Source organism: Saccharomonospora saliphila YIM 90502 (assembly GCF_000383795.1).
Classification (GTDB): domain Bacteria; phylum Actinomycetota; class Actinomycetes; order Mycobacteriales; family Pseudonocardiaceae; genus Saccharomonospora; species Saccharomonospora saliphila.
In genome coordinates this window covers 179779-224948 of the sequence record NZ_KB912728.1, presented here as the reverse complement: position 1 = coordinate 224948, position 45170 = coordinate 179779, and the positions used below count along the sequence as shown (strand labels likewise).

Genomic DNA, 45170 nt, shown 5'->3' with positions numbered 1-45170 from the left:
GCGAGGAAGAGCCCGACGAACGGCGCCCACGCGATCCACCACGCCCAGAAGAACAGCGTCCACGAGTTCAGCCACTCGGTGGGCCGGTCGTAGGCGAAGGTGTTCAGCGTCATGTCGGCGAAGTTGCTGACGTAGTCGCCGATGTTGAGGCGGCGGCGGCGTTCCAGCCCGCCCGGTAGCGCGGCACGCGCGCCGGAGACAAGGAACGCGGGGCGGGGGCGCACGCGGTCGATCGGCTGCCCCGCCCCGGGCCGTCACCGGCGGCGTTCGGCGCTTCTCTCCTTGAGCCGCGCCGCTTCCCTGCGGACCTCGGCCTGGGTCGCGCGTTCCCGCTGGAGCCACTCGGGCATGTCCGCCTTCAACGCGTTGATCTCGTCCGTGGTGAGGGGATCGGTGACACCGCCGCGCGCGAGACCACTGAGGGACACGCCCAGCCTCGCCGCGACGACCTGCTTGGGGTGGGGGCCGTCGCGGCGCAGCCTGCGCAGCCACTCGGGCGGGTCGGCCTGGAGCGCGTTCAACTCGGCACGCGAGACGACACCCTCCTGAAACTCCGCGGGCGTGGCTTCGAGGTACACACTCAGCTTCTTCGCCGCGGTCGCGGGTTTCATCGTCTGGGTGGTCTTGGGCGAGCTCATGCGCTTCAGCGTATCGACCGTGCGCGCGAGGCGAGGCCACGGCCGGTAATCTGGGCCCGTGCCGGCTTCGGATTCGGAGGACCCTCCCTCCTTCACGCTCGCCTACGTCCCGGGGGTGACGCCCGACAAGTGGGTGCGGACGTGGGGCGAGCGGGTGCCCGAGGTTTCCCTGACCCTCCTCCGCGTGTCCGCCGCCGAAGCCGGCGACAGGGTGCGCGCCCGCGACACCGACGCGGTTCTCCTCCGGTTGCCGACCGACCGCACGGGCTTGCACGCGATCCCGCTCTACACCGAGACGACCGTGGTCGTGACCCCGAAGGACCACGTGGTGACCGCGGTAGACGAGGTGTCCGTCACCGACCTGGCCGACGAGGTTCTGCTGCACCCGCTCGACGACACGCTCGACTGGGACCGGCCGCCGGGTCTGCCCGCGATCGAGCGCCCGGCCACGACCGCGGCGGCGATCGAGCTGGTCGCGGCCGGAGCCGGACTGCTCGTCGTCCCGCTCTCGCTGGCCCGGCTGCACCACCGCAGGAACCTCACCTACCGGCCGGTGACCGACGCCCCGTCCTCGCGCGTGGCGCTGGCGTGGCGGGAGGACGAGACCACCGATCTGATGGAGCAGTTCATCGGGATCGTGCGTGGGCGCACCGTCAACAGCACCCGCGGGCGCCCGCCCGCCGCCGCACCGGCGAAACGCACGCCTCGCGCGGACGAGGACCGGAAGGGCGCCGCCCGCGGTGCGACGCGCCGCACCCGCAACCAGGCCTCCGGTGCCCCTCGCAAGCGCACACGCCGGAAACCTCGCCGCCGCTCGTGACGCCATCCGGCCTCCCAGGGCACCGGGACCTCCCCTCGGTCTGCGCCGTCTCGACGCCGCGCGTCAGTTCGGCCATCAGCACGTCCCACGCCGCCCCCCGAGCCGGATCTCACCCGTTCGCGGGGCGACGGAACGCGTCCGCATGGCTACCGTGGGTAGCACGAACCGGAGGCATCCCTTCCACATCGCCGCCCTGATCGGAGTGGACTGTGACGGCTGAGCTTCCCGCCCTGACCCTCACCCGCGGCTGTCCGCACGCGCCCCCCGGGGAACACCGCCGACTGCGCCGGGAAGCGCCGGTCGCGCGGGTGCGCCTGCCCCACGGCGGCACCGTCTGGGCGCTGACCCGGCACGAGGACATCCGCACGATGCTGACCGACGCGCGCTTCAGCTCCAACCGGTTCGATCCGAACTTCCCGCTGTTGGTCGACGGCCCCCGAATGGCACCGCCGGACCTGCAACCTTCGTTGCTCGCGATGGATCCACCCGAGCACGGGCCCGCTCGGCGCGCGGTCGTCGGCGAGTTCACGGTCCGGCGCATGGCCGCGCTGCGCCCGCGCGTCCAGGAAATCGTCGACCAGCACATCGACGCGATGCTCGCCGGGCCACCGCCCGCGGACCTCGTCGCGGCGTTGTCGCTGCCGGTGCCGTCGCTGGTGATCTGCGAGTTGCTCGGCGTCCCGTATGCCGACCACGCCTTCTTCCAGGCACACTCGGCGCGGCTGCTGAGCCGGAAATCCTCGCCGGAGGAGCGCCTGCACGCCATCACCGAGCTGCGCGACTACCTCGGCGACCTGATCGCGGCCAAGGAACGGGCTCCGGCCGACGACCTGCTCAGCCGTCAGCTCGCCCGGTCACAGAGCCGGGGCGAGCTGGTCGGGCTGGCCTTCCTGCTGCTCATCGCCGGACACGAGACCACGGCGAACATGATCTCCCTCGGCACGATGGCCCTGCTCGAGCGTCCCGACGAGGTCCGCGCGCTCGTCGACGACCCGTCGCGGACACCGGCGGCGGTCGAGGAGCTGTTGCGGTACTTCACCATCGCCGAGTTCGCCGCGGGTGGCCGTGTCGCGGTCGACGACGTCGAGATCGGCGGTGTGCTGGTCCGCGCCGGGGAAGGCGTGGTGGCGTTGAGCAACACGGCCAACCGCGACCCCGACGTGTTCGACCGGCCGGACGAACTGGATCTCGCACGCGGCGCGCGGAACCACCTCGCCTTCGGCTTCGGACCGCATCAGTGCCTGGGCCAGAACCTGGCGCGGATGGAGCTGGAAATCGTGTTCGACACGCTGTTCCGCCGGGTCCCGTCCCTGCGACCGGCCGTGCCGCCGGACACACTGCCGTTCAAGGACGACGCGAACGTCTACGGCATCCACGAATTCCCGGTGACCTGGCAGGAGTGACGACGATGCGGGTGAAGGCCGACACCGGGGTCGGCGTCGGAGCGGGCCAATGCCCCCTCACCGACCCGGCGGTGCGCCGTCAGTCCACGGGATCGCGGCCGGGACCGACCAGGCTGTCCGTGCCGTGCAGGGTCGACTCGGCAGGTTGCCGCAGCAGGTCGGGGTCCGCCGCGAGGTACTGCCTGGTTTCCCGGGCGATCAGCCCCGCGCACACGACCAGCCCGATCAGGTTGGGCAGCGCCATCAGACCGTTCATCACGTCGGAGAAGGTCCACACGAGGCTCAGTTCCGTGGTCGCGCCCACCAGGATCACCACGGTGAACACCAGCCGGTAGGGCAGGACACCCCGGACGCCGACGAGCCGCTCCACGCACCGCTCGCCGTAGTAGGCCCAGCCCAGCATCGTCGAGAAGGCGAAGAACACCACACCCGTCGTCACGAGGTAGTGACCCCACTCACCGGGCAGTCCCCGGGTGAAGCCCTCCGCTGTCATCGCCGCGCCCTCGATGCCCGACTGCCAGGCGCCGGTCGTGACGATCACCAAGCCGGTCAACGACACCACGAGGATCGTGTCGATGAAGGTCTGGGTCATCGACACCATGGCCTGCCGGACCGGGTGCCGGGTCTGCGCCGCGGCGGCGGCGATCGCCGCCGAGCCCAGGCCGGACTCGTTGGAGAAGATCCCCCGGGCGACGCCGTACTGGAGGACGATGATGAACGCCGAACCGAGGAAGCCACCCGTGGCCGCCGTACCCGTGAAGGCATCGGTGACGATCATTCCCAACGCGGGCAGTACCTCGGAGATGTTGAGCAGCAGCACGGTCAACGCGCCCAGCACGTAAACGACGATCATGAAGGGCACGAACGCGGCGGTCACCCTGCCGATCCACTTGATCCCGCCGATGAGCACCGTCCCGGCGGCCAGGGTGACGAGGACGCCCACCACCCAGGGTGAGACGCCGAAGGAGTTCTCCAGTGAGGCGGCCACCGTGTTGGACTGCGTCATGTTGCCGATCCCGAAGCTGGCCAGCACCGCGAAGACCGCGAACGCGATACTGAGCACGAGCCCGAACCGGTTCGGGATGGCTTTCGCCAGGTAGTACTGCGGCCCACCGGACATCTCACCGCGAGCGTCCTTGGTGCGGAACCGCACCGCCATGAAGGCTTCCGAATACTTCGACGCCATGCCCACGAGCGCGGTGATCCACATCCAGAACAGCGCGCCGGGACCACCCCAGTAGATCGCGGTCGCGACGCCCGCGATGTTGCCGACACCGACCGTGGCGGCGAGCGCGGTGGTGAGTGCCTGGTAGTGGGAGATGTCACCATCCGCGCCCTCGTCCCGGCGCTTGAACAGCGCGAGCCGCAGGGCCGGGACGAGCTTGAGGAACTGGACCCCGCCCAGCCGGATCGTCAGGTACAGGCCCGTACCCAGCAGCAATGGGATGAGGAGAAACGGTCCCCACACCACACTGCTGACCTCGTCCAGGAACTCCTCCATGTCCGACTCCTTGTCAGCTCGGGTGGGCAAGGCCGAACATGGTAAAGATGCCGGACTTTCTCGGTTCGGGTAGGCCGCCGTCGTGTGCGGAGAATCATCTCGGCCCCGCCTCGGCGCGACGGCGACCTTGTGCCCCGTCGCGCACAGCAACTCGGCGGCGTCGCGACCTCAGCGGCGGGCGGCCCGCAGGACCCGGTCGACGACCTCCAGGGCGTGGTCGACCGTGTGCGCCACGTTCATCAGCTCCACGAAGGCGTGTTCGATCGCGCCGTCAGACCTCGCCAAGGCCACGGTGTCGAGTACTCCGTCCAGGGACGCGGCGCTACCGGGATACACGCGCAGGACCACGCCCAGCTCCGACGGATCGCGTCCGGCGTCCCGTGCGAGTTCCCGGATCCGGGTCAGGGGCCCGGTGACGGCCGCCGGGTCGAACCGCCCCCACTCCGGGACGTGCACGGGCAGCCACCCGTCCGCCCGCTGCGCCACCCGCCGTGTCGCCGCGGGTGCGAAGCCGCCGAGATACACGGGTGGACGCGGCTCGCGGGCGGGTTTGAGGTCGACCCGGCTCGCCGGAACGGTCCAGTGCTTCCCGGAATAGACGACGGGGTTGTCCGACCACCACGCCTGGAGTATGTCCAGGCACTCGTCGAGGCGGGCACCACGCTCGTGCATCGGGACTCCGGCGGCCCGGTACTCCTCGGGGGACCAACCCGTCCCGAGGCCCACGATCAACCGACCCCCGCTGAGGCGGTCGATCGTGGTCATCGACCGGGCGAGCACCGCGGGCGCGTACCAGGAGGCGACCAGCACGTTGGTGCCGATCTCCACCCGCTCGGTCACCGCGGCGGCCGCGGACATCACCGCGAACGGGTCGAGCACATCGTGGAACACGTCCGGGATCGTGTCCCCGCCGGCATATCCCACGGTGGGCTCGACCGGCGCCAGGAGGCGGTCGGCCACCCAGAGGCTGTCCGCGCCGAGGCGTTCGGCCTCCTCAGCGAAGCGCATCACCTCCCCGGCTTCCCGTCCGAGGGGGCCTATCTGTGGCAGGGTGAAGCCAATCTTCATCGGGTGCCTTCCTCAGCCGTCGACACTGACGCCACAAGCTGTCATCCGCGGTCGCGGAACGCTCAGTGCCGACCATGCGGGTCACGATAGCGGCAGCACGCCGCCCCGGCGTCGCATCCGGAGCGAACCGCGTCACACCGTGCCGACTTCCGGGGGCGCGCGGCCTCCGGCCGGGCCGCTGAGGAGCGCCGGGGCAGCACAGGCGCCCGGGCGGCGTCCACCCGAGAACCCGTCGCTGCCCCGGCACTCCCCGGTCCGGTCCGCGCGCCGAATCCGTTCCCGGTCTTTTCCGAACGATTCAGCGCCTCGCGGTGCACCGGCAGGCGAGCGGTCCGGTTCCACGGTGCCCGTCCTTCGCGGAACGGGCACCGTGGAACCCGGCAGAGACCCGGTGTGGAGACCGGGCGTGTCGTCCTGCCGGTGGCCGCACGAGGCGCGTTACTTGCTGACGTTGCCGTCGAGGTGTCGCTGCACGAACTCGTGAGCCCGGTCGCCGAACTGCGTACCGAATCCGATGGAGTTCTCGGCCGACTCCGCGAAGTGCACCCCGCCCCACACCCGGCTGCTACTGCTGTCCTGAACGAAGTCGGTCCAGGTGTCCCAGTGAAGCTGATAGTCGTTGGCCGGGGTGATTCCCGGCTCCACCAGCGACGAGCCGGCGGAATAGGTGTAGGTCCAGTCCAGAACGTCGGAGCCGAGGAAGCGACGCGCCGCCTGCGCCTCAGCGGAGATGACCGTCGTGGAGGCGGAAGGGTACTCGGGATGGTTGCCGACGTTGAGGTAACTGGCCCACTCGTTGGCAGGCATGTCGTTGACGGTGCCCACACCGGCCCCGCCCCACGCGGTCACCGTGTTGGTTCCGTAGACGTGCCGGATCGCGCTGAACGGGCGCACGACGTTGTACTCGTGCTTGTAGTGCCAGCACGCGATAAGCGAGTCCAACAGCGCCACCCCGGTCACCATGAGCAGCTGGACCCAGCCGTCCAGGTCGAGATCATGAGTCTCGGCCGCGGCGAGAACCGACTTACCGACACCGAGGAACTTGTTGTCGAAGAACTCCGCCTTCAGCTTCTGTTCTTCGGTGAGCGCGGCCGAGGCCGCCAGCACCCTGTCCACCACCTTCTTGTACAGGCCCTCGTTGGTGTGGTCGGTGTGCTTGGGCACCGGGATGCTGAACCCGCTCGGATCCTTGTACGTGTACGGCGTCACCAGGCGCATTTGCGGCGTGGTGAAGACCTGGGTCATGAACATGCCCATGTCACCGTCGCCGTCTCCGAGGCGACGGCCGTGCTCCAGAAGCTGCGGCTGCCAGTGGGACGGATCGTTCAGTTCGTACGCGGTGTTCACCGGCTGGTAGCCGGTGTAGTCCCTGTAGGGCTTGCCGTGGTATCGGACTCCCTTGTCGCCGAGCTGGTTCATCCCGTCCCGCAACCGGGCTTCGACGACGGCCTTACCGGCCAGGTTTCCGATGCCGACCGGAGTGGTCGGGTCCTCCGAATCGTCGTCGGGGTCGAGTCCGAAGGAGTTCATCAGGTTCCGGAACGTCGGCATACCCGCGGGCACCACGCTTTCCATCACGTGGCGCCAGGAGTACAGAGCGGCGATGTTCTTGTTCCTGTTGGTCTCCGACTCACTGGCGGGGCGACGCCCGAGGTCGGAGTACACGCCGACCGCCGTCGGGTGGTAGGGCGCCAACGCGTCGAACCACGCGTTGTGCGCCATGCAGGTGTACCGGATGAGGATCGTCACGTCCATGGGCGCGATGAACTCGGAGACGGCGGAGGTGTCGGCGTTCTTGGAGAGGTACTGGATGAAGTTTCCGGTGTCGAGGTCGAACTCACTGGTCGATCCCGACGACGAGCGCACGGACGGCGCGGCGGTCGCGACACCGACGTTGCCCAGAGGGAGAAGCGTCGCCGCCGCGGCGGCTCCGGCGAGCAACGACCTCCGCTGGAGCACGAAGCGGGAGGAGGGTTCGGAGGCAGCCATGAGATGTGGTCCTTTCTTCGTCGGAGAATCGATCGGCGATCGTGGTCCGGGTCTTTTCCGGGAATGCGCCGATCGCGGTGATCGGCCACAGAACCGGCCGATTCACGCATCGCTCGAGAAGGCGCCGACGACGTTTCGGCGGAGTCGCCCACGCCTTTTCAGTGTGTTCTCCCCCGGCCACGAAAGCAACGAGACGGCTCGTACCGTCGCGTGGTCATCGCGTACGGAGGAGACGGGACGCCGACCGGTCAGTCGACGACCCAGCTACCCACCGCCATCTCGGCGGTGATTCCGGGGCCGAAACCGGCGACCATTCCGGACGCTGCCGGGGACGGGGCGTCCTCCTCGAACAGCCGCCGCAGCGCATCGAGCACGACCGCGCTCGCGATGTTGCCGTACTCGACCAGAGTCGCCCAACTGTGGCGGAACATCTTGCGATCGACGTCGAGGAACTTCGCGAGGTCGTCCAAGATCCGAGGGCCACCGGCATGAATGATGTAGAAATCGAGGTCACGGACGTCCCAGCCGTGCCCTGCCGCGAACTCATCCAGAACCGGCGCGAGGGGTTCCATCGTGCCGGGAACCCGCCGATCCAGCCGGAAATGAAAGCCGGTGTCACGCACGGCGTAGGAGATCCAGTCCTCGGTCCCGGGGATGAGATACGAGGAGTTCCGCTCCAGCGACACTCCCACACCCCCGGACCCTCGCACCACCGCCGCCGCCACAGCGTCCCCGAACAACCCGTCGGACAGCAATGAACTCACATCGTCGTCCTCAGGCTGGTAACACAACGAGCAGAACTCGCAGGCAACGATCAGCACGTTGCTCTCGGGATGGGCGGCGCAGAAGTCATGGGCCCGGTTGATCGCCGCACCACCCGCGGCGCAACCCAGCTGCGCGATAGGGATCTGCCGCGTGTCGGAACGAAAACCCATGGTATTGATCATCCATGCGGTCAGGGACGGCATCAAGAACCCGGTGCACGACACGTATACGATAGCGTCGATATCACGGGCCGCCAGATCGGCATTCGACAGTGCTTCCTCGACCACCTCGGGAACACGCTTCTTCGACTCGGCTTCGTAGATCCGGTTGCGTTCCTCGAAACCGGGATGACGAAGCGTCTGCTCGATAGGCTGTACGATATGCCTTTTTCGAACACCGGTGTTCTGGATCAACCGACAAGCAAGTGATAACTGCGGTTTTCCGGAATGCACTCTCTGGGCGAAATCGAGTGTTTCCTCCATCGTGATGACATGTTCCGGAACTCTCACCGACGGCCGACATAGAACTGGCATACCCGAATCTACCTTCCGGGGGATTACCCCTGATTCGTACGCATCTTCACGGTGATTCGCTCAGCTGCGCCGCACAGCGTCGACGACAGCGTTGTTACCTCCCGGACCGGGGCCGGGAGGTGGCACTGTGTCGTGTCGTCCGGTACGCCCGCTCCGTGCCACACGACGACCGGCGTCGCTCACGAAATCCGAGTGCGACTCCGACCCCGGCGACGCGATCGACCGCCGCCGACATCCGGCATCGCTCGGGCTTCCTGCCCTCGCGCCGCGGGTACGCCGCGCCGACCGGCGCCGAACGTCCGGCGAGGACAACAACTGGGCCCGGCCACCAACGCGGACGACGCAGCCCGCGACGTTGTGGTCCGGGAGCGCCCGCCGACGGTGACCGGGCCCGGGTATTCTCGTCTCCGCCCGAATTCCCGGCGCCTTCGTCCCTACTGCCGGGAACGGACACGGTTACGCGGGTCGAAACGGCGGAGATCCTGGCGTAGGCCCCCGCTCCCTCTTTTCGGCCGGGAGGGAGGCGAGGGCCTTCTTCGCTATGGGGCTGGCTGGATCAGCCGGTGAAGGACTCGGGCCCGAAGCGGCCCCATGCCACGAAAGCAGCCATCGCCAGGTAGATCAGGTTCGCGGCGACGGGAAGCTTCTCCTGACGACGAAGGTGCGTGATCATCGCACCGATCATCAGCAACACCCAGCAGACAGCGGTCACCGGAACCATGAACGTCGCGATGTTCACCACGGCCGGCACCACGATGCCGATCGCCGCGAGGAATTCGACGGCTCCCAGGGTCTTGACGAACCCGTCACTGAAGTCGTTGGTCCAACCCCCGTGGGTGGTCGCGGCCAACTTCTCCCTCGGGATGAACAGCTTCGTCGTCCCGCCGACCACCATGACCACCGCCAGCAGTCCGGTGACGATCCACAGAGCCAGGTTCATGAACTCCTTCTCCTTAACATCGTGGCGATCCCCAGTGGCCGACGACGCGCCATGTGCCGCTGCTCGGCAGCGCAATATACCGGCCTAGCTGATCTTGCCACAACTCCGTCAGGGCCTCGCGACATCACAACTCCGGAAAGCCGGTGAACCGGTAGTTTCACTTGTTCAACCGGGTACGTGCTTCGCCGTGGGGCCTCGCGCCACCCTCGCCGAGGAGCCGTCACTGTTCCGCGTCGCCCGCCCGCGCCGCCAGCAGATTCCGCACGACCGGCGAGATCTGGTAGTACGACCCGAAGTTGAGGCACTCGTCGCCAGGGGACGACTTGATCGCCAGAATCCGCACGCGATCACCGGAGTAGGCCTGTGGCGCGTTCTTCACGAACCGCTCGATCTCGGGTTCGATCCGAACCGGAAACTCCGACAGAGCCGCGTTCACCCAGCCGCTGCTCATCAGGGAAGCGAACGAAATCCGCTCGACCCCCGCGGAGTCCCACGCCAGGGTCACATAGATCCTGAAGGAACCCAGGGCGAAGTCCAACATCGGTCCGTCGAGCTCCGAAAGCCCGCTCTCCCGGAGCATCGCCCGGATGTTGGCCGAACGAAGGCACTCGGCGGACAGCTGTGCGAAGTACAGGTTGACGGTCTTCTTCCGGTAGTCGATCGCGATCATCGCCACGTCGCGTAACGCGTGACGCAGGAAAAAGCCGAGGTTGTCGGCCAGCGAACGCGGGAGGGACGGGACCTCGGCGAGTCGCTCCACGCTCAGCGGGTCGTGCGGGAAGTGCGCGTAGACCTTGTTGAAACCGCCGACGACTCCGCAGTCGATGAAGTACTCGCTGATGTGACATCGAGCCCGGATGTCCGAGAGCAGGGTGCCGACCGGGTGCTGCGTGGCCTCGAGGAATCCGTTCGACAGAGCCGAGGTGTACGGGTCGGGGCCGTCCGCGGGAACCGTGATGGTGTAGTCGAGCTCGCCGGCATGACGTTCGCCCGTCTGCACACTGAACACGATCCCGGCCTCGCTGATGCCGTCCCCGTACGCGGTCAGGATCGGCCACACCCGCTCCCGTGAGCAGGGCGCTCCCATCAGGCCGGCCGCCTCCTCGATCGCCGAGTACACGCTGCTTCTCGGGTCGGCGTCCTTGGGCACATCTCCTCCAATGGTCGGGTCCGGTGCTCGTTCGACCGCGTGGGAGAGCAGGACGGCAACAGTGACCGACCGCTCTCCCGCGCACCCTCCGCGTCGACCCTGGTCCGTGATCCTCGAAAAGGGGCGGTCGCGCCGGTCACTCGACCTTCGTCGCGCACAGGATCCCCTGTTGCGGGATCACGTCGGGTGGCACATCGGCCGGATCCCTCGTGACGGTCTTGGTCACCTCGAACCCGCACTCCCGCAACCAACTCTGGTAGGTGGACAGCTTCTGCGGTCCACCCTGGCCCATCGTACAGCCGAGAAAGAAGGCGGGGAAAAAGTCCACATTGTAGTTGTCGGGACTGCGTACGTCCTCAGGGTAGACCGGCACGAGGATGTTGACCTGCCCGCCGACGTCGAGCGACTTGTGCACCCCGTTGAGGATGCGGAACACGTCGTCCTGGTCGAACATGTCCAGGAAGTGCTTGATCAGGACGATGTCGAACCCTTCGGGAACGCCTTCGAAGACATCACCACCGATGAACGAGGAGTCCTCCTCCACGCCGTGTTGCCTGAAGTTCTCCAGGCACTCCTCACGCTTTTCCGGCAGATCGAAGGTGGTGACGTGGATGTCCGGCGAGGACGTCATCTTGTGCGTATGGATCGCACCGATGCCGGTGTTTCCGGCGAGGTCGAGCACCCGCGCCTTGGGAGGTATGTCGATGTTGTCGAAGAACCAGGGATCGGTGTTGGCCGTGACGGTGTTCATCAACGGCGCCCATGCCGCACGCAGGTCTCTGTGCTCGGCCACGGCGTCGTACAGGGTGCCTTCGTGCCCGTAGAGTTCCCGCAGACCGACCGGAACTGCCTCCCGCGCGCTCTCGGGCAGGTAGAACAGTTGCCTCAGCGCCACGACCTTGATCAGGTTCATGTAGGAGTGGGCACGCCGGAGGTCTGCTTCCGGCACCTCCGCCAGGGCGTCGAGAGTGTAGCCCCCGGAGCTGTCGTCGTGGGCGACGAAGCCCTCCTTGACGAGCAGGTGCAAGAGCTGCTCGACCGCATCGGGTTTGACGCCGACCGTGTCTCCCAGCTCGGCCGCGGTCATGCCCGGCTTCTCCCGAAGCCTGTCGATGATGCCCAGCTCGACGCAGGACAGCAGGGTCATGAAACGCGTGGGGCCCACCATGTACTCGCGCAACCGCGCGAGTGTGGCTTCCCGTGTCATTGGCTCGCTCCGTTCCGTGCTGTTCGCTCACCGCACTCGTCTGCCGACACGTCTCGCGCACGTCCGATTCGCTCCCGGAGCGTGCGGGACAGTTCGACCCGTTGCACCTTCAACGTGGCGGTCCTGGGCAGTTCGGCCTCCGGCAACTGCACCGGCTCGGCCAGTTGGGGCAGGTCGCCCACGGCCGCGTGCCAGCGCTGCCGGTCCAGTGGCTGATCGTCGTTGGTGCACAACACCGGGATCGGCTCGGACTCCGAACCCCGGACCAGCACGAGCTCACCCAGCTCCTCCAGCCGGTCCAGAATCAGGTCCTCGACCTCCAAGGTGCTGCGCACTCCGTCGATCATGTCGATCTCCCGGTCGAACATGTGCAGACAGCCCAGCCTGGTGCGGTAACCGATGTCCCCGGTACGCCACCAGTCGCCGTAGCGGTTGGTGGCGTACCGCTGTGCCTCGCCGTGGTAGGTCTTCGCCAGGCCCGGCCACGCGACCTCGATGTGTCCGGGATTGTTCTTCGACGGCGGGTTGCCGTCCCTGCTCACCACCCGGACCTTCGCACAGCCCGGCATGGTCCAACCGACGCAGCGGCCGTTCGCTCGGTCGAGGAACCGACGCAGGTAGAACCGACCGACGGCCGGACCCACCTCGCTTTGTCCGTAGATTTGCACGAACAACGGCATCCGCCGGTCGGACGAGTCGAGGATACGACCGATCGTGCGGGGATGGATCGCGTCGAAGGTACTGCTGAAGTACCTGATCGAGGAGAACGGCTTCCGTGGGTCGTCGGCGAGCTTCTCCCATGCCATGAGCGCGTTCGGCAGCGCTTCGACCAGTCCCGGCCGGTGCCTGACGAAGGACTCGGCCGCCTGTTCCGGCTCGGGGTCGTTCAGCAACAGGGTCGGCATCGCCTTGAGCAACACCAGGGACATCGCCGCGAACGTCCGGGAGTGCACGAAGGGAACGTCGATGGCGACGGTCTCTTGCTTCCTGATCAACGAGAGGAGCCACCACTGCGGCCGAAGCCGGGTTCCCATGCTGCGGGGCGTGTGCACGATCAGTTTGGGAATCCCCGTGGTCCCGGAGGTGTGGGTGATCATCGCGGGATCGTCCGGTCCGTTGAGCACCGGCCGGACTCTCGCGGAACCGTCGAGTTCGGCGAGCGAGACGGTCCCCGGCACCGAGCCCGCCACGGTGATCACCTGCTTGGTGAGGTCCCCGACCGGGACCTCACCAAGCGCGTCGAGCTTGGTCGCGTCGCTGAGCAGGTGTGGTCTGTCCAGCCGCTCCAGCAGCGCGCCGACCGTCGCGCCGTCCAGCGCCGGCGACAGCATCACGGGAACCGCTCCGGTCTGCGCGGCCGCGGTCGCGAGCATCCAGACATCGAAGTTGGCGCTCTTGTGGATCGCGACGTGTTCGCCGGCCCGGACCCCGGCCGTCCACAGCCGTCCCGCGAGGTCGTCGACGTGCTCGGCGAGCTCGGCCACGGTCAGATGCCGTCCCATCTCGGGGACGGCGTCCAGGTCGTGATCGAGTGTGAGCTCCGTCGAGGGGTTCCTGGCCACGGCCCACCTTGGCACCATGCCGAGATGAAGGCCGTGCTTTCGAATCGACCTGTGAATGACTGAGTCCTTCATCGTGACTGTCTCCCTTGTCGTGCGCGCGGGACGCGCGGACGGCCACCAGCCAACGCGGGAACGGGCACCGCGGCTCACGACGGTCGGCCGGTGGCCTCGGTCGCCACCTTGAGCACGCCCTCGAGCCAGGGGGCATACCGGTCCGGATTGCCTGCCATGTCCGCCCAGACGTGGTCCGGGTCCACCCAGCGGACATCGGCCACTTCGGCCGGGTCAGGACGCACGACCGGGTCGGCCGTGACGCGGCCGACGAGTACGTGGTCGTACTCGTGCTCGACCCGCTCGGTCTCCGGGTCCTGCGCCCGGTAGAGGTACACACCGGCCTGGTGCAGCTCCACCTCGCGCACGCCGATCTCCTCACGCAGCCGCTGATCGGCGGCGTCGAACACACTCTGCCCCGGCGCCGGGTGACTGCAGCAGGCGTTGGCCCACCGCAACGCGAACCGGCTCTTCTCCGCGGCCCGCTGTTGGAGCATGATCCGGCCGAGATCGTCCAGCAGAATCACCGAGAATGCCCGATGGAGCCGGCCGGGCGCGGTGTGCGCCTCGGCGACGCTGCAGGACCCGCTGGCAGCACCGTCCGTATCGACGAGCTCCACCAGCTGCGCTTCCCGACTAACCACGGCGGGTCACCTTCCTCTTCGAATACAGGACATGGGGCGCGTCAGCACCGGGGGCGTGCGTCCGGCACGGGATTCCCCGTGTGCCGGGATACGTCGCCGGGCCGGCCGCGTGCTCCACGGCGGGACCGCCGTCGAGCGGAACGCCCCGGCGAGAGTGCCGAGGCCGGCGCACCGCGACACCGTGCGCGGCACCGTGGCGTGCCGGGAACCCACCTACGCGGACACCTCGGCGGAGTCGTCCGAGGTCAGGTTGACCGTACGGGGCCGCCACCGGTAGTACGCCTGGATCTTGTAGTACTCCTCGCCGGTCGACTTCACCGCGGCATGCACCATCTTGGGGTTGTCGGCGCCGTGCCGGAAGTTCTCGACGAAGCGCTCGATCCTCGGGCCGAACCGCACGGGCAGCGACAGCGGGTCCGGAGTGATCGCGCTGAAGGAGATCCGCTCGATGGTCGGCGAGTCCCAGTTCAGCGTGAAGTAGATGCCGAACGACTGCTCGCAGAGCTTCAGCATCTGCTCACTCGGTTCCGCGACGCCGATCTCCCGGTGCATCGACCGGACAGCGTCCGGATCGAGGCACTCGCCCGGCAGCTTGCCGAAGTAGACGTTCACCGTTCGGTCGTGATAGTCGATGCCGACCAGGCCCACTCTGTCGTCCAGGCCGTACCGTGCGAAGAACTCGACGTTGGCTGCGAGGCTGCGCGGCATCGACGGCATCTCGACCAGCGTCGACAGCGGCTGGAAGTCGTCCTCGGGGAAGAACGCCCAGATCTTCTTGAACCCGCCGACGAGCCCGAAATCAATGCCGTAGCTGTCGATGGGACAGCGTTCGCGGATGTTTGAGAGCAGCTCGTCAACGGGGTGGCCGGAGGCCGGGACGAAGCCTTCGGACAAGGCCACGGCGTACGGATCGACCTCTTTCCGGAACAGGATTCGGCAGTCGAGCTCTCCCTCGTCACTCTCGGCGCTGGTCACCCTGAAGGCGATCATCGCGTGCGGGACCACATCGCCGTACGCGGTCAAGACAGGCTGAACCGTGGCCCCCGAAAAGGGGACGTTCAGCACCGCGGCCGATTCTTCAAGGGCCGAGTAGAGACGCGTCAACTCAGCGGTTTCGGACACATCGTCCTCCCGAACATCGATTCTGGCTTCCCGATCCGGCCTGGGCCGGTCATTCGTCGTCCTACCCCGCCCGGCGGCCACCGTGCGGACGTGCGTGTGTGCGAACCGCATCGCGCAGGACCTCCGCGACCCGTTCGACCTGCTGCGTGTCCAGTTCGGCATGCATCGGAATGGCGAGGTTGCGCCGGAAGAGGTCCGCCGAGACCGGGCACGACCCCTCCTTGGCGTACACGGGCTGCAGATGACACGCCCAGGTCCCGTGGCCGCAACCGATCCCCTGGGAACGGAGGTCGGCGGCGACCGCCGCGCGGTCCACGCCCGGATCGAGTGTCACCATGTAGGACTGCCACGCGTGCGTACGGTCCTGCGGCACCGTCGGCACCGTGAGGAGTTCCTCGTCCGCGAGCAGTTCGCCGTAGCGTGCCGCGACGGCGCTCCGGCGGTCCAGCAGCTCGCCGATCCGGCCGAGCTGCACCCGCAGGATCGCGGCGGCGATGTCGGACAACTTGTAGTTGTACCCGATCTCCTCGAATACCGGGATCGGCAGGCCGACCTCCTGCGACTGCTCGAAGATGCTCCCGATACCGAACGACGAGCGCAGCCGCGCGCCTGCCCCGAGCGCCGGATCGGCGGCGAGCAACGCCCCGCCCTCACCACTGGTGGCGCCTTTGCGACCGTGGAACGACAGGCACGCCACCGGTGCCAGCGTGCCCGCCTCCCGCCCGCGGTAGGTCGCCCCGACAGCGCAGGCGGCGTCCTCGACGAGGAACAGCCCGTGGCGGTCGGCCAGGGACTGCAATTCCGCGTAGTCGGCGGGCAGACCAACCGTGTCCACCGCGATCACGCCCACCGTTCGCGGACCGATCAGGTCCGCCACAGCCCGGGGATCGACAGTGCCGGTGTCGGCGCGCACGTCGGCGAAGACGGGTTCCGCACCGACGTAGCGCACCGCATGGGCCGGAGCCGGGAACGTGTAATCCGCGACGATCACCTCGTCACCGGGCGCGACGCCGAGCGCGAGCAGTGACAGATGGAGCGCGGCGCCACAATTGCTCAGCGCGAGCGCGTCGCCCACACCGTACCGTTCGGCCAGTTCGGCTTCGAGCGCCTTCCCGCTCGGTCCCTGGCCGGCAGGCCACCCCGAGGAGAACACCTCGGCGACGGCCGCCAGCTCCTGTTCGCCCAAGCTCGCGTGAACCAGGGGAATCGTCTCCATGATGGCACCTCGGGTTCCGAGTCGAGCGTTACCGATCCTGGGCGTGCGAGTGTGCGGGCGGCTCGAAGCGAAGCGGCGTGATCTGATTGATGTCGTAACGGTCCCGCAGCTCCTGGACGGCCTCCGGATTCATTGACCGGCCCGCGGAGAAGATGTCGTAGATCTCCTCGAAGTAGTGCTCGTGATCGGGCGAGGGGTAGCTCTGGAACAGCATGCGCGCGGGCTCGTCGGTGGCGTTCCGGAACGCGTGCGGGCACCCGGGAGGGACGAACATGCAGCTACCCGGCCCCGCACGGACGACCCGCTCCCCCTCGGCGGACTCCCAGTGCTGCCACCGGTCGCCGGTGCGCTCGACCGGCTCGAACGCGAGCAGCTCCAGCGTCCCCTCAAGGACGTAGAAGAACTCCTGCGAGTGCTGGTGGGTGTGCGCCCCGACATCGAACCCCGGCGGGACCATCACCTCGAAAACCGAGATCGCCGAACCGTCCGCCGCGGTGGCCTTGAACGTGATCTCCTGCATCTCCGTGTTCAGTTGTCGCCCCTCACCGGGCGGGACAATCAGACCGCTCATACCCGTCGCTTCCTTGTCGTCTGTCCTCGAAAATCCGCCGGATCGCTCGCCGAACGACCCCCGACTCTGACACACACCAACAGAGCGCGGCACCGGAACCGCACCGGTCCGTCCACGCCCTTCGGAAAACAGCGAACCGATTCCGGTCGCCCGGTTACCGCACAGACCACGCACCGAGACGGTCAGAACGTTGCCTCCGAACCGCTTGCCACGGCGCACGAAAACGAATCCGCCGACAAATACGACACCGCTCCCGGCCGGATTCGGTCCGCGGCGGTGACGCGGACCTACAGCAGCGGTCGCTTCCGGTCAGTCACAGCGGTCCACCACAGAAATCATCACCATCTCCAGAACGCTACGGAGACCAGATCGACCTTTACTCAACTACTGTGGCTACTCATTCACGGCGCCACTGTGACCTCACGTTTCCGCGTCGACTCTTTCACGTGGGTACAATCAGGACAACGAGTATATTGGTACCGTCTTCGCAGTCCGACTGTCAAGGTCATCTTCAGCGGCTCTTGAGTCTTCCCATAGGGCTGCCCGGGACCCACGGGACCGATTGAGCCGCGCCTCTTCTTGCTCTTGGTGCAGTCCACTGCGCTTTTCGGCGGAAGCCCCCGTACAACGCACGGGTCGTGGGCTGCGACCCGTCGACCTGAACCACCAGAGTCCGGCCTCCGGCGACGAGTTCCGGCCCAGCGAGCGGCTCTCACGGGTGGCGGCCGGACGTCGGCAGGGCGCCCACGCCCCGCACCGCGGCACATGACCCTCTTACCGGGGCACACGCCGCCCGGTCAGGGCTGCGCGGGAGAACCAGCTCAATTCGACAGCCCTCATAGGACCTTCGCCGGGCGGGACTCGCGCCCGGCGGACGTTCGCGGCAGGCCACGACGAGCTCATCCGAGCGGCCGCGTGGGATACAACGGCTCGACCACGGTCCGAACCCGACGACCAAGCCACCTCGAACGCCCAGGAAGTAACGGGCCGGCAACATCCAGCGCAACGCTCACCCAACCACGGACCGACCATCCACGACCAACGGTCGTAATCCACGGTTAGCCCGTCCACCGGACGGTCTCTACGCCATTCGGTCGCTACTCGGCCCGCACGCGTACTCCCCCACCTTCGGTGTTGACAGGCGTAGCGAACCTGCGATCTACTCCCTGCGCAACACAGGGGATAGGCGATTTGTCGATAATAGCACACGACACGATCGTCGATTTCCGAATAGTTGAGCTGATCCTCAACCCGGAGGCCGCGTGATGGGAAGCGAGTTATGCCGGACCGCCTCGTGCAGAAGCGAAGGGAAGGGATCACGGAGAGCCGACGCAGGGTTTCTCTGCCTCCCGTGCCGAGACCATCTCGTAGAAGGGCTTCGGGCATTGCCCGCGCTGTATTCGGACTGCGGCGGGGGTGAAGGGTCGAAAGAAGTACGGGTCATACGGAAGCGCCCGCGCAGGGCCGCGAACAGGGATTCCTCGATGAATGCCGCCGCGGTCGAAGTACGGTCGTCGATTCGTACGGTTCTTGCCTCGTGGGCGGGACTCGTGACCGAGGAACGACGCGTGGAGCCGCCGGCACGGGACATCGCGGTCCTGGCGCGATTCCTGGTTCGCCATGTCGACTGGCTGTGCCGGCATCCCGCCGCGGGCGATCTGGCGGACGAGATCCGGCACCTCGAGCGGACGGCAGCCCGCGTCGCCTACCCGGACGACGGCAGACGCATCCGTGTCGGCCACTGCCCCGCCCCCGAGTGTGATGGTGAGCTCTTCGCTCTCATCCGGCCCCACGGTGACCTTCCTCGTTCCGAGATCACCTGCTCTGAATCCTCCGTCCACTCATGGCCGGTGACCCGCTGGTCGAAGCTCGGCAGTCTGATATGACACAACCAAGGCGGACGAACGTGGACCGTGAACACGCGGTAGCGGGCTTGACGGCCGATGACATCGCCAGCATCTGGCGCATTCCCAAGGGCACCATCTATCGCTATGCGCACAAACACCGGTGGCGCCGTTATACCGAGGGTGTGCGCACCTACTACCATCCCAACGACGTCACGGCCGTTCTCGACGATCTGACGCGCTGACTCGCCCGCGGGCCGCGGATAGCACGCACGCGATCGCACCCCCGCAGGCCCGCGGGCTCCTGCCCCTCAGCGCACAGGTTCGATAACCAGGTCCGAGATTCCGGTCGGCGGTGCCCGCCCACTATTTCGTGGCGGCGATCTGGATCAGGTTGCCGCAGGTGTCGTCGAACACGGCGGTGACCACCGGCCCCATGTCGGTCGCGTCCTGGGTGAACTCGACGCCCAGCCCCTTGAGCCGCTCGACCTCGGCATACACGTCGTCGACGGCGAACTGGGTGAACGGGATACCGTCGGCGACCAAGGCTCGTTTGAACGGGCCGACCGCCGGGTGGCCGTCCGGCTCCAGCAGCAGCTCGACCCCGTCCGGGTCGGCGGGTGAGACCACGGTGAGCCAGCGAGCCCCGCCCACGGGTTCGTCGGTCTTCTTGATGAACCCCAGGATGTCGGTGTAGAAGGCCAGCGCCTTGGCCTGGTCGTCGACCAGCACGCTGGTGATGTTGATGCGGATCATGGTCCCGGTTCCTCTCTGTCGATGGGCCACCGCTCGACGATCGAGCGCAGGGGGCTCGTGTCGAGGTAGTGGAACTTGTACCGACCCTGCCGTCGGGTGCGCACCAGGCCGACCTGTTCGAGCACCGCGAGGTGCTGCGAGATGGCCTGCCGCGAGGAGGACAGCCCGTGCTTCATGGCCAGTCGGCCGCAGATCTCGAACAGCGTCTGACCGTCCTTGTCGGTCAGCTCGTCCAGGATGGTGCGTCGCGTCGCGTCGCCAACAGCCTTGAACAGGTCCGCGTCCATGAGCGCAGTTATAGGCAAGTAGACACTTGCCTGTCAAGGACTCGCGCGCCCGTCCACGCTGACGGTGAGCTCCGGCGCACCCGGCCGTACTACCGCACACCAGGGTTAGGATCGAGCGGACAGCTGAGCGGAACATCCGGTGAGTGCGCGGTCGAGGTGGGGCAATGCGGGTGATCGCCCGCGACGGGGAGCACGAGATCGAGATCCAGCGCTCCCGATTCCTGTGCACCGTCGCCCGTGTCACCGACGTCGACGAGGCCGCCGCGGTGATCACCCGGGTCCGGCGAGCCGGGCCGAACGCCCACCACCACTGTTCCGCTCTGCGTATCGGTGACCCCGAGACCGGCGGGCTCACGGCCCGCAGCAACGATGACGGCGAGCCCTCGGGCACGGCCGGTGTCCCGATGCTGGAGGTACTGACCCGACGCGGCCTGACCGACGTCGTCGCCGTCGTCTCCCGCTGGTTCGGCGGTATCAAGCTCGGTGCCGGTGGCCTGGTCCGTGCCTACTCTGGGGCGCTGACCGCGACGCTGGATACGGTCGGCGAGCTTCGCCGGGTGCGCCACCGCGAGTTGCTGGTCGCGGTCCCGCACGACCGGGCCGGGCGCCTGGAGCATCACTTGCGCCACTCGCCGTACCGGGTGAGCGGCGTGGAGTACGGCTCGGACGTCACCTTCACGGTCGCCGTCGCCGAAGACGCGGTGGACGGCTTCGACGCGTGGCTGGCCGAGCATTCCGGTACCGCGGTCGATGTCATCGACGCCGGGCCGCGCGACCTTGACCTGCCCTGACCGGCCGTTGGGTCGGCAGGACTCAGCCCGCGTCGGTGACACTGTCGAGCAGTGCCAGCTCGTCGTCGCTGAGCTGGAGGGCGCCCGCCGCGATGTTGTCCTCCAGATGTGCGCGGTTGCCGGTGCCGGGGATGGCGAGAATGTGATCGCCTTGGTGGAGCGTCCAGGCGAGCCGGACTTGCGCAGGCGTCACGCCGTGGGCCTCGGCCACCGTGATGACCTCGGCCTGACCCGCCTCGTCGTGGCCGCCGTGCGGTGTCGCGCCGGGGACCGAAGCCGCGACGGCGAAGAACGGCACGAACGCGATACGGTGTTCGGCGCACAGCTCCACGAGGTCGTCGTCCTGCCGCTCGGTGAGACCGTACCGGTTCTGCACACAGACCACGGGCGCGATCGACATCGCCTCGGTCAGCTGCTCCGCCACGATGTGGGAGACACCGAGATGGCGGACCAGGCCGGCCTCCCGCAACTCGGCGAGCGCGCCGAAGTGCTCGACCAGAGAGCCCGGAGCCTTCTCCATCCCAGCTCCCCAGCGCAGATTGACGACGTCGAGGTGGTCGAGCCCGAGCTGGCGGATGTTCTCCTCCACTTGACTCCGCAGCGCCTCCGGACGCGCGTACTCGAACGCGCCGTCCCGGGAACGACCGGGGCCGACCTTCGTGGTGATGACCAGGTCGTCGGGGTAGGGCTGCAGCGCGGTGCTGATCAACTCATTGGCCGACCGGGTGGGCAGGAAATAGAAGGCCGCGGTGTCGATGTGGTTGACGCCGAGCTCGATAGCGCGGCGCAGCACGGCGATCGCGTCGGCGCGGTCCCTGGGTTTCTCGTCCCAGGGCATGCCGGTCAGGCGCATCGCGCCGAAACCGACCCGGTTGACCGTGCGGTCGCCGAGCTGCCAGGTACCCGCGGCATCGGCGGTCGGTGTGCTGTTCGTGTCCATGGTGTTCGTCGTCATGACCCCAGCGTGCTGGCTCGCTCGCCGCCCGTCCGGGAATGGCAACAACCTGCCGAGGTCGCCGACCTCGGGCAGGTCCGGGCAGAATCGCTGGTATGCGGATGAGCGACGGCCTGGTGCGGGCGAGCGGCGCGGTCACGGTCGTGCGCGGCGAGGAGGAGCTGTTCCAGCGGACGGGGCATTTGTTCGCGACCGTTACCGACATCGCGTGTGCCGCCAACGACCTCGCGAGCTGGGTCGCCGTCCGCAAGTCGGATGAGCTGGCCGCGGCGACCGCGGGACGCCTCGGCGAAATGCGTATCCGCAAGATCTACCGGTCCGGGCTGCTACTCGACTCGGTGTCCACACAGGAGCTCGCACGGCGCCGGGACCGGCTCGGGGCACAGATCCGGATCACCACCGAGGAGATCAACGAGACGATCCTCCTCGACCGCAGAGTGGTGATCCTGGCGGGCGACCTCAGCGCCGGCCGGCGAAGCTACAGCGTGATCACCCAGCCCGAGACCGTCCAGGGAGTGAGGTCGCTGTTCGAGACGGCCTGGCGGTCGGCCACCGACCTCGCCGTCTACGACGCACAGGTCGCCGAGATCCGCCAACTGGCCCCTGCCGTGCTCGACCTGCTCAGCCGGGGTGTCAAGGACGAGGCCGCCGCACGGACGCTCGGTCTGGGCGTGCGGACCTACCGACGGCGCGTCGCCGAGCTGATGGCCGCGCTCGGCGCCGGATCGCGCTTCCAAGCTGGCATCCGCGCCAGGGAACTCGGCCTGGTCTAAACCCCACGCCCGGCTCCGCGCCCTGCCGATGCCACCGGAAAGGCGGATCGTGAGCGCGTGCGCCCTGCGCTCACAGCCGTGTGGCCGACCATGCTCGACCACCACGTACCATATGAACACGTCGTCCACAAACGGCGAGTACCCAAGTCGACCGGCCCAAGGGTGGTGACGAACGTAGTGGCCAGCGTCAGGAACACCGTCCCGAGAGGCCGGGGACGTCGACCGGCCGCCGAGGTCCGCGCCGAGGTGCTGGAGGCCGCCGGGACCATTCTGCTGCGCGATGGCATGCGGGCGGTCACGTTCGACCGCGTGGCGGCGGAAGCGGGAGCCAGCAGGACGACCCTCTACAAGTGGTGGCCGTCACCGGGCGCGCTCGCGGCCGAGGCGTACTTCGCCCGAAGCCGGCGCATGCTGGACTTCCCGGACACCGGGGACGTGCGGGCAGATCTGATCACACAGCTGCGCGCGTTCGTCCGGTGGCTGAAGGAAGAAGGCGCGGAGAGGCCCGTTTCCGAGCTCGTCGGCGCGGCTCAGCTGGACCGCGCCCTCGCCGAGGCCTGGTCCGAGAGCTACGCGCTGCCGAGGCGGGAGCTGGCCCGGGAACGACTCCGGATCGCGGTGCGAGCGGGCCAACTGCGCGAGGACGCCGATCTCGACATCATCGTCGACCAGCTCTGGGGCGCCTGCTACCACCGCCTGCTCGTCCTCAACGTGCCCTTCGACGACGGCCTCGTCGAGCGCCTCGTCGACCACGCCCTGTACGGAGCCGCAGCACGCTGAGGAGACCACCCCCTCGCTCCGGCGCGGGCGGCCGACGCCAGCGGTCTGCCCGCGCCCGGCACCCGGTTCGTCGCCCGGCGAGGCGATGTACGGCGGCGCCACGACCAGCGCCTCTGTGTGCGACTCGGGCAGGCACCGACTCCCGCTTATAGACAGCTTGTTCATTTCTCGGTACCGTCGATGCATATGAACAAGGTATCCATATCTTGGCGGGAGGGTGAACCGTGACGAACCACTCGGACCGCGTCGCGCTCGTAACCGGCGGATCCGGCGGCATCGGTAGGGCCGCGGTCGAGCGTCTGGCCGCCGAGGGCTACTCCCTGGTCGTGCACTACGCGGCAGGAAGGGACCGCGTGGACGAGATCGTGCGTGCGGTGACTGCCGCGGGTGGTCGAGCCATCCCGGCGGGTGGTGACGTCGCGGACGAGTCGGCGATGGCCGAGGTCTTCGATACGGCGGAGCGCGAGTTCGGCGGCGTCGACGTCGTCGTGCACACCGCCGGCATCATGCCGCTCGCGCCGGTCGCGGACATGGACCTGGAGACCTTCGATCGCGTCCAGCGCACCAACGTGCGCGGCACTTTCGTGGTCGACCAGTTGTCTGCCCGGCGGGTCCGCGACGGCGGGGCGATCATCAACTTCTCCACGTCGGTCACCCGGCTGCAGATCCCGAGCTACGGTGCCTACGCGGCCTCGAAGGGGGCGGTCGAGGCGTTGACCCTGATCCTCGCGCGCGAGCTTCGCGGCCGGGACATCACCGTCAACGCCGTCGCGCCCGGACCCACCGCCACACCGCTGTTCTTCGAGGGCAAGACTCAAGAGCACGTCGACCAGATCGCGTCGATGAACCCGATGGAGCGGCTCGGCACCCCGGCGGACATCGGCCAGGCCGTCGCCTTCCTCGCGGGGCCCGCGCGCTGGGTGAACGGCCAGGTCCTCCACGTCAATGGCGGTGCCGCGTAGTACATCCCCGTCGCCGGGTCCGCAGGGGTAGCGGCTGAGCCGGTTGCAGGCACCCCGCGCTGCGGGACGTCCTCGGGCCGCGCATCGAGGAGTTTCCGTTCACCGTCCGCCCCTCGGCATCGACATGATCTGAAACCGGTGGCTGGTGGACGGATGGTTCCGGAGCCGGCTGCGGGGAATCCTCGTCGAGGCCGCCGAGTCGCGAGGGCTGGGGTCACCGGACACCGCACAGTCGACCCACCGGTGTCACAGACCGCCGGCTCGTCTCGTCGTCGTAGCGGAAGCAGTAGTGGACGGGAGGTGACACGATGCGCGTGTTCGTGGCAGGTGGGAGTGGTGTTCTCGGGCGTCGGCTCGTTCCACGGCTGGTGGCCCGTGGCCACCACGTGACGGCGACGACGACGAGCGCCGACAAGCTGGGAATGCTGGAGGAACTGGGCGCTGAGGGCGTCGTGATGGACGGACTGGACCCGGCCTCCGTCGAGGCGGCGGTGACCGCGGCCCGGCCAGACACGATTGTGAACCAGATGACGGCCCTCTCCGCGGCGCATGCCGGAAAACCCAACTTCCGCAGGCCGGACCGCTTCTTCGCGGCGACGAACCGGCTGCGCAGCGACGGCACCGACCACCTGCTGGCCGCGGCCGAGGCGACCGGCGTCTCCCACGTTCTCGCGCAGAGCCACGGCAGCATGAACGGGATCCGCCAGGGCGGATGGGTCAAGACGGAGGACGACCCGCTGGAGGAGGTGGAGGGCACGACGGCGGTCAACCACCTGGAGGACGCGGTGACCGGAGCCGCCGGCGGCGTCCTGCGCTACGGCAGCTTCTACGGGCCGGGCGCCACCGACGACCAGGTCCGGCTCGTGCGGAAACGGCTGTTCCCACTGGTCGGGGACGGCGAAGGGCACTTCTCGTGGGTGCACCTCGACGACGCGGCCGACGCCACCGTCCTCGCGGTCGAACAGCAGGCCACCGGCGTGTTCAACATCGTTGACGACGACCCCGCACCGGTCCGGGAATGGCTGCCCCACCTCGCGCAGTGCGCTGGCGCCAAACCACCCCGGCGGGTGCCGGCGTGGCTGGCCCGGCTGGTCGCCGGCGAGATGATGGTGGGCATGATGACGGAGGGCCGGGCCTTCTCCAACGCCAAGGCCAAACGCGAGCTCGGCTGGCAGCCGCGCCACCCGTCGTGGCGCCAGGGGTTCGCCGACGAACTCGCCTCCTCCGGCACCACACCGCAAGCCCGGCGTGGCTGAACGAGCAACCCGGGACGAAGAGTGATCGGCCTGAACCTTGTCCCGCCGCCGCATCCACCGAACGGTGGTCTTCACCGCACAGCCGACCTCATTAGTGATCGTCCGTGCCCGGAACACCTGGGCCCGGAATCGCGGATGTGACCTGCAACCCGCACCGACGCGCTACTGAAGCGCGTCGGTGACATGCCCGCATACCTTCCTTCTGCCCGCCCCTTGACCGCACAAGCACGCCCATGCCGTCCGTCCCGCCGTCTTCGCCGACTACTCGGGCCAGTGCTCCAACACGGACGCCGGGACACCGATGACCAACCCCTTGAGCGCATCATTCGACTTGGGATAGCAGGTCTTCCAAAGCACCTACGGCCTCATCGATCAATTCTAGTGACTGCGTTGACATATCACCCAACTCACCTCGATCTAAATCGACGGCATAAACCTGCTCCAATGTGAGCCATTGCCCACGCACCTCTTGGAGCCACTCGGACTCATCGAAGTGAGAAATGATAGCATACAATGAATCTACTAGCAGGGGGAACGATATGACCCCCGATCGATAGCGAGCCACTGTATCGCGCGCACTACTAGCGACAGTATCGCCCTCTTCACCGCTTTCACGTGTCATTGCTCCATCTTTCCCGGTACGACCATAACTACCCGACAAGAACCCTCGTCCGCGACCACACTTACCCAGCGCTCAAAAGTCAAAGAACTCCGACGCTTTCGCGAAAAGCAGCTCAACGACACCGTCGACCATCAACACGAGACCGTGCTTTCTCGATATGTCAAACAAGTCGGGGTCACTACTTTAAAGATGTCGTTCAAAACACTTCCATCCAGATTCCCTCCTAAACATCATTTGGCAGCGGATGGATCATCTCCTACCGGGTAGATACTACCAACCCGAGAAATGTCGGGGCAGCGCCTAGATTAACCGTGCTGAATGCAGCTCTCCTCAATCTCAATGAATTCGTATGAATACAGATACTCTAGGCGTCCAAAGAACGACTCGTAGCTCACACCTGGAGGCACGTCTACAGCAACAAGCCTAGTACCCGACCAGATCTCTTAATCGCACTTCTCGCTCTCCGATATCGCACAGACGGCACTAAAACTTTCATCGTCGAGCGATATGATTCGGACTGTTGAATGCGCACCTCTACCTACAGTTCGAGAGTAGGCGTTCACTTCGTTCTCTTCAACCTTCGAAAGCCCGAACTCAACGCGATCGCCAAGGCTAACACCTCGCACGAAAAAAAGGAATGCTGGACACTATTTCATGCCCGGGCACACCCGCCAGCTTCACCCACAAGGTTTCTGCCTCGAAAGGAGGATGACCATCCTCGTCTTTCGTCAGTTTAAATTGCACACACACATGTTCTCCATTTGATCGACTCATATACTCACATGCTTCTTTTCGCGCCCGTTCTGCGAACGATACCTTCCCGAGGGGTATCCGGCCAAAATTCTAGTTTCGTTGCCAGCGAGCGGCCTAGCGTCGGCAACAAAGGGTTCGATCGCAGCCCACTGAGCGTCGGTCGTATCCGACGGATAACGCCGCGACCTGCACGAACGGCGCCTGCGTGGTGGCCAACAGACAGCACTGCTCAGCGAACCGTCGTCGGCTCAGACTCCTCAGTCTTCGCAGCCGATACCGTCCCCGTCCGCGTCGAACCGATGGGGATCGCCCGGACGGACCGGGAAGTTGCGGTCTGCGATCTCGCCGCAGTCGAGGTCCGGCGGAGGCGCCGGGACGACGTAATCGTCGTTCGGTTCCGGCTCCGGCTGGTCCCGCGGCTCCGGTTGGTATGGCAGGTCCGGCTCCAGCTCAGGGGGCTGCTCGGGCTGTGGCTCGAACTCGAGCTGTGGCTCCGGCTCGGGAGGCAGTTGCGGAGGCGGCGTCTGTTCCGGTTCACCGGCGGAGGCACATTCGCCCCACAACCCGGCGCCAAAGGCCTCCGCATCCTCCCGGGCGGCGCTGATCTGTGCCCAGTACCGGTCGTTCGGCGGGAACAGCACCGCATCGGCATAGCCGTCCTCGACCATCTCCAGGTTGACGAAGGTCCCCTCGTCGTTCCACAGATAGAGCAGATGACGGCCGTACGGGTCGCGCAGCTGTTCGTCCCGCTGGATCCACACCGTGCTCGCGGGCGGCGCGAGTTCAGTCAGCCGTGTGGTCGCCTCGTCCCCGTAGCACTGCGTCGGCTCCCCGGGACGCCCGGTCTCCGGAGCATCGATCTCCAACAAGCGCACATCCACCTGCCCGGTGCCGGCGAGAGCGACACCCCCCGTGAGTGCGGCCAACTCCATCGTGTCCCCGTCCACGATCCGGCGGACCTCGGCTTCCTGGGCCTCGCCCGGAACCCCGGCCGGTACCACCGGCGTAGGCATCGACGTCCGGGGCGCCGTCGGGGTGGGGATACGGGGGCTCGGAGGCTCGCCGGGCGTCTGCGGTGCGGAGGTGGAGGGCGGGGTCGGCGGCGGGCCGGCGTCGGATCTTCCGCCGTCACCGGCCTCGTCCACCGGGGCGGGGGCCAGAGCACTCAGGACGACCAACACGACGACCCACGCCGCCACGGACAGACCCGCCGCGCGCCGGGGATTGTTCCGCCCGGCGTACCAGCGTCGGACCGGGCTGCTTCGGAACAGGGCCGCGATCCCCACCACCAGAGAGGCAATCAGGAACAGGCTGAGAACCAAGCCCATGTCCCCACTCCAGTCCCCGGCAGCGCCTCCCGTCAAGCCGCGCGGCACGTCCGCACGGGGCTCGACCCCGCTTCCGACGGCTGCCCTCGCCCGTGACACCGTTTCGCGAAGCGAGTGAACCCACCCCGTTCACCCCGGGTCGCGTCCCACACTGTCAGGCGACCAGACGCCCGCCCCACGGACGTGCGCGGCCAGCGCGGCGGTGACGTACTCCGCGTCGCGGCGCACGCCGCGCAGGCTGTTCGAGGCGAACGAGCGTTACTCCAATCCCACATACACCAGCCTGGGATGCGCGCCCCGGCCAGGTGCCCGTCGACCGGGGCGGGATCACTGTTTCCTGGCGCGCTCACCCGTCGCTAGCAACGGCACCGCCCACGGTCAGAACACGAAACTCGGCAGCACGGGTGGGTCCCCGGCGACCTCCACGCATGTCGACGTCGACGACCCCTCGTCGGGCCCCTGAGGCGCACTGACAGCACGATCGACCACCCGCCGACGATCTTGGAGGGCTGACGCGGAGGATCAGGCGGCCGTGCGCCAGCCCCTGCGGGGCAGCGGGGCGGCTGTACGGCTGCTACTCACGTCCTCAACCGAGGCTTGAATCGCAGCCGTACAGGATCCTTCGCTGAGCGCCGGAGGGCTGGTCGGACTTGTGCGAGGTCAGAACGCGAAGCGGCGCACGGCCTCCGGCTGAAGGACGACGCGAACCTGGTGCTCGGCCAAGATCGCGGCGAGATCGTCGGCCCGGTCGTCGAGACTCCAGTAGCGGGCGGCGAGGCGGGAGACCAGGTCGGGCGCTCCGTCGGTCTCCACGGTGGTGCTCCCGGTGATGGACACCCAGCGTTCGCGTTCGCCTGCCGGGGCGGCCACGACGAGTGAGGCGCGGGGGTCGTGCTGCAGGCGCCGCACCTTCGGCGAGTCCCGCGGCGTGAAGAACTGGATCGTCCCGTCCGCGGTGGTCTCGAACCACACCGGCCGGGGCTGTGGTGGCTGCGGTCCCCCAGCCACGGTCAGGAACCCGTGCAGAGGGCGTCCGAGAAACTCGAGGTCTTCGACGGTCAGCATGCTGGTGGCGGTGCTCATCGTGTCCCTTCCAGAAGAGGATTACAGGCCCATGGCAGGCAATTCAACGGCACCATCTCGGACGAATCCATAGGCGAGAAGCTCGATCACCTGCGTATTCGTCTAGCCTCGCGGGAGTGGACGCCTTCGCTGATCTGTTCCGGGGTGTACGAGCTCAGGGGTCACTGTTCGGCAGCTCGACCCTGTCCGCGCCCTGGTCGTTGTTCTTCGTGGACGGCGCCCCGCTGACCCTGTGCACCGTGCTCGAGGGCTCCGGGTGGATCGTCCCGGAGAGTTGCCCGCCCGAGCACCTCGCACCCGGTGACACGGTCCTCGTGCGGGGCCCCGCGCCGTTCTCCCTCGTCGACGAGATCGGAACCGAGGCAGACCCGATCGAGTGCGGCGAGCACTGCGCGACGCCCGATCAGGGCGGGACCCGACACCGGCTCGGCTGGAACGACCGCGGCGCAGACGACCCGGCCGACGCGACGACACTGGTCGTCGGCGCCTACCCGGTACGGGGCGAGATCGGCCGTCGACTGCTGGACGCGCTGCCCGAGGTCCTGCGCGTCGCACCCAGCGGTACGGCCGGCGCCGTGCGGGACCTCCTGACCGCCGAGGTCGCCGTCGACGCGCCAGGCCAGCAGGTCGTGCTCGACCGACTGCTGGACTGGATGCTGGTGTGCTCACTACGCGAGTGGTTCGACCGGCCCGGCGGCGAGCCGCCCGCCTGGTACGCCGCGCACCGCGATCCGGTGGTAGGCCACGCCCTACGGCTGCTGCACGCCGAACCTGCGGCGCCGTGGACCGTCTCCTCGCTGGCCGACCGGAGCGGGGTATCGCGCGCCACGATGGCGAAACGGTTCGCCGACATGGTCGGCGAACCACCCCTGACCTACCTCACAAGCTGGCGCATGACCCTCGCGGCGGACCTGCTGGCCGACCGCAAGGCGGCCACCATCGCCGAGATCGCCCGCACCGTGGGCTACTCCGACGCCTTCGGGTTCAGCGCAGCGTTCAAACGCACCCGCGGCATTACCCCCAGCGAGTTCCGGCGCACCGGCAGCGCACCTCCCGACCGTGGCGACCTCCCCAGCTCATGACAACCACTTGGCTCCGTAGAGCCTCGGCGCTGGTGAGGCTTGGTGCGGACAGAGGAGAAGCTCCTGGGTAGACGAGTGATTGCTTAAATCAACTCTGTCCCTACCAGGAGCTTCGGGGTGCTTCCTTGGCGACCTACCTGTCTGGCATGCGCGGGCCCCACCGGGCTTTCTCCGTACCGGACCTCCTCATCGCCGCGATCGCCGCACCGGCTCGCCTTGCCGCAGGACCAGACCACCGGTCTGATCGAGCAGTTCGTCGGGATCGTGCCCAGGCAGACCGGCAGAACCGGCTTCCCTTCGCCCGCACCGGACGCGGGCGCACGGGCGTCATGGGCTTGATTCGTCCCTGGCCACCCATTAGCGTGACGCGGAACAACTTCTGATGATTGGACGCAGAAGATGGCTGGACATAATCAGAAGATCTCGCGGCGTCGCGTCCTCCACGGCGCCGGAGGGGCCGCCGCGGTAGGCCTGGCCTCGTGGGCCGCCTCCGGTGCCGCTGCCGCCGGGACCACCACCCGGGGAGCACGGCCCGTACCACCCGGCAAGATCGGTTTCGGTCTGTACTCGGTGCGTTCCCTGCTGGCCGAGAATCCGGAAGGCACCCTTGCCATGCTCGCCGACGCGGGCTACTCCGAGATCGAACCGGCCTACGACTACGGCGATCGCACGCCCGCCCAGTTCCGGCGGATCGCCGACGACAACGGCCTGCGTGTGATCGGCAGCCACCATCATCCCGGCGACTTCCGTGGCGAGCGCGCCCACGAGACGCTGGAGCGTGCCGCGGTGCTGGGCCAGAAGTACGTCGGCGTGTCCTACATGGACGGTAACCAGTCCGTCGAGGGATATCGGCGCATGGCCGAGGAAATGAACCGGTTCGGCGAACTCGCCCGGTCGTGGGGACTGCGGTGGTACGCGCACCTGCACGACCACGAGTTCCACACCGACCCAGATACCGGGCGCACGTTGTTCGACGTGTGGCTCGACCACACCGACCCGGACCTCGTCTGGTACGAACTGGACCTGTACTGGATCCTCGCGGCGGGCGTCGCGCCGGAGCCCTACCTGCGTGCCCACGAGTCCCGGTTCCCGCTCCTGCACCTGAAGGACGGCACCCCCACCGCCGGGATCGAAACCGACCTCGGCGACGGCGACGTCGACTTCCCCGGCATCCTCGCCGATCTCGCGCACCCGGGAGCACACCACTTCGTCATCGAACGTGACGAGCAACCACATCCGGTGCGCACCGCGAACGTCTCCTACGAGTATCTGCGCGGTCTGCGCGTCAGTCCGCACCGCTGATCCGCTCCCCCACGGGCAGGAGGCCACCATGCGGTACCACTCTCGATCCGTCTCACGCCGCCACCTGCTCGTGGGGACGGCGGCCACGACCGCGGGCCTGGTGGCCGTGCCACCGCTCGCGTTCGCGCGGGAAGGCGTCGCGGCAGGCGCGGACCAGGGCCTGCACGCCCGGCGCGCCCGCGAGGCCTACGCGGCACTTCAGCGCTGTTTCCACGACGAGCGAAGCGGGCTCTACCGCGAGACGTATCCGCCCACCGGCGAGCACCCGTGGTCCTACGTGTGGCCGTTCTCCCAGGCGCTCGTCGCCACGCAGGTGCTGGCCGGAATCCGGGGACAGCACCACCGGTACGCCACCGACGTCGCCGACCGCTACGCGGCGCTGGAAGCCTACTGGAACGACGAGACGGACCCGCCCGGGTACGACTCGTACGTACGCCCGCCACTGGGGCACGGCGGGGACAAGTTCTACGACGACAACGAGTGGAACGCCCTCGCCTTCCTCCAGCGCCACTACCTCACGCCGGGCGGGGACCAGGATGCAGTCGCCCGCGCGGCGGAGATCTTCGACCTCGTCGTCCACGGCTGGGACACCGACCCCGACCATCCCTGCCCCGGTGGAGTGTTCTGGACCCAAGCCGAGTGGAGCACCGACCGCAACACCGTTTCCACCGCGCCGGGCGCCCAAGTAGGACTGCACCTCTACCTGCTCACGGGCGAGCGGTACTACCTCGACTGGGCACTGCGCATGTACGAGTGGGTGCGTGGCTGTCTGCTCGCGCCCAACGGTCTCTACTGGGACAACATCCGGCTCGACGGCTCGATCTGGAAGGCGCAGTTCTCCTACAACCAGGGCGTGATGATCGGGGCGGGAACATTACTGTTCCGGGCGACCGGCGACGAGACGTATCTCGACCAGGCCGCCGAGACCGCGCGGCGCGCGCTCGCCCACTACGCCGAGAACGACCGGTACTTCACCCAGCCCGCCCGGTTCCACGCGATTTTCTTCGCCAACCTGCTCCAACTGGGGGTGTGCGATCCGGATCCGGCCTTCCGCGAGGCGATGCGCACCTACGCCGAGCGGGCGCGAGACCGGTTCCACGATCCGAATACGGGCCTCTACCACTTCACCGGCGACGATCCCGTGCTGCTACTCGAACAGGCGGGCATGGTCCGCATCGAGGCGATGCTGGCCTGGCATCCACACGACCACGCCCTGCTGACCTGAGGTGTGCCAGCCGTCGGGCCTGCCCGCACCGCTTCCCACTCTCGGAACCCTCCGATCGTAGGTGGTCACGAAGGGTGTCCGGTTACTACCGTTTCGTCCGCTACGGCGAGGCTTCGGGACATACCCACCACGTACGGAGGACGGCATGTGCGACCAGTGCGCCGGAACAGGACACGCCGGTAACGGCCGGGGGTTGCGGCGCCGAACGGTGCTGGCCGGCCTCGGTGTCGGCGCGCTGGCCTGGGGCGTCGCGGGCGGCGTACGCGGCTCCGGCACGGCCTCGGCCGCGTCGCTCAAGGACGCGAGCTGGTGCAATCCCGCGCGGGGCTACTTCCCCGACGGCGGGCACTTCGGCGCGCCACGCGGTTCGTACTCGCACGCCGGTCAGGACATCACCAACAGCGTCGGTACCGCCGTCTATGCCGCCGCGGCGGGCACGGTGATCGCCCGGGGGACCAACGTGCTGACCGGACGCACCGGTTACGGCATCGTCATCTCCCACGGCAGCGGCTACTACACCTATTACGGCCACCTCAACACCTTCCGGGTGGGTTCGAGCGCCACCGTGAGCGCTGGCCAGTGGATCGCGGACATGGGCGCCACCGGCAATGTCACCGGCCCGCACCTGCATTTCGAGACCCACGCGGGTGGCCTGGGCTCGGTGCTCGACCCGGTGGACTTCATGGGCGCCCGTGGCGTCGACCTCGGTGGCGGGTGGTCCACCATCGACCCGGAAGCCCGGGGCGAGACGGTCAAGGTCATCCAGTCGCTGATCACGCAGCGGGGCACCGCGCTCGTCACCGACGGGTACTACGGCCCCGTCTCGGTGTCGGCGGTCAAGGACTTCCAATCCTCGCGGGGACTGGTCGCCGACGGCCAGGTCGGCCCGGTCACTTGGCCCGAACTGGTCTACACGCTCACCCGTGGAGCCGACGGGGACCACGTGAAGGCCGCGCAGACAGCGCTCAACAAGCACAGCGCCGGACTGCTGGTCGACGGCGACTTCGGAGCGGTGACGGACTCCGCCGTGCGCGACTTCCAGAGCGTCAACCGCCTCTACGTCGACGGCGTGTGCGGACCGGTGACCTGGGCGGCCCTGGTGGGCTGAACGCAGGACCGGCCACGTCTCAGAGGAAGGTACCGAGCGCGGCCGTCACTTGGGCGGGCGCGTCGAGTTGGACCAGGTGCCCGGCCGATCCGAACAGCCGGAACTCGGCGTTCGGAATGCGTTCGGCGAGCCGGGCGCCGAACTCGGGAGGCAGCCAGGTGTCCTGGGCGCCCCAACCGATGAGGACCGGCATATCCAACTCGGCGTAGCGTGATTCGATCTCGCGGGTGAAACGTTCGTCGTTCTGGGCAATCTGCCGGTAGAACGCCGCCTGCCCCTCGGAGCCGAGCCATGGTCGGACGAGCTCGTCGGCCAGCGTGCCGGGCAAGCCGTGGTGGCTCGCGGTGGCGATGTAGCCGCGCACCATCGCCTCGTGGAGATGCTCCGGCACGCTGGTGAACACCCGCCGGTTGTCGCGTGCGAGCCGGAAGAAACCCGTTCCCCAGTCCCCCAGCGCGACAGCATCGAACAGGGCAAGGCGCGCATAGCGGTTTCCCGACAGCAGGGCTGTGCGTAGTGCGACGGTGCCCCCGAAGTCGTGCGCGACGACCGCGGGGGAATCCAGCCCCCAGTGCTCCAGGAGCGCGGAGAAGATTCGTTGCTGCGCGCCGAGGGAGACGTCGTGGCCCTCGTGCATCGCCGACTGCCCGTAGCCAAGCATGTCCCACACGTAGACCTCGTGGCGGGCGGAGAGCGCCGCTGCGATATCGCGCCAGACCACGGAGGAGAAGGGTGTTCCGTGCAGCAGGACCACCGGTGGTCCTGATCCCTGCCTGCCCCAGCGGACCGCTCCGTCAGGGCTGTCGAATCGCTCCGAGAGTGTCCAGTCGTCCATGCGAGCTCCCCGCGTTACCAGCTTCAGGGTGTACACGGTAACGTTTCGCGTTACCAGCATCAAGCGTCAGGAGGTAACGTGGTGTACTCCCGAGAAGCCGCGCCCGGTGACCTCGCGCGGCTGGAGACGTTTTGCAACTCGGCGCGCTTGCTGTACGGCGAAGACTCCTTCACCACACCGGCCACCGCATCCGCATGGCTGCGCGACGCCGGGCTCGCACGCACTGACATCGAACTCGACGAGCACGCACTCGCGCGATTGGTCGAACTCCGCGAAGCGATCCGCGCACACCTCGGCGGCACCGAACGGGAGCGCACGTCCGAAGCCCTGAACAGCTTCGCCGAGCGCGCCGACGCCAGGCCCGCATGGACCCGCGACGGCGCGGCCCACGTGCGCACACAGGCCGATGCGCCTGCCGACGAACTGGTCGCCGACCTGGTGTCCGTTGTGTTCACCGCCGGGCTCCGTGGCACGCTCACCCGGCTCAAACCGTGTCGCGCGCCGGAGTGCCGGTGGGTTTTCTACGATCGCTCGCCACAGGGCAACAGCATTTGGTGCAGCATGCGAATCTGCGGCGCCCGCCACAAGATGCGCAGCTACCGCTCGCGGGGAGCCTGAGCCGCTCGACCCCGGACTCGTGTTGGCCGACACGCTCAGCAGCTCGTCCGGTTCGTGCGCGGTGCCCGGACAGCCGACCGCACCGACACCGGGTCGCGTGCTACCTGGAGCAACACGGTGGCCCCCGAACGGTCGCTTGCCGTAGGGCGGTCGCCGGTTGTTGTCTTTCCCTCCCGCGGGCTGACAGTCCTCGGGAGGAAAAGACCGGAGGTCACATGAGAGCGACACTCGCGACCGTGGGGACCGTGGTGCTGGCGGCATCCATCCTCGGTGCCCCGACCGCCGCGGCGCACGAACAGTCCTTTGACGCGGTCTCACCGCCGACGGAGGAGCAACGGCGGGCGGAAGCGGAATCCGCGCCGGACGGCCAGGCCGACTGTAGCGACGGAACCGCGGCCGACACCTACGCCTGCGACAACGTCGAGATGGTGGACCACCTGTGGTTGGAGGACCTCGGACTCAGTTTCGCCAACGACATGTGGGGCTGGACGGACCCGGCCACCCACCGTGACTACGCGCTTGTCGGCGGTGCCGAGGGAACTGTCTTCGTCGACATCAGCGACCCGGGCAAGGCCACCGTGGTGGGGATGCTGCCCCGGCACATTCCCACGTCCGAGCGCACGTCGTGGCGCGACATCAAGGTCTTCGACGATCACGCCTTCGTGGTCTCGGAACAGATACCGCACGGGATGCAGGTATTCGATCTGACCCGGCTGCGCGACGAGCGCGGCACGTTCGAGGCCGACGCGCACTACGCCGGATTCGGCAACGCGCACAACCTCGCCATCAACACCGACACCGGCTACGCCTACGCGGTCGGGACGTCGAGCTGTCGCGGCCTGCACATGGTCGACGTGTCCCGGCCCACCGAGCCGAGTTTCGCCGGTTGCTTCGCCGCTCACGGCTACATCCACGACACCCAGTGTGTGACCTACCACGGGCCGGACACCGAGCACACGGGCCGGGAGATCTGCGTGAACTCCAACGCCGCCTCGGACGGCAACTACGTGTCCGTTGTGGACGTGACCGACAAGGTGAACCCGACGGTGCTGGCTCGGATGTCGTACTCCGAGGACGGCTACAGCCACCAGGGCTGGTTCACCCCCGACCAACGGCATTTCCTGCACGGCGACGAGTTGGACGAGCTGGATCGCGGAAACAACACCCGCACCCGCGTCTGGGACATGACCGATCTGGACGCACCGCGACACACCGGCTCGTTCGACAACGACACCACCTCCATCGACCACAACATCTACACCGAACGCGAGCTCGCGTTCGCCTCGAACTACACGTCGGGGCTGCGCGTGTACCACACGGGCAAGGTCGACGAGGGTGAGCTGAAGGAGGTCGGCTACTTCGACCTGTACCCGGACAATGACAATGCGTCCTTCGAGGGCGGGACCTGGAGCAACTACCCGTACTTCAAGCGGGACGTCATCGGGGTCAGCAGTATGGACCGCGGCCTGTTCGTCCTACGGGTGACCGACTGAGGTCGAATCGCGAACTTTGACGCGACCGATCCCGCCGCTCATATCGTCCGTCGCCGACGGCAGGTGGCCGCGGCATTTCACGTCGAGGTAAGCCTCACGATGGAAATTCGCGATGGAAGTGCCGCGTAGGCCGGCGTGGTCGTGCTCACGCCGGCCTACGCGGTCATTTCCAGGTTCCGGACAACCTCACCCCACCGCCACGGGCGACGACGCCACGGAGGGACGGATCGCGAGATTGTCGAATCGCGCACCATGAGCACGGGGGCCTTCCACACTGCTCCCGGCGACCTCGCCGTCGGGAGCGGTCATACTGGAACGTAGGCCGTTGGCACCCGAGGTGTGGCTGTCATCGGTGACGCTGATCTTCGGGGTCGTCATGTCGTCGACGTAGACCTCGATGAGCGCCTCCGAGGCCTCGACCTTCACGTGATGGGCCTGGTTGACCCCCACGCCCATCCGTGCCGATGCAAGCCTCTCCGTCCGCTCGCCCACCGCCTTTTCGAGCACCACGCCTGAGGGGCGGAGGGCGGCGAAATAGCCGTGGTAGCCGTCGGCTCCGGTCTCGGTGACGCGGAAGACGACGCCCGCCTCGCCGCTGCCCGATTCCAGGGTCACGTCGGCCTCGTAGACCAGGTCTGAGAAGTCGGTGTCCTGCAACGCCATGCTTGCCTGCGCCGAGCGTACGGAGTAGGCACCGTCCCTCGCGGTCCACCCCGCGCCGTAGGTCCGCCAGCCGACGGCGTTGTTGTCGTCGAAGTTGTCCTCGACCTTCATCGTGACGGGCCGGATCGTTCCGTCCTCGTTGAAGTACATCCGGTCGTAGGCGAGTGCGCGGGAGTTCCCATCCGTCTCACTGAGGGGCCTGCGGTGGTAGAAGATGTACCAGATGTCGGTGCCCGGGACGTTGATGACGGAGTTGTGGCCAGACCCCCGTGCGACCGCGGGATCTTGCTCCAGCACCTTCCCGATCCTGTCGAAGGGTCCTGTCGGCGAGTCCGAGATCGCGTACGACACCGAATAGTCCGGTCCGGTCCAGCCGCCCTCGGACCACATCAAGTAGTACTTCCCGTTGCGCTTAAACATGAACGAACCCTCGACGTAGTTCTCCGGAGTGATCTCCTTGTACGTCGTCCCGTCGTCGAACGTGCCGAGGCTGATCATGTCGGAGTTCAGCTTGACCACATTGGAGTTGCGCCACCCGCCGTAGTACATGTACGCCTGGCCGTCGTCATCGATGAAGACGTCCTGGTCGATCGGTTGTGCCCCGTTGTGGAACTGGGAAATCAACGGCTGGCCGAGGGCGTCCACATAAGGGCCGCTGGGGTCGTCGGCGACGGCAACGCCGATTCCACCGAGCTCGTCGTTGCTCTGAATGTCGTTGGCGGCGAAGTAGAGAAAGTACTTGCCGTTGCGGGCGACAGGAGCCGGCGCCCACAGTGCCTCCTCCGCCCAGGAGACGTCGGCGATGTCCAAGACTCTGGAGTGCTTCGTCCAGTGGACAAGGTCGGTCGAAGAAAAGGCGTCCATGAACGTTTGTTCCGAGTATGCCCGGGATGTCGTCGGAAAGACCCAGTAGCGGTCGTCGTAGATGGTGATATCCGGGTCCGCGTACCACCCGTCGACGATCGGGTTTCCTGCCTCGGCGGTGGAGTAATCGAGCGCAGCGCTAGCCGACGCGCTGTGCGACAGGTCTGCGGCAGACGCGATTCCGCCCGCACCGGTGAGCATGGTGAGCGACGCGGCGACGGCGATGACACGAGATCTCTGCACGATGTAGTGCCCCTTCGAGTCCGGCTGACGGGCCCTGCTGTGGCATACACCACTCTAACGAAGTTCAACGGAAATCGAAAGTTTCGAACACTAAGCAACAGAGTGCCACTCCGTGCCGGTGCTCGGGCAGAGCCGGGTATACGACCGCGCACCGTGGCGGCGGGACCCGATACCGGCGGCCTCGCGGCCACAACAACGAAAGGCACGACGTGGGCGACTCCGGTCGCTCAGCCGGACCGGTCGCGTCCGGCGATGTCGGCCTCCACCGCCGCCACAGCCACTTTCGGCTCGGCCGCACATCCCAAGGCCAAGCCGTCACAGAGCACCGCACAGGCCTGTGTCGCGGCGTTGACCTGCGTTAACGCCGCGCGCCGCGACAGTCCGCGACGCCGCGCGTCGCGCCACACCGCGGGCAGGAGCCACGCCGTGTTGCGGGGATCGACCACGGTGAGGTCCACGTCGTCGGCGCTGAACCGCTCGCGCAGCGCCCGGTAGACGGCGCCCATCCGTTCCATGTCGGCTCGGCAGTGTGCGTAGAGACCGGGATCGGCACCGCCGAGCGCGCCCACCACGTCACCGTGCAACCGGCCGCAGCAGCCGGAGCTACCCATCTGCTGGTCCCACTCGCGTACCAGCACCACCCTGTGCCGCGCCACCACTCACCTCCACGCCGACCGGCGCATCGTGCGGCCCGGACCTTTCCGCACACCGCCGGTCCAGCGTGTCAAGACCATGGGCGGCGGACAACAGGGCAGCGGTGATCGTGCGTGCGCGCACGGAGAGTCGCACGACCGCCTCCGTCGGGGTGATCTTGGAGGTTCTCGTCCCGCGGGGCGGGGGCAGCGAGTACAGATGAGCACGTGCGGGAAGCCAGACAGCCAGGTCGGTCACGCGGTTTCCGGGCCGTCGTTCCCACCACGGCGTGGGCGGGCCTCGTCGGTGAGGGGGTCCGCACCCGCCACCGTGCCCGGCAACGCCTGCTGCGACAGGGCGACCCGGGCGGGTGGACGCTGCTGTGCTTGTCGGGCCGGCTGGCGGTCCGCTACGCCGAACCCGACGGCCGCGAGATCATGCTCGCGGTCCGCGGCCCGGGTGACGTGGTGGGGGAGTTCTCCGAACGCGACGGCCGGCCCCGGTCGGCGACGGTGGCGGCGATCGAGCCGGGTATCACGGTGCGCCTTCCCGAGCGGCGTTTCGGGGAACTGGTCCGGCGGTTCGGGATCGACACCCAACTGAACGGCTACATCCTGGGCAAACTCCGGGAGAGCGCCGCGCACGCCTGGCGAATGGCGCACCATCCGACGGCGACCCGGCTGGCAGATCTGCTCGAAACCCTCGTCGCGGCGGCCGGTCCCGACCACCCCGCTCCGCACCGGATCTCGCTGTCCCAGCAGGAGCTCGCGGAGGCGCTGGGACTCGCGCGCTCGGCGGTCACGCCGGTGCTCGCGGAATGGAAGGCACGCGGCCTGATCCGGGTGGGGCGCGGACGTCTGGAGATCGTCGATCTCGCCGGAATCTCCGGGACGGATGTGTCCAGTTCTGGACAGAACCGGCCGTGAGCCTCCGGCACGCTCGGCGTCGTCCGCGAACACTCGATCTTGTGGAGGCTCCAGGTGGAACACCTTCCCCCGACCGCCGAGCAGCACCCCGGCAAGCATATGGGCATCCTCGCCGTGGACGTCCGCCGCTTCAGCAGGCACACCACCGCACAACAGGAGACGATCCAGCGCGAACTCCCCGCCGTGCTCGAAGCGGCGGCGACCCGGGCCCAGCTGGCCGAGGCCTGGCGGGGACACCACTTCCGTGCCTTCCGCGGGGACGGCTACCTCATCGGTGTCCGCCCGGGTCTGGTGGCCGCCGTGGTGGACGGGTTCTTCGACGCACTCCAAGCCGAGCTACGCCGACGTACCGGGGAGTTGCGGGCCTCGGGAATCGAGCTGCGCCTGCGCACGAGTCTGCACTACGGCCCGGTTCGCGCCTTCGACGCGCTGCTGGCCGACTCCCCTGCGGGCCGGGTCCTGGTCAACGCCGGGCGGATGCTCGACGCGGAGCCGGTCCGTCGGTTGTTGGACCGTTCCGACCCGGAGGTGACTCTGGTGGCCTCGGTGGTGTCGGGCACCGTCATGGAGGACATCATCCAGGCGGGTAGAACCAGGCGGCGGCCGAGCGAGTTCGTCGACGTGCCCCTCCGGCTGGAGGCGAAGGAGTATTCCGGCACCGGCCACCTCCGTGTGCCCGCGCCGTCCGGGGACCTGCTCCGGTCGGGGTTGGCGCCCGCCGAGCCCGACCCCACCACCTCGGACGAGGTTGAAACCGAGGACACCGATGCGCGACCGGCGTCGGTGTCCAACACCGTGACCGGCGGCGCCTCCGGGGTCACGCAAAGCGAAACCGTGCATGACGGCGTACGGCACCAGACGGTGGGCAACGTCAGCGGCGGCAGCATCGTCGCGTCCGGTGACCGGAGCGTCGCCGCGCGGGGCGACGTCACGCAGACGACCACGGAGATCAACGGTGACGTCTCTCCACAGGGCGACGCGAATTTCGGACCGGCCAGCGGACGCCGCAACAGCGGTGTTCCGGACCGGGCGGGGTGGTGACTCCGATGGACGCGCACGACCTCGACGGCTTCAACGTGCTCGACTCGGCTGAGCAGACTCCGGATAGCTTCGCACCGGGCGATCAGCCCCTTCTCCCAACGGAGAGCGCCGAGAACGACAGCGACCGGATCGCGGCCCCCGGGAAGAACAGCACGGCCGCGGGGCGCGATGCCACCGTGACGACCTACACGGCCAGCACCATCTACTTCGGTGATGGTGCCGACGTGCTCGGCCGCGCCAACGCGCGGCCCCGGCAGCATCGTGGTCTGCAGGACCCCGCGGCACTCGCTCGTCGCGCGGAACGCTACGTCGTGCCGCCCGGGTTACTCGCGGCCGACGACCGGGACGGGGCCTCGGCGCTCGCCATCCTGCGCGAGCAGCGGGTCGTCGTGCTCGTCGGGCAGAACGACGAGGGCGGTCAGTTCAGCGCGGGCCTGCGTTTGGGATACGAGATGCGGCGGAAGCACCCGGGGCTCGACGTGCGGGAGGATCTGTTCGAGCCCGAGGTTGGGCTGGACGCCACCGAGCTGCTGGATCGGGAGAGCCCTGCGGTGGTCCTGATCGACGGTCGCTCGGCGGCGGCCGACGACCTTCGCGAGCTGCGCAGGCAGCTCGTCGCGTTCACTGGGAAACTCGACGACTACCAGAGCTACCTAATTCTCGTCGTTGCCTGGTGGCAGCGCGACGAGATCGCCAACATCCTCCCCGCAGACGCCGTTCACGAGCTCGGCAAACCGTCCTCAGTAGACGTCCTCGACCTGTATCTCACCGGTGTCGACGTTCGCCACCTCGTGGCTGAGACCGGTGTGACCGAGGAACTGGAGACGCTATGGCCACCGAGAGTTGAACAGATCGCCGACGCGGTTAAACGCAGGCTGGACCAGGACGAGCAACCGAGAACGGCGCTCCTCAACGCTCTTCGGGACCTATCCGGGGAGTCGGACGAAGCGCTGCGCAAGGAGATTCGCACCAGGCAGGACGCCGACGATGCCGAAGGGCTGGCGCTGCTGTTGGCGACCGCACTGCTCGAAGGGGCGGACGTGTCGCGTCTCGTGACCACCGCCGACCTGTTACTCGCGCGCAACGGCCTGGAGCGGGAGCCATCGGCACCGTTGCTCCGGGCCAGCCCGAAGATTCGATTCCAGCGAGCGGCGGGCTTTTACCACGACCCCGAGGCGGCCACCTTTCGGTCCAGCACGTTCGGCGATCTGGTCCTGCGCCACGTCTGGCACGAGCACCCGGACCTACGGGCCGAGCTGCGGCACTGGATCGGGGAGATCCCGCGGAAGTTCGAGGACCTCAAGGCACCCGAACTGGACCGCCTCGCCGACCGTTCCCTCGAACTCGCCGCCGCGGGCGGAGCCCACCTCGCGACCGCCCTCGCCCGGGAGTGGTCGAGAACGACGGGGACCGGATCGAGGGGCGGTGACGCCTACCGGCGGTCGGTCGCGGTGCGGCTGCTGGCTGGCGCCGCCCTGCACCCGGCGATCGGGCGGGAGGTCCGGGACACGCTCTACCGCTGGTCACGGCGTGCGGACACGGACGTGCAACTGTTGACGGCCGAAGTGTGCGCGCAGATCGGCCGCTCGTTTCCCCGGATCGCGTTCACCCGATTGAAGTACCTGGCCGGGTCGGCCGACGACACCGTCCGGGACACGGTCCGCGAAGCATTGGTGGGACTCGGTCGAGAACTTGGATTCACCACGTTCCTGCGGTCGGTGCGGGAGTGGTTCGAGGGTGACACACCGGAACGCCTCGGCGTGCTGGCGGAGGGTGTCGCGGGCCTGCTGAGAACCGCTGCACCCAAGGTTGAACCCGAGGCGGCGGTGTCGTTCTGGCGCCGCGCGTTCGACACCATGCAGCCCCCGTACCTGCGCACGGCGGTGCAGGCGTGGTTGCACGCTGCCCAACGGTGTCCGGACCGGACCGAGAGTGACGAGCTGATCGAGCATCTCGTCCGTGCGACGAACAGCGAGTCGGTCCGGATCGCGCGCGTCCACTACGCGAGCCGGGTCAGGTGGGCCACTCCGGTTCCGGAGTCGCCCGATGCCGACCACACGACGATGGTGGACCAGCTGGTGACCCGGCTGGACGAGGTCGATCCGATCTGGGGGAGGGAGGATCCTTGATGAGGTGGTTCCGGCGACTGTGGGCCGCTCCCGAGGAAGGGAATCCGGCGGGAGACCGCACGATGTCCGCCTGGGAGCCGTTCCGGCAGGCGATTCGGGTCACAGTGACCGTACCCAGCGCGGACGAGTACCTGCGCTTCAGCGTGACCATGCGGGTGGAGGGGCGCTGGACGGGGCCCGGGCAGGCGCCACACGCGCTGTTGGATGTCGCTCGGGCGGGAATCACCCACCGCGCCGAGGTGGTGAGCAGGGAATACACGCTGACCACCACCGAGCGGTTGCGCAGCGAGCTCAATCGGGTGCTGCTGACCTGGCAGGACGTGGACGAGACCGGTGTGCAGGCCCGGGCGGTGTGCGAGCACGCCGATGCCGACCCGGCGCTGGTGGACGCCGTGGCCGAACGGGAACGGGCCGTCGGCATGGCCACGGTCCGTGCCTGGCAGCGCCAGCAGCCGTCCTACCACGTCGAGCAGGAGTGCGCGCTGATCCGCGACCCACTGCGCGGGACGGCGCGGTGGATCGTGGAAAACCCCGGTCGGCCCGACGACGCGGTGCAGGTCGCACGGCAGCTCACCACACTCCGGGACCTGCTCGCACCGGCGACCGACGAACGTCCTGAATCGCCCGGGCGGCTCCTGGACGAGTTGCTGGACGGCACCGAAGAGGCGTGCCGGGACCGGCTGGCGACGACTCTCAGGAAGCTCTTCGTCGAATACGGACGGCCGGATCTTGCCGACCGGCTGCCGTCCGGTCCGGAGGGCGGGGCGTGACCTCGGTGGGCAGGGAGGGAAACGACATGGACCCGGTGTTGGAGGCGGTCGCGACCGCGTTGGCGACCAGAACGGCACATGCCGTCGTGGCGGGCGGCAAGGGCGCGTGGGAGGCACTGGTGCGGTTGGTCCGGCACCGGTTCGCCGAGGACTCCGCAGCAGAGCGGGCGTGGCAGGCGGCTGTCGCCGATCCGGCCGACGCGGAAGGCGTGGCATCGCTGACGCGGGCGCTCGCGGACGCCGAGCGGGCGAATCCGGAGTTCGGCGTTGAGCTGAGGCAGCTGTGGCACCGGATCAGCGCCAACCCGGGCGTCGGTACGCATGCCGTGGTGAACCAGATCGACGGTGACGTGGAAAGCGCGGTGCAGGCCAGGGACATTCACGGAGGGATCGCGTTCGGCCGACCTCCCGGACCGCATCGGTAGCGGTAAGTGCGCTCAGCGGTCGGGGCCCGCCACGGCGTCATGGCCACATCCGCTGGTCGCGACGCCACCGCTGCGGAGTGGTGTCGTACCGCTGGCGGAACCGCCGGACGAGGTAGGTGGCATCGCGCAGGCCGGTGCGGGCGGCCACCACGTCGAGGGGCAGGTCGGTCTCCCGCAACAGTCGGCGAACCTCGGTCATGCGCCGCTCAGTGATCCACTCCAGCAGGGGACGGCCCGTGCGCTCCCGGACGACCGTGGTGAGGTGTCCCGGGGTGTAGCCGAGCGCGCGTGCGACGTCCGCCGCGGTGACCCGCTCGTGGAAGGTGGCCTCGATCCGCGCGAAAACCCGTTCCACAAGCGGGTCGGGCGCGCCCGGCGCCGACGGCGCCAGACGCGCGGCCGCCACCAGGATGCGGGTGAGCAGCGCGGTGACGGCCTCGCGG

43 protein-coding genes and 1 pseudogene are annotated in these 45170 nt (G+C 67.9%); 20 read left to right on the top strand and 24 right to left on the bottom strand.

The genetic code is table 11. The features are described from left to right. A pseudogene (locus SACSA_RS23935) lies at positions 1-149 on the bottom strand (BCCT family transporter); the annotation flags it as partial. A 105-nt stretch (positions 150-254) separates the two neighbouring features. Next, on the bottom strand, positions 255-638 hold the full coding sequence (locus SACSA_RS0120030; protein WP_019819581.1) for a DUF5997 family protein: 384 nt from the start codon (positions 636-638) through the stop codon (positions 255-257). Between the two features lie 58 nt (positions 639-696). Between SACSA_RS0120030 and SACSA_RS0120025 the strand changes: the two genes are divergently transcribed. Further along, the gene (locus tag SACSA_RS0120025) at positions 697-1458 is read left to right on the top strand and encodes a LysR family substrate-binding domain-containing protein (protein WP_019819580.1); all 762 of its coding nucleotides are present in this window, start codon (positions 697-699) and stop codon (positions 1456-1458) included. Between the two features lie 209 nt (positions 1459-1667). Further along, on the top strand, positions 1668-2861 hold the full coding sequence (locus SACSA_RS0120020; RefSeq protein ID WP_019819579.1) for a cytochrome P450: 1194 nt from the start codon (positions 1668-1670) through the stop codon (positions 2859-2861). Positions 2862-2940: 79 nt separating this feature from the next. On the opposite strand, the gene SACSA_RS0120015 is transcribed toward SACSA_RS0120020, so the two are convergent. The 12 genes from SACSA_RS0120015 to SACSA_RS0119960 form a co-directional block, all read right to left on the bottom strand. Continuing rightward, entirely contained in the window at positions 2941-4362 is a 1422-nt protein-coding gene (locus tag SACSA_RS0120015; RefSeq protein ID WP_019819578.1) for an alanine/glycine:cation symporter family protein, read from the bottom strand. A 168-nt stretch (positions 4363-4530) separates the two neighbouring features. Beyond that, positions 4531-5430 (bottom strand): TIGR03619 family F420-dependent LLM class oxidoreductase, encoded by a 900-nt coding sequence (locus tag SACSA_RS0120010; protein ID WP_028662076.1) that lies wholly within the window; start codon positions 5428-5430, stop codon positions 4531-4533. A 438-nt stretch (positions 5431-5868) separates the two neighbouring features. Beyond that, positions 5869-7419 (bottom strand): DUF6851 domain-containing protein, encoded by a 1551-nt coding sequence (locus SACSA_RS0120005; RefSeq protein ID WP_019819575.1) that lies wholly within the window; start codon positions 7417-7419, stop codon positions 5869-5871. Positions 7420-7667: 248 nt separating this feature from the next. Continuing rightward, a complete protein-coding gene (locus SACSA_RS0120000) occupies positions 7668-8717 on the bottom strand; it encodes a type III polyketide synthase (protein WP_083940322.1) in 1050 nt (349 codons plus the stop codon). Positions 8718-9273: 556 nt separating this feature from the next. Further along, positions 9274-9657, bottom strand: a complete 384-nt coding sequence (locus SACSA_RS0119995; RefSeq protein WP_019819572.1) for a DoxX family protein — start codon at positions 9655-9657, stop codon at positions 9274-9276. Between the two features lie 220 nt (positions 9658-9877). Continuing rightward, positions 9878-10807: an aromatic prenyltransferase gene (locus tag SACSA_RS0119990; RefSeq protein ID WP_019819569.1), complete on the bottom strand. Its 930-nt coding sequence runs from the start codon at positions 10805-10807 to the stop codon at positions 9878-9880. Between the two features lie 136 nt (positions 10808-10943). Then, positions 10944-12014 carry a methyltransferase gene (locus tag SACSA_RS0119985; RefSeq protein ID WP_019819567.1) on the bottom strand — a complete coding sequence of 357 codons (1071 nt, stop codon included), beginning with the start codon at positions 12012-12014 and terminating at the stop codon, positions 10944-10946. After that, positions 12011-13576 carry a class I adenylate-forming enzyme family protein gene (locus SACSA_RS23930; RefSeq protein ID WP_019819565.1) on the bottom strand — a complete coding sequence of 522 codons (1566 nt, stop codon included), beginning with the start codon at positions 13574-13576 and terminating at the stop codon, positions 12011-12013. Before SACSA_RS23930 ends, SACSA_RS0119985 begins: the two co-directional genes overlap by 4 nt. A 146-nt stretch (positions 13577-13722) precedes the next feature. After that, positions 13723-14271, bottom strand: coding sequence for an isopentenyl-diphosphate Delta-isomerase (idi, locus tag SACSA_RS0119975; RefSeq protein ID WP_198009109.1), 549 nt, complete (start codon positions 14269-14271; stop codon positions 13723-13725). A gap of 213 nt (positions 14272-14484) precedes the next feature. Then, the gene (locus SACSA_RS23925; protein WP_198009108.1) at positions 14485-15393 is read right to left on the bottom strand and encodes an aromatic prenyltransferase; all 909 of its coding nucleotides are present in this window, start codon (positions 15391-15393) and stop codon (positions 14485-14487) included. A 61-nt stretch (positions 15394-15454) separates the two neighbouring features. Next, positions 15455-16609: a DegT/DnrJ/EryC1/StrS family aminotransferase gene (locus SACSA_RS0119965; RefSeq protein WP_019819561.1), complete on the bottom strand. Its 1155-nt coding sequence runs from the start codon at positions 16607-16609 to the stop codon at positions 15455-15457. Positions 16610-16637: 28 nt separating this feature from the next. After that, a complete protein-coding gene (locus SACSA_RS0119960; protein WP_019819559.1) occupies positions 16638-17180 on the bottom strand; it encodes a cupin domain-containing protein in 543 nt (180 codons plus the stop codon). 1484 nt (positions 17181-18664) lie between these two features. Between SACSA_RS0119960 and SACSA_RS0119955 the strand changes: the two genes are divergently transcribed. Both SACSA_RS0119955 and SACSA_RS0119950 read left to right on the top strand, forming a co-directional pair. Beyond that, on the top strand, positions 18665-19066 hold the full coding sequence (locus tag SACSA_RS0119955) for a hypothetical protein (RefSeq protein ID WP_083940320.1): 402 nt from the start codon (positions 18665-18667) through the stop codon (positions 19064-19066). Positions 19067-19086: 20 nt separating this feature from the next. Continuing rightward, positions 19087-19269 carry a hypothetical protein gene (locus tag SACSA_RS0119950; RefSeq protein ID WP_019819556.1) on the top strand — a complete coding sequence of 61 codons (183 nt, stop codon included), beginning with the start codon at positions 19087-19089 and terminating at the stop codon, positions 19267-19269. A gap of 121 nt (positions 19270-19390) precedes the next feature. Here SACSA_RS0119950 and SACSA_RS0119945 read toward each other — a convergent pair whose 3' ends face one another. Both SACSA_RS0119945 and SACSA_RS0119940 read right to left on the bottom strand, forming a co-directional pair. Further along, positions 19391-19780: a VOC family protein gene (locus tag SACSA_RS0119945; protein ID WP_019819554.1), complete on the bottom strand. Its 390-nt coding sequence runs from the start codon at positions 19778-19780 to the stop codon at positions 19391-19393. Further along, complete coding sequence (locus tag SACSA_RS0119940; RefSeq protein ID WP_019819553.1) at positions 19777-20067, bottom strand: ArsR/SmtB family transcription factor; 291 nt, start codon at positions 20065-20067, stop codon at positions 19777-19779. Before SACSA_RS0119940 ends, SACSA_RS0119945 begins: the two co-directional genes overlap by 4 nt. A gap of 164 nt (positions 20068-20231) precedes the next feature. On the opposite strand from SACSA_RS0119940, the gene SACSA_RS0119935 reads away from it, so the two are divergent. Beyond that, a complete protein-coding gene (locus tag SACSA_RS0119935; protein WP_019819551.1) occupies positions 20232-20858 on the top strand; it encodes an IMPACT family protein in 627 nt (208 codons plus the stop codon). 22 nt (positions 20859-20880) lie between these two features. On the opposite strand, the gene SACSA_RS0119930 is transcribed toward SACSA_RS0119935, so the two are convergent. Further along, the gene (locus tag SACSA_RS0119930) at positions 20881-21813 is read right to left on the bottom strand and encodes an oxidoreductase (protein ID WP_019819549.1); all 933 of its coding nucleotides are present in this window, start codon (positions 21811-21813) and stop codon (positions 20881-20883) included. A 95-nt stretch (positions 21814-21908) separates the two neighbouring features. Here SACSA_RS0119930 and SACSA_RS0119925 point away from each other — a divergent pair, with 95 nt between their 5' ends. The 4 genes from SACSA_RS0119925 (at position 21909) to SACSA_RS0119910 (ending at position 25584) form a co-directional block, all read left to right on the top strand. Further along, positions 21909-22586: a response regulator transcription factor gene (locus SACSA_RS0119925; RefSeq protein WP_019819548.1), complete on the top strand. Its 678-nt coding sequence runs from the start codon at positions 21909-21911 to the stop codon at positions 22584-22586. A 177-nt stretch (positions 22587-22763) separates the two neighbouring features. Next, complete coding sequence (locus tag SACSA_RS0119920; RefSeq protein ID WP_019819547.1) at positions 22764-23366, top strand: TetR/AcrR family transcriptional regulator; 603 nt, start codon at positions 22764-22766, stop codon at positions 23364-23366. Positions 23367-23590: 224 nt separating this feature from the next. Further along, complete coding sequence (locus SACSA_RS0119915; protein ID WP_019819546.1) at positions 23591-24328, top strand: SDR family oxidoreductase; 738 nt, start codon at positions 23591-23593, stop codon at positions 24326-24328. Positions 24329-24636: 308 nt separating this feature from the next. Further along, positions 24637-25584, top strand: coding sequence for an NAD-dependent epimerase/dehydratase family protein (locus SACSA_RS0119910; RefSeq protein ID WP_019819545.1), 948 nt, complete (start codon positions 24637-24639; stop codon positions 25582-25584). A gap of 1065 nt (positions 25585-26649) precedes the next feature. Here SACSA_RS0119910 and SACSA_RS27240 read toward each other — a convergent pair. From SACSA_RS27240 to SACSA_RS0119895, 3 genes are all read right to left on the bottom strand, one after another. Next, positions 26650-26832, bottom strand: coding sequence for a hypothetical protein (locus SACSA_RS27240; protein ID WP_157597042.1), 183 nt, complete (start codon positions 26830-26832; stop codon positions 26650-26652). 384 nt (positions 26833-27216) lie between these two features. After that, a complete protein-coding gene (locus SACSA_RS23920; protein ID WP_083940330.1) occupies positions 27217-27972 on the bottom strand; it encodes a thermonuclease family protein in 756 nt (251 codons plus the stop codon). A gap of 975 nt (positions 27973-28947) precedes the next feature. Then, entirely contained in the window at positions 28948-29370 is a 423-nt protein-coding gene (locus tag SACSA_RS0119895; protein WP_019819542.1) for a pyridoxamine 5'-phosphate oxidase family protein, read from the bottom strand. A 116-nt stretch (positions 29371-29486) separates the two neighbouring features. On the opposite strand from SACSA_RS0119895, the gene SACSA_RS0119890 reads away from it, so the two are divergent. The 4 genes from SACSA_RS0119890 to SACSA_RS0119875 all read left to right on the top strand — a co-directional run bounded on the left by SACSA_RS0119890 (position 29487) and on the right by SACSA_RS0119875 (position 34087). Further along, complete coding sequence (locus SACSA_RS0119890) at positions 29487-30452, top strand: AraC family transcriptional regulator (RefSeq protein ID WP_019819541.1); 966 nt, start codon at positions 29487-29489, stop codon at positions 30450-30452. A gap of 399 nt (positions 30453-30851) precedes the next feature. Continuing rightward, entirely contained in the window at positions 30852-31754 is a 903-nt protein-coding gene (locus SACSA_RS0119885) for a sugar phosphate isomerase/epimerase family protein (protein ID WP_028662071.1), read from the top strand. 28 nt (positions 31755-31782) lie between these two features. Continuing rightward, positions 31783-32979, top strand: a complete 1197-nt coding sequence (locus tag SACSA_RS0119880) for a glycoside hydrolase family 76 protein (protein ID WP_019819538.1) — start codon at positions 31783-31785, stop codon at positions 32977-32979. A gap of 145 nt (positions 32980-33124) precedes the next feature. After that, positions 33125-34087, top strand: coding sequence for a peptidoglycan-binding protein (locus SACSA_RS0119875; RefSeq protein WP_048877012.1), 963 nt, complete (start codon positions 33125-33127; stop codon positions 34085-34087). Between the two features lie 19 nt (positions 34088-34106). On the opposite strand, the gene SACSA_RS0119870 is transcribed toward SACSA_RS0119875, so the two are convergent. Further along, positions 34107-34922, bottom strand: a complete 816-nt coding sequence (locus SACSA_RS0119870) for an alpha/beta fold hydrolase (protein WP_028662070.1) — start codon at positions 34920-34922, stop codon at positions 34107-34109. Positions 34923-35000: 78 nt separating this feature from the next. On the opposite strand from SACSA_RS0119870, the gene SACSA_RS0119865 reads away from it, so the two are divergent. Both SACSA_RS0119865 and SACSA_RS0119860 read left to right on the top strand, forming a co-directional pair. After that, the gene (locus SACSA_RS0119865) at positions 35001-35540 is read left to right on the top strand and encodes a CGNR zinc finger domain-containing protein (RefSeq protein WP_019819534.1); all 540 of its coding nucleotides are present in this window, start codon (positions 35001-35003) and stop codon (positions 35538-35540) included. 215 nt (positions 35541-35755) lie between these two features. Then, complete coding sequence (locus SACSA_RS0119860) at positions 35756-37033, top strand: choice-of-anchor B family protein (RefSeq protein ID WP_019819533.1); 1278 nt, start codon at positions 35756-35758, stop codon at positions 37031-37033. A gap of 186 nt (positions 37034-37219) precedes the next feature. Here SACSA_RS0119860 and SACSA_RS0119855 read toward each other — a convergent pair whose 3' ends face one another. Together SACSA_RS0119855 and SACSA_RS0119850 are read right to left on the bottom strand one after the other, a co-directional pair. Beyond that, positions 37220-38803 (bottom strand): glycoside hydrolase family 43 protein, encoded by a 1584-nt coding sequence (locus SACSA_RS0119855; RefSeq protein ID WP_019819532.1) that lies wholly within the window; start codon positions 38801-38803, stop codon positions 37220-37222. A gap of 227 nt (positions 38804-39030) precedes the next feature. Next, entirely contained in the window at positions 39031-39459 is a 429-nt protein-coding gene (locus SACSA_RS0119850) for a hypothetical protein (protein ID WP_019819530.1), read from the bottom strand. Positions 39460-39663: 204 nt separating this feature from the next. Here SACSA_RS0119850 and SACSA_RS0119845 point away from each other — a divergent pair, with 204 nt between their 5' ends. Genes SACSA_RS0119845 through SACSA_RS0119825 form a run of 5 tightly spaced genes read left to right on the top strand, consistent with a single transcriptional unit; the run spans position 39664 to position 44727 of the window. Further along, positions 39664-40362 (top strand): Crp/Fnr family transcriptional regulator, encoded by a 699-nt coding sequence (locus SACSA_RS0119845; RefSeq protein WP_083940319.1) that lies wholly within the window; start codon positions 39664-39666, stop codon positions 40360-40362. A gap of 54 nt (positions 40363-40416) precedes the next feature. Continuing rightward, positions 40417-41403, top strand: coding sequence for a hypothetical protein (locus SACSA_RS0119840; RefSeq protein WP_019819528.1), 987 nt, complete (start codon positions 40417-40419; stop codon positions 41401-41403). A gap of 5 nt (positions 41404-41408) precedes the next feature. Then, a complete protein-coding gene (locus SACSA_RS0119835) occupies positions 41409-43532 on the top strand; it encodes a hypothetical protein (RefSeq protein ID WP_019819527.1) in 2124 nt (707 codons plus the stop codon). Continuing rightward, complete coding sequence (locus SACSA_RS0119830) at positions 43532-44302, top strand: hypothetical protein (protein WP_019819526.1); 771 nt, start codon at positions 43532-43534, stop codon at positions 44300-44302. Before SACSA_RS0119835 ends, SACSA_RS0119830 begins: the two co-directional genes overlap by 1 nt. A gap of 26 nt (positions 44303-44328) precedes the next feature. Continuing rightward, on the top strand, positions 44329-44727 hold the full coding sequence (locus SACSA_RS0119825) for a hypothetical protein (RefSeq protein ID WP_157597040.1): 399 nt from the start codon (positions 44329-44331) through the stop codon (positions 44725-44727). A gap of 37 nt (positions 44728-44764) precedes the next feature. Here SACSA_RS0119825 and SACSA_RS0119820 read toward each other — a convergent pair. Beyond that, positions 44765-45170, bottom strand: a 406-nt coding sequence (locus SACSA_RS0119820; protein ID WP_232213024.1) for a helix-turn-helix transcriptional regulator, incomplete at its 5' end; no start/stop codon positions are given.

Coding starts and splice junctions, on each gene's coding strand:
- SACSA_RS0120030 (WP_019819581.1), bottom strand. CDS start 638: ATGAGCTCGCCCAAGACCACCCAGACGATGAAACCCGCGACCGCGGCG.
- SACSA_RS0120015 (WP_019819578.1), bottom strand. CDS start 4,362: ATGGAGGAGTTCCTGGACGAGGTCAGCAGTGTGGTGTGGGGACCGTTT.
- SACSA_RS0120010 (WP_028662076.1), bottom strand. CDS start 5,430: ATGAAGATTGGCTTCACCCTGCCACAGATAGGCCCCCTCGGACGGGAA.
- SACSA_RS0120005 (WP_019819575.1), bottom strand. CDS start 7,419: ATGGCTGCCTCCGAACCCTCCTCCCGCTTCGTGCTCCAGCGGAGGTCG.
- SACSA_RS0120000 (WP_083940322.1), bottom strand. CDS start 8,717: ATGCCAGTTCTATGTCGGCCGTCGGTGAGAGTTCCGGAACATGTCATC.
- SACSA_RS0119995 (WP_019819572.1), bottom strand. CDS start 9,657: ATGAACCTGGCTCTGTGGATCGTCACCGGACTGCTGGCGGTGGTCATG.
- SACSA_RS0119985 (WP_019819567.1), bottom strand. CDS start 12,014: ATGACACGGGAAGCCACACTCGCGCGGTTGCGCGAGTACATGGTGGGC.
- SACSA_RS0119965 (WP_019819561.1), bottom strand. CDS start 16,609: ATGGAGACGATTCCCCTGGTTCACGCGAGCTTGGGCGAACAGGAGCTG.
- SACSA_RS0119960 (WP_019819559.1), bottom strand. CDS start 17,180: ATGAGCGGTCTGATTGTCCCGCCCGGTGAGGGGCGACAACTGAACACG.
- SACSA_RS0119955 (WP_083940320.1), top strand. CDS start 18,665: ATGAATGCCGCCGCGGTCGAAGTACGGTCGTCGATTCGTACGGTTCTT.
- SACSA_RS0119945 (WP_019819554.1), bottom strand. CDS start 19,780: ATGATCCGCATCAACATCACCAGCGTGCTGGTCGACGACCAGGCCAAG.
- SACSA_RS0119940 (WP_019819553.1), bottom strand. CDS start 20,067: ATGGACGCGGACCTGTTCAAGGCTGTTGGCGACGCGACGCGACGCACC.
- SACSA_RS0119935 (WP_019819551.1), top strand. CDS start 20,232: ATGCGGGTGATCGCCCGCGACGGGGAGCACGAGATCGAGATCCAGCGC.
- SACSA_RS0119930 (WP_019819549.1), bottom strand. CDS start 21,813: ATGACGACGAACACCATGGACACGAACAGCACACCGACCGCCGATGCC.
- SACSA_RS0119925 (WP_019819548.1), top strand. CDS start 21,909: ATGCGGATGAGCGACGGCCTGGTGCGGGCGAGCGGCGCGGTCACGGTC.
- SACSA_RS0119910 (WP_019819545.1), top strand. CDS start 24,637: ATGCGCGTGTTCGTGGCAGGTGGGAGTGGTGTTCTCGGGCGTCGGCTC.
- SACSA_RS23920 (WP_083940330.1), bottom strand. CDS start 27,972: ATGCCTACGCCGGTGGTACCGGCCGGGGTTCCGGGCGAGGCCCAGGAA.
- SACSA_RS0119895 (WP_019819542.1), bottom strand. CDS start 29,370: ATGAGCACCGCCACCAGCATGCTGACCGTCGAAGACCTCGAGTTTCTC.
- SACSA_RS0119885 (WP_028662071.1), top strand. CDS start 30,852: ATGGCTGGACATAATCAGAAGATCTCGCGGCGTCGCGTCCTCCACGGC.
- SACSA_RS0119880 (WP_019819538.1), top strand. CDS start 31,783: ATGCGGTACCACTCTCGATCCGTCTCACGCCGCCACCTGCTCGTGGGG.
- SACSA_RS0119875 (WP_048877012.1), top strand. CDS start 33,125: ATGTGCGACCAGTGCGCCGGAACAGGACACGCCGGTAACGGCCGGGGG.
- SACSA_RS0119870 (WP_028662070.1), bottom strand. CDS start 34,922: ATGGACGACTGGACACTCTCGGAGCGATTCGACAGCCCTGACGGAGCG.
- SACSA_RS0119860 (WP_019819533.1), top strand. CDS start 35,756: ATGAGAGCGACACTCGCGACCGTGGGGACCGTGGTGCTGGCGGCATCC.
- SACSA_RS0119835 (WP_019819527.1), top strand. CDS start 41,409: ATGGACGCGCACGACCTCGACGGCTTCAACGTGCTCGACTCGGCTGAG.
- SACSA_RS0119830 (WP_019819526.1), top strand. CDS start 43,532: ATGAGGTGGTTCCGGCGACTGTGGGCCGCTCCCGAGGAAGGGAATCCG.
- SACSA_RS0119825 (WP_157597040.1), top strand. CDS start 44,329: ATGGACCCGGTGTTGGAGGCGGTCGCGACCGCGTTGGCGACCAGAACG.